The organism is Mariniphaga sp., assembly GCF_041687215.1.
Lineage (GTDB): Bacteria > Bacteroidota > Bacteroidia > Bacteroidales > Prolixibacteraceae > Mariniphaga.
In genome coordinates this window covers 1-57,671 of sequence record NZ_JAWLCI010000026.1, presented here as the reverse complement: position 1 = coordinate 57,671, position 57,671 = coordinate 1, and the positions used below count along the sequence as shown (strand labels likewise).

The following is a 57,671-nucleotide window of genomic DNA, read 5'->3' as shown; positions in this document are numbered from 1 at the left end:
TGAACCTGCAAAGCAATAAAACCTTTTGGTGTCATATCGTCGAGGAGATATGAAACGGGAACACCGTTGAGCCATGTTTTAATTGACGGCCCAATGCATTCAATGCGGTAGTGGTTCCACTCGCCTGATTTAAAAGCCGATTTTGCATCCGGGTTCAAATCCACCGGATAAAGCCAGCCGCGACGGGCTTCGTCGTAAATGCCAGCACTCCAGGCACGGTCAGAAGGATCCACCTCGCACTGGTAACCGTGTACTCTTCCGTTCATATAATCGGGCAAACTTTGGCTGCGGAACTGCATGCCCGAGTTGAAATCGTCCACCAGCAACATTTCGAGTTCAAGTACGAAATCACCGTATTCTTGTTCGGTACATAAAAACGAATTGGGCGTGTTGGCCACTGTGGTACCTACAATCTCCCCGTCGATGGCTTCATAAATTGCCTCGCCGTTCAGTTGTTTCCAACCGGTTAAATCTTTACCGTTAAATAAATCTGTCCATCCATCATCTGTTGGACTGTTGCAACCATTCAATACTAATACTGCAAGAAAAAACCAGAGAATTTTATTCATGATATTTAATTTTTAGTTTGTTTTTCCATCAAAACAATCCCGTGTACGAACACGGCTTTTGCAAATTTAATTATTTTTCGGTTCGAAAGGAGATGTTTCGCAACAGAAATTAAAATGAATTTATTCGATTCCCAGCAAATCGAACATAAATGCATATTCAAGTGCGGCATCCTTAATCCACTGAAACCGTCCCGAAGCGCCGCCATGTCCGTAGTCCATGTTGATATGGAAAATGAGTGGATTATCGTCGGTCTTTAATTCGCGGAGTTTAGCAACCCATTTAGCCGGCTCCCAATATTGTACCTGCGAATCGTGGAATCCGGTGGTGACCAGCAGTGCCGGATAATCTTTGGCTTCCACATTGTCGTAGGGCGAATAGGAAAGCATGTAGTGGTAGTATTTTTCGTCGTTAGGATTTCCCCACTCGTCGTATTCGCTGGTGGTGAGCGGAATGGTTTCGTCAAGCATGGTTGTAACCACATCAACAAATGGCACGTTGGCAATTACGCCCTTGTACAGGTCGGGACGCATGTTCATGCAAGCGCCCATAAGCAAACCACCGGCGCTGCCGCCTTTTGCGAACAGTTTTTCCTGGTTTGTGTATCCTTCGTTAATGAGGTGCTGTGCACAATCGTTGAAGTCGGTAAAGGTGTTCATTTTATTAAAAAGTTTTCCGTCCTCATACCAGGCCCTGCCGTTAATCTGGCCGCCCCGGATATGGGCAATGGCATATACAAAACCGCGGTCGAGCAGCGGCAAAATGGGCAGCCGGAATGTGGGATCCATGGTGGCACCATAAGAGCCGTAACCGTAAATGAGTGCCGGGTTATCACCATTTTTTTGCAATCCTTTGCGGTAAACCAGCGACATTGGAATTTGGGTTCCGTCGCCGGCAGTGGCGTAAATGCGTTTGGTTACGTAATCGTTTTTGTCGAAACCTCCCAGCACTTCGTCCTCTTTCAGCAAAGTGCGCTCTTTGGTTTTCAGGTTGAAATCGAAAATGGAATTGGGCGTAGTAAGCGACGTGTAGCTATACCGAAAAACCTCTGTATCGAAATCGAGGTTTACATTACCGCGAACGGTATAAATTTCCTCATCAAAATCAATGTAATACTCGTTATCACCTTCCCAGGGCATCACGCGAAGTTGGGTAATTCCTTCTTTCCGTTCCGAAACGACCAGATAATCCTTCAGAATTTCGAAATCCGAAAAATAAACATCTTCGCGATGAGCAATCACCTCCTGCCAGTTTTCCTTTTCAGTAGCTGAAACTTGTGTTTTCACCAATTTAAAATTTAGCGCATTGAGGTTGGTGCGGATGTAAAAATCGTTGCCAAAATGTTCCACCCTGTATTCCAGTCCGCGGGTACGGGGCTGAATGATTTTAAATTCCCCGGCGGGATTGTTCGCATCCAGAAAACGATATTCCGAAGTGAGCGTACTTTCACTGCCAATAATCAAATAATTTTCAGACTTGGTTTTATATATGAACACCGAAAATGTTTCATCGTCCTCGTAAAATACTTCTTCGTCATTTTCGAAAGGAGTTCCCAGCGTGTGTTTCATTATTCGTTCGGAACGCAATGTTACGTCGTCTTTTAAAACGTAGTAAACCGTTTTATTGTCGTTGGCCCAAACAATTCCGCCCGAAGTAAGTGGAATGGCATCTTCCAGCAATTCGCCCGTTTCCAGGTTTTTAAACCAAATAGTGTATTTCCTTCGGCTGACTGTATCCACACTGAATGCCAACATTTTATTGTCGGGACTTACGGCAGTGCCACCCAATTGGTAATACTCGTATCCATCGGCCATTTGGTTTACATCGAGCATGATCTCCTCTTCGGCATCCAGTGTACCCTTTTTGCGGCAAATCAGATAATATTCGGTTTCGGGAACGAAGCGACTGTAGTAATAGTAGCCGTTTTTTTTGTACGGAACCGATTCGTCCTCCTGCTTAATTTTCGATTTTATTTCTTCAAACAACTCCTCCTGAAACGGTTCAGTATGCGCCAGCACTTTCTCTTTATACTCATTCTCAGCTTCCAGAAATTCAATCACTTCCGGATTGTCGCGTTCACGCAACCAATAATAATTATCCACGCGGGTATGTCCGTGTATCGTCAATTCCATGGGTATCTTTTTAGCTTCCGGCGGAGCGATTCGCTCCCTGGTATTACAACCTGTCAAAAATAGAAAAACCACCAAAATGGTAAATATCAGTCGCTTCATATCAGTACATTTTTTTTAAAAACTTAGCGAAAATACAATATTGAATGAGATTTTCCGATATTTACCCCTCATTCAGTAAAAAAAAGAAATGGACAATCCGGTTGTTTTTGTGGCCATTTATTTTGTTTTTGTTTTGCTTTTAGGCGTTTATTCCTGGTTCAAAATTAAAACGCCATCCGATTATTATGTAGCCGGCAAGAATGCAAAACTCATTCCGGTTTCGGGAAGTTTGCTGGCGACAATTCTGGGCGGTTCGGCCATTTTGGGCACCATTGAGCTGAGTCAGAGTGTGGGCTGGGCAGCATTGTGGTTTTTGTTTTGTGCTTCGTTTGGATTGTTTGTTCTGGCGCCATTGGCCAAATATGTAAGTCGTTACGGAAAATTTACTTTGCCCGGTTTACTGGGACATTTTTTTGGGGAACGGGCGCGGCTTATTTCGTCGCTGGTAATTCCGCTGGCGTGGCTGGGTATTGTGGGGGCGCAGATTATTGCAGCGGCCAAAATTCTTGCCGGGCTGGAAATAATTGGTTATTCTGCGGCTGCCGTGCTGGCCGGAACGGTTTTTATTCTTTACACTCTTTTTGGCGGGCAAATGAGTATTCTGAAAACCGATACACTTCAGTCTGTGCTTATTGTAGCCGGACTTGCGGTATTAACTGTTTTTGCCACCCGGTCACAAGTGGCAACTTCTTTGCCAAAACTGGAAACCGGAGCCTTGTTCAACGAATCGTTTTCTGGTGTGGATTTGCTTATTCTGGTACTCACCTACTCGGTTACTTTTGTGGTGGGTCCCGATATTTACTCGCGCGTATTTTGCGCCAAAAATGAAAAAACTGCCACCCGCAGTGTGTTGATTGTGGCCGTAATCCTGATTCCCATTTCATTCGCACTCACTTTTCTGGGTGTGTATTCCAACGCCACCGGAAGTCGCGAGATTATGTCGTTTGCACAGCACCTGCTGCCCAACTGGTTTTACGGACTGTTTATCGCGGCGCTGCTTTCGGCGGTGATGTCGTCGGCTGACACAACATTGCTCACTTCATCGCTCATCCTCAGTGAACTGTTCCATTCCGATATGGAAGAAAAAAAGGCGTTTCGGATGACCCGGATTCTGATTTTAGTACTTGGAGTTTTGAGTATTGGCATTGCCCTGTTTGTAACCTCCATTTTGCAGTCGCTTCTGCTGGCGCTCACCTTTTTTTCGGGTGCGTTTGTGGTGCCCATGTTAGCTGGCTTACTGCATTTGAAGGTTGTTAAACCTCAACTCACCGCCGCCATGCTGGTAGGCGGTTTTGTTGCTTTAACCGGCAAACTCATCAACCTCTGGGGCGATCCGCTTTTGGGGAATTTGATAATTATTTCTGCTTTTGTGGTGAATGTTGTGTTGATGTTTGTTCGGTTTGGAAAAAAACGGAGAAAGTAATAAAATTGCTCAACGGCATTCTCCGAAACTATTCTGAATTTTAAGCAGACACAAACCTGCATTTACCAAATTCTTTGAATTTCATCATTTGAAGTAATTGGCAAATTTTGAACTTTTAATTGAGCCGCCAGCAATCAGTTGAAAAAAACTCAATTTTCACACCCGGGACTCCGACGCAGAAAATATCCACAGCCTGGCTATATTCCCAGTACCAATCGCCAGAACCAATGCCTCCACTACGTTGCAAAGTACTGCCACAATTTCGAACTTTCGTTGCGGAAATCCGTCCGTTTATCTGATCGGCAGGCGCTGTTATTTTCATTTTAATCATCTTTCAAGGTTTAAAATATGCTCTTCCAGTATTTTGCCAAACTCATTGATCAACCGGAATGTAACCACCGGTTTATCTCCTTGGGTGTCGAAAGTAAATTCACCAAAAGCTATGATGTCTTTCCCTAAATAACCAAATAATTGATTTGAAGTGTCTTCTGCCATGGCAGCAGGGCCTGGCACTCCACCAAGTGAAGCGACCTGAAATTCATAAAACTGAAATCCTGACGGGCGGGGGATGGTAAATCCGCGCGCACCGTGCCGATCGCCGCTAACCAGGATAACTCCGGAAATATTTTCAGTTTCAATAAAATTGAAAAGTTCTTCGCGCCCTTCGGTATCCCAGGTTCCCCATGAATCCTTTCCGGGAGTAATGTAATCGCTCCACATGGTTCCGCTGGAAATGATCTTAAACGGGGCGTCGGATTTTTTTAAAGTCTCTTTTAACCAGTTGAGCTGTTCCTTTCCCAAATAGGCACCGTATTCTCCCCGCCGCTCATTTTCGCGAAAAGACCGGGTATCGGGCATTATCACCTCAACTGGTCCAATACGCGTATTAAAATAAATGCCCGGATGGCTATTTTCTGGATTCACCCAGTTCTCATGCCAAACAGCCCTGACAGCTTCTCGGTCAGCTTCTGTGAATCCTTCCGGAATTCCGCCGAGGTCATTGTTGAAATAATCATGGTCATCCCAACTCGCATAAAGTGGCAAATTTGTGGAAAGCTGGCTCCATGATTTCGAAACATCCCGAAGCAAATAGTCCGACCGGTGCATGTTAATCTGGTTTTCCCTGTCGTCAACCGCCATATCGCCCAAAAGCATCATGGCATGTGGTTCTCTGTCCAAAATCTGGCTGATCAGATTTGGATTATGCAACCCAATTTTGTGAAAGCAGGAACCGAACGCCAGTTTGAAAACTCCTTTATTGCCGGAAACAGGCGCTGTTTTAAATTCGCCATCTGCAACACTTTTGTTGCTGACGATAACAGAATATTTGTAGTTTTTATCGGAAGTTAATCCATCCACAACTATTCTTTGTGCCACGCCGGACTCAATCGAATTCTGATCAAAAGATTTTTCAAAACTACCATCAGAGCTTGTAACTTTTAAAAACAGTTTTTCGGCTGTGCCCGGGCGCAACCAGATATCCACTCCGTCCTCTCGGAGGTTTCCCTGCATTGGGGCTCCCATTAACGGCATATCATATTTTTGTGCAGCATCAATAATATCAGGATGCGAAAAACCGGCATCCGGATTCTCTGAAAAAACAGCCCGCGCATCAAAATAAAACTGCCGGATGTTTTCAGGCAAACGCCCGTAACTGTCGAGTAACTTCATATCTATTTCCAAATCTCCAATGTGCGCTTCAGGGAGAGTAACTTTGTGGCGGGGTTGAATCGTATCTGGATTTGCGCCATAGCAAGTGGTACTAAAAAGAAAAAATGCAAGAAAAATTAACCTGCCAAAAATTTTATTATTATCCATTTTTCAAATTTATTTGATCTAAACGTATTCCGATTTGCCGTTAAAAATACCCATAACTTTCTCCTACGCAAAATTTGGTCAATCCAATCTTTCGTTCCCATGCCATTTATAAATCTTTCCGCTCAGTTCCCTGGCTGTCTCAATCAGCTTAAAATACGATTTACTTATTACGCTCATTAAAACAATTGATTTATAAACATAACAAGCAAACAGAAGTGAACAATCGGCTACCAACGAGCTGTTTTTTTTAAGTCCAGTTTATCTAACCTTAAATTTATGATGCGAACTTTTTCGGTCCGACCCCTTACCATTTGGCCATCCGGATCCCAGCTTTCGTTAGGAATAAAAATGCCTGTTGACAATTCAATCCGGCTGCCTTCCATGCTGCATCTGGCATAAAGGGGGCATTTGCTGTCTTTTCTGCTTTTTATGCTTTTCAAATGTAAATTTACAATAATTCTCATGGTAACCCTGGTTAAAGTTAAAAACAGGTCTCGCTTTAGTGCACAAAACTATCTTTTTTGGGGTCCATTTACAACACCAAACAAGACCAAAAAAATCAATTTAAATGATGAATATCAGAGAGTTACAAGGTTTACCGAGACAACCTTTTGGCTAAAAATTTAATAGTCTCGATTTAGTCACCTTTTATCTGCTTTTTTATGGTGGATTTTGATTTTCACCAAACGAAAAAAGCACTTAAAATCAACGTTTTAAGTGCTTTTGTTTTTCTTTGTTTTCCTGAAAAGTGACTCAGCTGGGGCCCGAACCTGTCTTACATCCAACTGAAAATCAACATCATTTTAAGCACTTAAAACAATTGGTCTCGATTTAGTCTCTCTTGGTATTCATCAGAACTTGTGTAAAAATAGTTCAATCGTAAGATTTGAGCAAGCTTACTGAACGAAATTTTTAAAAAATAATGTCCATTTTTCGACGCCCAATGGATACTGGACGGGGATATTTTCCATAAGTCCGCTCAGCCCATCAATTCTTATTCATAACAGCCTGACCCGGGAGAATGGTACAAATGCCGTAAAAAAGTTGTTGCATAATAAAATAAAACCCGATGTTATTTTTTGCGCCAATGATACCAGTGTACTTAGCGTAATAATTTATCTTCGCCAAAAAGGATTAAAAGTGCCTGATAATATTTTAATTGTAGGGTTTAGCAACGAACCTTTTTCAGAGGTTGTTACGCCTTCCATCAGCACCATCAGGCAGCCGGGTTTTGAAATGGGAAAAAAGCGGCAGATTTGCTCATCCGGCAAATCAATTTGAAAGATAAATCCAATCGTCTCCAGACTCTTGTAATGCCCACCGATCTTATTGTCAGGGAATCGTCGGTAAGGAAATAACAAAAGGATATTCAACGATAGGTCCATGGGATTTTCAGGTCAGAAAATATCCAGCGATTCAATTTTTACATTCAGTGTTCCGTTGCAGGGAATATCCACAGCTTTATTGTATTCCCAATACCTGACTCCAAAACCGATGCCCCGGTTATGTTGTGAAGTACTTCCCCCATAGCGCACTTTTGATACGGAGATTTTGCCTTTTATTTGTTCGGTAGGTGCAGTCACTTTCATTTTCGAACCATTTGGTGAAACCAGGATGAATCCGTTTTCAAGGACTTCCACCTCGTTAAATTCAGGGGTGTTCAAACGCCAGACTTTCCCGTTTTCAGATAAATCGTTGATTTTTATGACAACGCCATTTTCATTTTGAAATCCGACTTCAATATTTCGTTTGTGATTTTTTACGCCTAAACTACTCCCTTCTGCCGAGGCAAAAAATCGGTCTCCATCTTTCCATGTTTTAAAGGAATGACTTTCCTGTGATCCTTCGGGTTCCTTTTCTCCCACTAAAGGTTTTGACGGGAAAAAGTTTGTCTGGCCGGCAATTTCACCGGTTCGTCCGGCACCAGTTACCAAAATGTTCCCATTCCCAATTATTCGGAAAGTCAGGTTATCAGGACCTTTGTGCCCGGAAACACGTTTTAAAGGCACATTAAACGCCACCACAATATCGTTTTCATCCTGAAACCGGTTTCGCCAGACCGAGACACCGTAAGTTTCATCGGTAAAAGTAAGCCACCCCAATTTTCCCGGGTTTTGTGCCGGAATTTTTTCGGGATACCAGCAAACGGAATAAAACAAATTGCCCCGCTTATCATCGATTCGTTCAACATCCAGCAAATAATCATGCATCCATTTTATAGCCGGAATTTGGTTTTCAGGATACAGACGCAATCCGAAAGCAGTCAGCAGATAACTTCCTTGTGGGTCGTCGTCTGATAAATCGGGCTGGGTGGTTCGGCCTCCGGGATGCGGAATGGCAACACTGGCAGCGGACCAGCCCCATAAAGTGTTGACAGCATGTGGCGCGTAATTTTCCAGTTCGAAAACCGGATTACCGCTGCTGTTTTGCAAGGCAGCCATTGCAGGTGCTATAAAACTCCAGTTGTAAACATGGTATGACAAACTTTCGGCGCTCCAGCCTCCCGGAAAAATATTCCGTTCGATATGGTCTCTCAGCCGTTTCTGGATGTCCCAGATAAAAGGCAGTGCCGGATTACGATCGTATTTTCCTTCCAAATCGTCGTAAACCAGTGCTGCCAAAAGTGCACTTCCCCAGCGGACTCCGTTCCAGTTCGATTCCATAGCATAATTCGCAGAATACCCCATGTTGGAATTAACAGTGAGCATGGTCTGAAAAAGCTTTTCAGCAACTTCTTTTCGCCGGTTTTCATTCCATGCATGATAACAAAAATCGTAACAAACTGCTGTGCCGAATAATTGTGTTGCACGTGTCAGTCCACGCGATATGGGTTCATTGAAATAAATGGAGTCGTGAATTACCTGCTGAAGTGTTTGCCAGCATTTTTCCGCCCAGATTTTTTCTTCAGTTAAAACATAAAGCTGAGCCTGTTTTTTGGCCAGAAAAACGGGTTGATACGGGTCGGATATATCCAGTTCTTTTTCAGCCTGAACTGTAGTAATTTCCATCTTTTCAAACCAGGTTTTGAAAGGCTCCCGTTTTACCTTTTCCCTGATTACATGAACTTCCTTTTGGGTAATAATTCCCCGCGGGTGATTAAATTCCTGCTGGGCAAAAACAGTGAAGACAGCAAATTTTAATACAATCAGGAAAACCGAAATCCGTTTAATCATCATTCAAGGTTTAAAATATGTTCTTCCAGTATCTGGCCAAACTCATCTATTAACCGGAATGTTACCACTGGCTTGTCTTCTCTGGAATCAAATGAAAATTCACCAAAAGCTATGATGTCTTTCCCCAAATATCCAAATAGTTGATTTGAAGTGTCCTCTGCCATGGCAACAGGGCCCGGCACCCCGCCAAGCGAGGCTACCTGAAATTCATAAAATTGAAATCCTGACGGCCTGGGAATGATAAATCCGCGTGCCCCATGCCGATCGCCACTAACCAGTATAACACCGGTAATATTTTCAGCCTCAATAAAATTGAAAAATTCCTCACGCCCTTTTGTATCCCAGGTTCCCCATGAATCTTTTCCGGGAGTTATATAATCGCTCCACATTGTTCCGCTGGAGACGACCTTAAACTGCGCGTCCGAATTTTTTAATGTCTCTTTTAACCAGTTGAGCTGTTCCATTCCCAAATAAGCACCGTATTCTCCTCTTCGTTCGTTTTCGCGAAAAGACCGGGTATCGGGCATTATCACCTCAACTGGTCCAATGCGCGCATTAAAATAAATGCCCGGATGGTTATTTTCCGGATTAACCCAGTTTTCATGCCAAACCGCCCGGACTGCTTCTCGGTCTGCTTCGGTGAATCCTTCAGGTATGCCGCCAAGATCGTTGTTAAAATAATCATGATCATCCCAGCTTGCATAAAGCGGAACAAAAGCCGAAAGCTGACTCCATGACTTTGAAACATCCCGCAACAGGTAATCCGATCGGTGCATGTTAATCTGGTTTTCCCTGTCGTCAACCGCCATGTCGCCCAAAAGCATCATAGCATGTGGTTTTCTGTTCACAATTTCACTGATAAGATTCGGATTATGCAAACCTATTTTATGAAAGCAGGAACCGAATGCCAGTTTGAAAACTTCTTTACTGCCGGAAACAGGCGCTGTTTTAAATTCACCATCTGCAATCCTATGGTTGTTCACGATAACAGAATATTTGTAGTTTTTGTCAGAAGTTAATCCATCAACAACTATTCTTTGTGCCACTCCAGATTTTACCGAATTTTTTACAAACGATTTTTCGGCGTTTCCATCAGAAGTTGTCACTTTTACCACCAGTTTTTCGGCAGTGGCCGGGCGCAGCCAAATATCCACACCGTCTTCCCGTAGGTTGCCCAGCATTGGGGCTCCCATTAACAGCAATTCGTATTTTTTGGCAGCCTCGATAATATCAGGATGCGAAAAATCTGCATCCGGATTTTCCGAAAATACAGCTCTTGAATCAAGGTAAAACTGACGAATGTTTTCAGGTAAACGTTCGTAACTGTCGAGCAACTTTGTATCTATTTCCAAATTTCCGATATGCGCTTCAGGGAGAGTGACCTCAAAACGAGGTTGAATCGTATCTGTGTTTGCACCATGGCAAATGGTACTGAACACAAAAAATGCCAGAAAAATTATCCTTCCGAAAACTTTATTATAATTCATTTTAAAAATTTATTTGATCTAAACTTATTCCGATTTGACGTTAAAAATACCTATAACTTTCTCCTTTGCGAAATTTGATCAATTCATTCTTCCATTCCCATGCCATTCATAAATCTTTCCGCTCAGTTCTTTGGCTGTTTCAATTAGTTCAATGTGTGGCTGATCGGTAATATCCACCAAACCAATGGGTTGATTTTCCCCGTTGGAAACACGCCCCGTAATGTGCTGGTCGGTAAACTGGTACCAGTGGCAACCCAGCGACCAGGGCGTTTTTGCCCAGGTTTCCACATAATTTTTGTAATAGGCTCTCCTTTCATCGGGTGGAGTGGCGCCCCAGGTTGCAGGGACCTGCCTTTCCGATGCCAGATTGATGTGGTGCTCTCCAATTAAAATGGGCTTTCCCGTTCGTTTGTACCATTCGCCCATCACTTCTTCGGTTGGGGCCCAGGCGTAAACGTTTACCGTAACCACATCGCAAAATTCTCCGGCCACCCGGCAAATGTGTTCCGGTTTAATTTTTCGTGTAAACCTGCATCCCAGGTACAAATGTTTCGGGTCGTATTTTTTCAGGGTATTTCTGATGGAGCCAAAATATTGTTCAGCAAAAAGGATTTCAAAAGCTTCCAAATCTTTCAGAAAATCGGGGCTGCTCAGGTTCACATTCAAATACTTTAAATCCTCCCAGGTTTTAAAGGCAGTTCCCCATTGTTCATTCAGGTTTTTTAGCAAGCGATATTTTTTCTGATTAAATTCAAGCCATGCACTGCGCGATTGAGAATTTGAAGGCATATTTCCCAGTAAATCCAGTTCTCCCCAACCCGCTTCGTTATCTACAAAATAACCCAGCAAGTATGGATTATCTTTATATTCAGCAGCTTTTTCAAACACAGAATCGATATGTTGCTGCCACTCCCCATTAAAAACATCAGGAATGCCGTTGTCAAGCATCAGTTTTTTGTTTTCAGTGGTTCGAAAAGACCATGTAAACGGAAATTCCGCCTGCATAATCAACGAATCCTCCGACCAGTTGCCAATAGTATTATAGCCCCAGCTATCCAAACGCCTGAATGCTGTTTTGCGCCATTCATCCACATCGGGATATTTCCGGATGACGTTCCAGCAATAAAAACTGGCATCTTCATCGCTTGTCCACACATAAGAGTCCTTACCTTTTTTGGAAGGAATCTCTTCAAACAGAAATTCCCGTCCTTTGATTTTTGTGCATCCCACGTTTTCTACTTTCGGACGAATACCTGTTACTCCAAACGACCAGAATAACCTGCCGGAAGGTGTAACAAACCAGTACTTTCCGTTTACCTGTTCCACCCTGAAAAATCCGGTTGCTTCCAGTTGTGGTTTGTTTAACCAGCCTCCAAAGTTGTCCCATTCGGTGCGCAATTTCTGATTAAGAGTGTTTGATTCATCCATACGGTTTGAAGTCAATTCTTTTTCTGAATGAATCTTTCCCGGCCAGTTTTTGCTGATACGTTGCCCAAAACGATCAACCACCGGTTGCGACTTTATTGGAATACCACCTGATAATTTTGCTGAATGAATTATCAATTCTGTATTGTGTTCCTTACCGCTAATTTGAATATAATGCGGTTGATATGGAGGATGATTCCCCGCAGTGAGCGGCAAATCGGTAATATCCATATCAAAAAGCAATTTTTGGGAAGGCCCGATTGTCAGCGTGTCTGTTAAAATTCCCCGAACCCCTTTGAGAGAAATAAGCAGATTTACAAGCCTATTTCCTGAATTTTCAAATTTTAGCTGAAGCTTTGAATACCCTTTCCAGTCTGCCGGAAGCCCCACTGACTCGGGAGTAAATTCCAAAAAGCCATCTGGTTGCAAAAAATAAAGATTTAAACTTCCATTCTTATGCGACAAATCACAATGAAATTGTTTGACCGGAAAGGATTTTTTTTCTGCTGATTCTGTAGCCCTTTGCGGATACCAGGTCTCTCCCGGCTGTGCCTCTGTAATAAGTGAAAAACTGGCTGTTACTGGTTTTTTGTAAAACCGGCTGCATCCGTAAAAAATGAGTATAATCAGCACAAAAAGAGTAGCTTTTATAAAAATATGCCTGGTTTTTAAAGTAGGTCTCATTCCTGAATTATAATTTTTTTGATAAAACATTTTTAAATATTACGGCCGGCTCATCTTTTCCCGGTACTGGATCAATAGAGACTTCATTCCAATTCAATCCACTTATGTTTTCGAAAACCGCTCCATGTTGCCATTTAGGTTCTGGTTCTTTTTCATTCCAGGTTATCTTAAAATGATTCATTTCGAGATTTTTCACATCATGCGCGTAAAATCCCTGCAAGGCTCTTTTATCGGGCCGGTCTTCAGGATCCATTTTTATGGAAACATCGCTAAACTGAATATTTTCAAGAGGTCGTTCGGGATGTCCTTCAATTTTTGTGGTACCCTGCCCGGTAACTCTGATGTTTGAAAAAAAGACATTCCGGATATGTCCGATTTTTGAATTTTCATTTCGTTGGGTAACTACCAGCCAGATAGGATCTCCACTTCCCCACCAGTAAAAATCCTTTCTGCGACAATCAATGGTTATATTGCTGAAAAGGATATTTTCGGCTGTTGCGCCATCGCGAATTATGATGGCCAAACCTCGATTTGTATTTCGGATTATACAATTTGAAAAAACAATGTGACGGAAATCGGCAAAACTTTCGGTTCCCAACTTTAGCGCAGCCGAAGTAGAAGAAAGAATACAGTTGTTTACCGTAATGTTTTCGCAAGGCGTTGCCGGACCGTCTTTATCTGTTGTTTTCAGCACAATGGCATCGTCGCCGGTTTCGATTATACAATTGGATACGGAAACATTGGAGCAACCGTCAATGTCGAGGCCGTCGGAGTTGGCTCCCTTTTCAAGGCTTGAATAGATTTTAATGCCATCAACAACCACATCGCGGCAACTTTTCAGGTGAATACCCCAGTGCATCGAATTTAAAAACGATGCATCGCGGAAAGTTACATTCCGGCAGTTATTGAAAAAAACCATCACAGTAAGCGGCGGAATTTTTTTATGTTTTTTCATGGGAACACCGGCCTCCCGGGCAATGCGGAATTCTTCAGCCACAAAATTGTCAATTCCTTCCAAATCATCTAAAAAATATTCTGCTTTCCCGTCAATGATACCGGTTCCTGAAATTCCTATGTTTACAGCATTTACAGCAAATACCTGAACCGGAAGCCCGGAGGCATGAAATCCGGCATCGGTAAATAATTTGAATTCGTTTTCGTTTCGAGATGAAACCAGTTCAGCTCCAGGGGAAAGATGCAGATAAACATTGCTTTTCAAAACCAATGTTGCTGACCGGTAAATTCCAGGAGGAAAAACAACGGTTCCGCCCCCGGCTTCGGCACAAACATCGATGGCTTTTTGCAAAACATCTGTTTGCGGTTGCTTTGCGTCGGGTACCGCTCCAAATTCGGTCACATCAAAAAAGGGTTGGCCGTGTACAATAAAAAATGCAAATACTCCAAAGAGCAAAAAAATTATCCTGCCTGTTTTCATACCCGCAATGATTTTAAAGTGGATTCATCTTCGGGCCTGAGCAAACCATTTGCCATAGGGCCGCAATTGAGCAGGAGATTGGCTTCCATTTTTTCAGCCACTTCCAGGTAATTCAGTATGGTTTCTTTGGAAGCCACCGAATGGTCCCACTCGTGCCAGAACCAGTTGCCCGATTTAAACTGCTTATTGCCTTTAACCGACATGGTGGTTTCAATTTGCAGGGGCAGATAAACCTGGCCATTCAGCCAGTCCCACACTTTCACATCGTTTTTGTTCGGGCTGGTATATTTTTCGCCGCAGCGAATATCCACCGGATGGAGCGGCACTCCCGGATATGAAGTGGTGGCATTATTCATTACCAGGCAATTGGGCTGAATCGATTTGATAAACTGGTACAAATGATCCATTTGCCAGCGGTAAGCGCCTTCCATACGCCAGGCATGAATGAAATCGAGATCGCGCCGGTGGTTTTTTTCCAGAAATTCTGCCTCACCATCAATCTCCTGCTTTTTGGTCCAGCCGTGGTTTTGTTTTTTCCAGAATCCGTCGAACCAAAGTTCAACCACTTCACCATAGTTGGTTAAAAGTTCTTCTAACTGAAGTTTCATCCAGTCCACAAACCGCGGTTCATCGGTATCGTGCAATTTCTGGTTCCGGTCCCATAAAGAATAGTATAACCCGAATTTCAATCCGTATTTAGCAGCCGAATTGGCCACTTCGGCCACCAAATCGCCCTTCCATGGCGAGGCAGCCACAGTGTAATTTGTATACTTCGAAGGCCAAAGGCAAAACCCGTCGTGATGTTTTGTTATCAGCACGATGTATTTCATTCCGGCATCGCGGGCTGTCCGGCACCACTGGTCGGTGTCCAGTTTTTCCGGATTGAATGCTTTCGGGTCGAGTGTTCCGTCGCTCCATTCCATGTCGTAATACGTATTAATTCCAAAATGGATAAACATGCCAAATTTTAAATCCATCCAGGCTTTTTGGTCAGCAGAAAGACGCGGAGATTCTGCCGAAGGCATCCCTTCGGACAACGCCGCATTGTTTAAATCAAGCACTGTTTTTTCTGAATGCGGAGTTGAAAACTCCACGTCCTGTGGCACCAACCCCGAGCCTGCTGCATGAATTACGGCTGCTGTTCCGGCGCCTGCCAGTGCCGCATTACGTATAAAATTTCTTCTTGAAAATCGGTTCATTCCAAAACGGTTTTTATGGTTATACTATTTAAATCACGGTTTTTATCTATTTGAAAGTTATGCCCGGTGGCCACTCCGTTTGATGGCTGAATGAATGCGGTATAGTCGCCGCAGAATCCGCGGAAAGCCACCAAACCATTTTCATCGGTTCTGAGTTTCAGTTTTGTAGTCCACTGGTTATGAATCAGGTCTTTCACTTTATAATACAAGGGCTGCATTTCATGAGCAGAATTAGTTTCATTTAAGAATTTAACGGTCATGCCCATAAATCCCCAAAAATAAAATGAGTCGATGTTGGGGTGTGCAAAAGCACAGGTAAGAAAATCCAGCACATACTTATCGCGAAGTTCTTCAAGTTCTTCTTCATTTAAATCTTCGTATTTTTTATTTCCTGCGAATTTTCTCCACTCTTCGCCTTCCACTGCGTTTTTTGTTTTATTTTTAAGTTCATCGGTATTAGCCCAAAATTCAGTAACAGTTAAAGGAATTCCGGCAGAAGACATTTCATCAAAAAAAGCCATTTGCTCAGAGGGAGTGATCCAGCCGGTATGGCACTGAACTCCCATCAGATTGGGAGAAACACCCGCATCGCCAAGTCGCAGCATGAGTTCGATGTACCGTTTGCGCTGAATTTGCGGGGTAATAATTTTTCCGTCGTGACTGGTTTGCTCACCAAACTTTGCAGTGGACAACCCATAATCGTTAATGGCATAAAGGGCGTTGGGGTCTTCCTCGCGGGCCCAGGTCAGAACTTTTCCAATATAATCCACCATATTTTCCATGGTTTCCCGGTAAGGCCACTCTCTTTTTGCCAGGTTTTTCGGATGGGGCTCCCAGAGCATTTCGTTGACGGCATCCCAGACTTTTACCCGGTTTTTGAACCGGGCGGCCAGATTCCGGATGCGTACTTCCACAAATTTCATGTGGGTTTCATACGGATATTTTGCCAGCCAGTCAGGGATTGCCTTTGGAACCGTCCAGTACATGGGGTGCCCTTTGGCTGTTAATCCATGTGCATTGGCCCAGTTCACCGATTCTTCAAAATCGTCCCACCGAATTTCACCCTGAAAATCCTGAGTTTTGGCTGCATCGTTTCGTGGACGTTCGGCCCAGTAAACAGTGGTGTTTAAGGAGTTGAGCACTTCTTCAAAACGTTTCCGGTAATATTTCAGCCGGTCGGTGCCACCCATACCGTTGCGTACCATGGCCGACATGTTCCAGTTGTTGTCTCCGAACAGAAACTGGTGATTGAGTTGGTTTATTTCCACATCGTGGTTTGACAAAGGTTTTCCCCATTTGTTAAGGAACTGAATACGTGTTTCGCGTTGTCTGATTTTGGGGATGTTTTTCCGGGCTTCGTCCAAAACGGTGGAAGAAGTTGAAAATCCAAAAAGGAGGTTTCCGTTTTGGATTAGCGGATTTTCTGCCTGTGTATTCATCGAATTTGAAAGCACAATCCCTGCTGTTCCGGCCAGCGATTTTCCCAAAAAATGTCTTCTTGTCAATTCCATCCTTAAAAAATTTAATTAAAACTAATCATTTTAATCTCTGTAAAATTGACAAGATGACCGGAAACAGCAATTTGGAATGTATTACACCTTAGTTTGAACTGTATTTACACTTTGTGCGGTTGACCGGAATCTTTAAAGCGGGAAGGAACGACACCAAATTGTTTCTGAAAACATTTGCTGAAGTATTTCGGGTCTTTGAACCCGACCGTATATGCAGCCTCGCTGACGTTGTAATTTTTGTCTTTAATTAACCGCGCCGCAATTTTTATACGCGTAATTTTTATGAATTCGGATGCCGACAGTCCGGTAAGGGCTTTTAATTTCCGGTATAACTGGGAGCGGCTGGTGGCCATTTCCCGAGCAAAATCGTTGATGTCGAATTCGCTTTCCGAGAGGTTTTCTTCAATGACTTCATAGGCTTTTTTCAGAAACTTTTCGTCGCCCGAGGCAATTTTCAAAATTTCGGGTTCCGACCAGGCATCCCGGATGAATTGTTGTTTCAGTTTTTCTCGAGTGGTTAAAAAATTCCGGATTTTTTCTTTCAGAATAGTGATATTAAATGGTTTGGTGATGTAATCATCTGCGCCGGCGTGATAGCCTTCCTGTTGCGACTCGCTACCCGAAAGCGCGGTAACAAGCAGCACCGGAATATGGCTGGTGCGTTCATCTGTTTTTACCTGTTTGCAAAATTCAAATCCGTCGGTGCCGGGCATCATAATATCGCTCATTATCAGGTCGGGATTAAATTTCAGGCATTTCTCCAGTCCCTCTACACCGTTTTCTGCTTCCAGTATTTCATACTCCCCACTCAATTCGTTCACCAGATAATTCCTCATCTCCTGGTTGTCTTCTGCAATTAAAATCACTTTTCGAATATCATCTTGCAGATTATCAGGTTCCGGCAAATCACATGACATTTTTTCCTGTTCAGTTTCTTCTTCAGAGTGAGAAGATTTTTCGGGATGAATGACGGGAAAACATACGATAAAACGCGAACCTTTACCGGGCGTGCTTTCTGCTTTTACAGTTCCCTGATGGAGTGCAACCAGTTCTTTTACCAGTGAAAGACCTATGCCGGCGCCTCCTGCATGACTCTTAGCCTGGTTTACCTGATAAAACCGGTCGAATATTTTTTCGAGAGAATTTTCAGGGATTCCAACGCCGGTATCTTTAACCACAATTTCGATTTGTTCTGCCCATTCACTGTGATGTTTGTCTGAATACTTTCCAATTTCCAGGGTAATTTTTCCCGAAAATGTGCTTTGTATAGCATTCGACAGTAAATTGGTCAGGATTTTTTCCATTTTATCGGCATCAAACCGGGTGAAAATATGTTCTTCCTGGGCGATGAATTCGAAACCCAGCTTTTTCTTTGCTGCCAGTCCTTTAAACCGCATGGCAATTCCCGACGCAAACCTTATAAAATCTGCATAAGCATAAGTTACCTCCATGTTCCCCTGGTCAATTTTACGAATATCCAATACCTGGCTCACCAGTTGTTTCAACCGCAATGCATTGGCATGTACCTGCGCCATTATTTCATGCCCAAGTGGCTTCATGGTCTCCATGTATTGTTCAATGGGTGAGATAATTAAAGTTAAAGGTGTTTTAAATTCGTGGGAAATATTGGTAAAAAAACGGAGTTTCAACTCATTTAGTTCATGTTCTTTTTGGGCCAGTTTTTCAACATTTTCAACTTTTAAATGCTGCAATTCCAATTCGTTTTTTAATCGTTCACGTTTGATGTTAAAATTTCGGAACATGTAAAGCAGCAGGATAAAAATTAGGAAATAGGTTAGATATGCATACCTTGTCAGCCAAAAGGGAGGATTAAGACGAATGCCCAATTGTTTGATTTCAGACCACTGGTTGTCGGGATTTTTTGCCTGAACTTTAAAAAGATATTCTCCAAAAGGCAGGTTCATATAGGTTTTTTCACGTGAATTATATTGTTCAGTCCATTCCGTGTCAAAACCTTCCAGTATATAACGGTAAAGCACTTTTTCGGGCTGTTCGTAATGGAGCAGTGCAAACCGGATATTAAAAAAGTTCTGATTATGCTTCAGTTTAATGAAATTGCCGGAATTACGGTAAGGTTCAAGATTTAAATCCTGAGTATTGCCTATGTTTCCTACAGAAAAACCGGTAAATTCGATGTTGGGCTTATCCGGGGAAATGTGAATATCTGCTGGATCGAACAAAACCAGACCATTATCACCACCAAAAATAATTTTGTCGTTTTTTAATTTACAGCCCACATTATCTCTGAAATAAATATCAGGAACTCCATCAAAATCGTCATACATCCGGAAATGGTTTTCATCCGGATCAAACCGGACCAGATTATAAGCGGTTGAAAACCAGATTTCATTGCCTGGCCCCTGAAAAATAACATTCACTTCATAATTTACCGGTCCGGGCAATTTATCAAAATACCTAACCTCTCCGGTAATTCTTTTAACGCGGTACAAACCTGCATCTGTGGCATTATAAAGGAAGTCGGGTGTAGCATATACTGATTTGCTGTTGGGAAAATGAAAATTTAAGGTGGAATCAAATTGAAATTCCAGGTTTGAATTTTTGGGTTTTTCAAACCAGGAAATGTCGGTGCGGGTTATGAAAAGCATTTCAGTAACGGTTTCAAGCCACGCGTAAGGATTTGTAGTTGTTGGTACGCGAATAATTTCAAAATTTCGTGTTGCCAAATCAATTGCTCCCAAAATACCGGAAAATACCATAACCCTGGTTTCTGAAAAATAAAAAGAAAAGATTTTTCTGTTTTCAAGCTCTTCAAAAATCAGCTTTTCAATATTTTGTTTTTTAATATTGTACGTATAAATACCTCCCTTCAATCCACCAATCCAGATATTCCCATTTCCATCACACTGAATAACATTCGGAGATTCGGGCAGATTCAGGTTTAAGGGTTCGATTCTGTAAGTTTTTAGATTGACTCTGGCAATATCACCTTTAATGGCAGCCCATACATTTCCCTTGTAGTCTTCGCAAATCGACGTTACCACAACCTTTTCAAATGAGTTTTGCGGATTAATAAATTTAAAGGGTACGGGAGAAGTGCGGGTCATAAATATTCCATTTTCACGTGTTCCAATCCAAAGCTTACCGTCAGAACTCATTTTCATTGCATAGATGCTAAGTCCTTCAGTTGCCCCTTCTCCCTGAAATTCTGAGAAATAATGATAAAATATATTATCCTCTCTGTTAAAATAGTCCAGGCCTCCTTCTTCGGTACCTATCCAAATGTTGTCCCGTTCATCTACTTCAATCGCTTTTACACTATTGCTGTTTATACCGGCAGAATCGATCGGATTGTGACTGTAAACCGAAACTTTGAGTTCGGGGTGTGAAATTTTCAGGAGCCCGTGTACATAAGAACCCATCCAGAGATTGTGCCGGCTGTCTTCGGTCATACTCATTACCGAAGAACGATTGAGAAACTCCAGCCCTTCGTCTGTAAACCTGGAATAAGTTCCGTCGGCAGCATTAAATAAATAAACGCCTCCATTCCAATAGCTTACCCAAAAACGACCGAAGGAATCGATAAAAAAAGTTTCGAGCGAACCGGAAGTTCCGGGAAAATCGGGGTTGAGGTATTTTGCCGCTTCGCCGGTTAACGGGTCAAATTTCACCAATCCTCCCGTGTATCCAATCCAAAGATTATTATTACCATCTGCTGCAATTTTTTTGATATCTTTTCTTTTGCCCAGTTTTTCTGGCAAGTCGTATCTGATAAATGAATTGGTTTTTCTGCAATAGCGGTTTATCATTCCCTTACTCGTCCCAATCCAAATATTATCAGCGTTATCGTTATATATGTAACTGATGTCATTATCGCTTAATGAAGTAGTATCATTCTCATTATGGGTAAACGATTTGAATTCATAGCCATCGTATAAATTCATGCCGTTTTGGGTGCCAACCCAGATAAAACCTCTGGAATCGGTTTCAATGGCGGTTACCCGGGGGTGCAGCAATCCTGCATCTGTACGAATATTTTTAAAGGGGAACCAACGCGAAAAATCGGATTCCCGGGCCAAAGCTCCGGAAAAACAGGAGGTTAAAACTAAAATTAAGCCGATTTTAAACAATAGTTGCCTCATGGCGCAATAGTATAATTTACTAAAGGGATAAAGTTAATAACCAGTGGGTAATTCTGCTAATAAAATCATGAAATGATTCCAAAATCCACCTTTCAGAATCCTCATTCCACTTTATAAAACCAGAAAAATCATCCATAAACAAATGATACCTGCTTTTGAGACGATATTCCCCACTACTTTTATTTTCAGTCTGTTTCTTTACCCTGCAAATTTTAATTTAAATTTTTAAACCTAATTAAGTATGAAAAAATTTCTGCTATTAAGTTTTTTTTCCTTCCTGATTTTTACTATTCAGGCTCAGGAAAGAAGTATTAACGGAAAAGTCACTTCAGCGGAGGACGGTTCACCCATTCCGGGAGTGACAATAATGGTAAAAGGAACCAGTCAGGGTACAATCACTGATATCGATGGAAATTTTAGCCTTTTGGTTCCTTCAAATGCCGAAAAACTGGTTTTCAGTTTTGTGGGGATGCTCACTCAGGAGGCAGATATTCAGAGCAACATGAATATCGCCATGAAACAAGATGTGGTGGGATTGGAAGAAGTTGTGGTTTTGGGTTATGGTACACGGAAAAAGCGAGATGTAATTGGGTCGGTAGCCCAGGTAACCGGGAAAGAAATCACATCATTGGCATCTCCATCGCTCGATGCTTCATTGCAGGGAACAGCCTCGGGGTTGCAGGTGTCCAGTTCGTCAGGTACTCCCGGCGCCATTGCAAGGGTTATGATTCGGGGGACAAACTCGCTTTCGTCTGCTACAGAACCGCTCTGGGTTATTGATGGAATTATTGTGGGTAGCAACCTGAATAACAGCAGCGCAATCAGTCAGTCCTCAGCCAGTTCAGTGGGTGTTTTGTCAACCATTAACCCGAATGATATTGAATCTGTTGAGGTATTGAAAGATGCTGCAGCAACAGCTATCTACGGACAGCGTGGTTCAAACGGTGTTATTATTATTACCACAAAAACCGGGCGACAGGGAGTTGCCGAATCCACTGTTTCTGTTTCAACAGGAGTTACCACATTAACCAGACATCCCGATGATTTCGGATTGGCCAATACCAACCGGTGGTTCGATATTATGGAAACTGCAAGGGCAAATTCGGGATTTACCCCCATTGAGTACGATCCGGTGGTTCACGGAAATGTAAACAGCATCGATAATTCAGTTACACTAAGCAGAGCACAGGCTCTGGCAACAAATGTGAACTGGTTTGACCAGATTTTAAGGACCGGCAATTACAAAGACGTCAATTTTTCAACCACCAACGGAACAGAAAAAGGGTCTTATTATTTGTCAGGAAATTACCGGAAAGACGAAAGTGTCATTAAAAACGGTTCGCTGGAGAGGTTTTCTGCCCGGTCGAATATGGATTTTGCCCTCACCGAAGATTTAAAACTGGATGGTCGTTTTAATTTTACATACATCAATAACCGGGCACGACCAGACGGTGGAGCGCCGGGAGGAAATAACAATACTGCAAGCGGCGGATTTTCACAAGCTTTAAGTACTCCACCGTGGATGCCTTTGTACGATCCCGAAAATCCTTCGGAACTTTGGAATACGCTTTCGGGCTACAACCTGGTGGCTTCCAACGACCCGGCCAATATCCGCACAGAGGCAATGAAATACAGAGTGCTGGGTGGCGCCGGTTTAACTTATAACCTTCCATGGGTACAGGGTTTATCCCTTAGAGGTGAAGCTTCTGTTGACCTGATGCACGACCACAGCATTTTCTGGTCGAATACCGTGGTAAGAAGGCAAAGTTCCTATGCTTTTGATGATAAAACACAATACAGACACCTGGCTTACAACATCAGAGCCAATTACGACCAAACCTTTGGCAACCACAACATCAGTCTGGTAGTGGGCAGCGAATCGGAAATGATTTCCACCGAAAGATCCTATATCGAAGGCGATCAATTGTCCGGCACAGCAAAACAGGTAGGAAATCCGGCCAATCCGCTTCGTATTGGAAGCTATTTTGGAGGAGAGGAATACCTGCGCGGATATTTTGGAAGAGGCAATTACAAGTTTATGGATAAATACCTGCTGGGCTTCAGTTTCCGTCGCGACGGAACTTCCAACTTCATTGAGGAAAACCGCTGGGGAACTTTTTCCGCATTTTCGGCCGGCTGGATTCTTTCTGATGAAGCTTTTATGGAAAATATTTCACAAATCAATTTCATGAAACTCAGGGGAAGTTTCGGACAAACCGGAAATGCAAATATTCCGGGAGGCCTGGATACACCGAGTTACCTAGACTGGATGCGCTATGGTGAGAGAAGTGCAGGGGTTGCCAAAGGAACTTCGTTTTCAGGTTTTGCTGTAAGAAGTGTTTCCTGGGAAACAACCAATTCGGTTGATTTCGGAATTGACTTTGGTATTTTTGAAAACAGGATAAACGGTTCAATTGCATACTACAATCAGATGGTTGAAGACATGCTGCTCTCCGTTCCCATTCCCATTTCATCTGGTATGTTTTCATGGGGAGAAGACGGATCGATATGGGCCAACATCGGAGACATGAAAAACTACGGTTTGGAATTCAATGTAAATACCATAAATGTGAATAAAAACGGATTCAAGTGGACTTCTGCGTTTAACATCACTACCAACAAAAACGAAATTCTGAAACTGAATCCGCAACTGGACGAACAGGGAGGCGGCATCATCAGCGGTATGACGGTTTCGAGAACCGGTGGAAGCCTGGGTGAATGGTACCTGAATGAATTTGCAGGAATTCATCCGGAATACGGTTACCCGCTGATTTACCAGGCTGATAACAACAAATTCATTAAAGACAATGAAGGGAATGATACCGAAGAGCTCAATCCGAACTACATGAAACGATACATCGATCCGGATACCGGAGATTATGTTATAATACCGGCTACAAACGGAAATACCAATACCAACCGCATCATCCACGAAGGAAAAACAGGTATGCCAACCTGGTTTGGCGGATTCAGCAACGCGCTTTCCTATAAAGGGTTGGAATTGTCGTTTACCTTTACTTTTGCCGGCGGAAATTACATTTACGACAATGTGACCAAAGCCCTTCATAGTGTGGGTGGAAATATGGTTAGCGATTTGAAAGGGAAAACATGGTCGGCCAACAACACAAATGCAAACCTGCCAGGTTTAACTGCCGACGAAAAATACGATTTATACGACGACAATGGTAATCTTATAAAAGAAAAGGAAAACTTTACGCCAAGACAAAATACCGATCAATACCTGGTAAAAGGAGATTACATCCGGCTCCGGACCCTTGGCTTGAATTATACTTTCAATAAGAGCGTGGTTGAAAAACTCAATTTGAAAGGATTGAATGCCTACATCTCAGCAAATAACATTTGGACATGGACCGCAGAATATGAAGGCTACGATCCTGAAGGCGTAAACCTTGATGGCAACCCTCAAAACAGAAACCTTACGCAAGGTGTAATGGGGTCGGGCCTACCTTCATTAAAATCGTACAACTTCGGTATTAACATCACATTTTAAAATCATTAAAAACTTGTCTTATGAAATCATATAAATATTTAATCATCTTTTTCCTGATTACAGCACTTGTAGCTTGTGAAAAGGACAGTGATCTGGGATTTTTCGACAGACAATATCCCCGTGAAGCGCCATGGCCGTCAGTCACTGATTTTGAAAATGCAGTCATAGGTTCATACTGGCTGTTAAGTGGAAACAATTCAGGTCGGAATCCGTTTGTGGCGCAACGTCTTACACTAGATGCCACTTCAGACGGACTTTACTATAATCCGAATTTTGGAACTGATGCCACCACCGGCGATTTGTATGAACGCCGCAGCGAACTGAACATTAGTTATCCTGATGCAACGTTCAATACCGGATATATGGCACTTGGTACACATACTGATGCCATCGGATTTATGGAATCGTATGAAAACAATAATCCCTACCCATTCGACATAAACAAAGACCAGGTTCCGCGCCAGGAAGGTGAGATACGTTTTTGCCGCGCCTTTACCTGGTGGATGATGTCCACCATGTTTGTTCCTATGTATGATCCCAGCGGGGCGAACGACACGAAGCGAATCCGCCTTTTGAATGAAATACCATCCGGTTTTGAAGAAGCCGTTAACGGCGAATTGGCAACCACCCAACAAATCTACGACATTATGGTGGCAGACCTTGAGCGGGCAATTGAAGTATTGCCTGAAAAATTTGAACAAGGTGTTCACCATCCGTCCTATCAATACGGGAGAGCCAACAAGTATGCAGCCATGTCTCTTTTAACACGGGTCTATTTTCAGATGAATGAATTTGAAAAAGCCCGTCAGCTTTGCGATAATATTATCAACTATGCCGAATCAACAGGCTACTATTCGCTTGACCATGAACCGGTTGAAGCATTCAATAAAGCTTACGGATTTGAGGGCGAAGGAACTGAAGTCATCTGGTTTTATCTGCAATACGAAGGGGATGGTGTTGGAAGCTGGAAGAACCAGTGGATTGCCGAAAGATTTTCGAAATGCAGAAGATATGGCGATAACCATGCCGGAAGAACGCTGACCTGCAGCGATTATTTCCTCGAAACCGTTGGCTGGCAGGACCCCGCAACAAAGGAGCCTACAGAGGAAGCCCTGGCAGATAAACGGTATAATCAGCTTTACCACCGCTACCTGGCCAACTCAAATATGCCTGCCGATTATGCAACTCCCAACGATGGAATTTATGAAACCCAATTTGCCACAACCCGTCCTTATGTTTGGGGAAACAAGTATTACCGTGATCCCAACAACCGTCTGGGAACAAACATTCCCATTTTCAGATTGCCGGAAATTTATCTAACCCGGTCAATCATCAGGTTAAAAGGAGGCGACCAGGCAGGAGCAGCTTCCGATTTAAATAAGGTTCGTGTAAGCAGAGGGTTGGAACCGCTGCAGAATGTGACTGAAAACGATATTCACAATGAGCGCTGGAAAGAACTCAATTTTGAAGGAGACAGGGTAACCTACCTGCGGGCATTGCGTATGGATGTTCCAAATGGTGACAGAGGTTCAGGTTCTTTGGCATGGAATTCGGAAAAATGGCTTTGGGCAGTTCCCAAACGTGAACAGGAATTAAACAAAGCCTACGATAACTAAATAGAAAATTCGGACTTTCGCCCGATTTTAAATAGTTTAGGTTAGTTATACAGGCTGTCAATCAGGGCAGCCTGTATTTAATTTAAATGAATTACTTTTAAACATCAAAAACCGATAAAAATGTTCAATACGATTACTCAATTTATGATGGTTGCAATCTTTGCTTTACGGATTGTGAACCCGGCATCAGCCCAACCAAATCACGACTTCCTCCATAATAAATACGATGCGCTGCACGATTCGCCAATGCAGCAAAAGTTCAGGCAAATTGCGCCCATGCCGTTCGGAGTGGTTTTTCTTCCCTGGGCCGGGTGCACTGAGGAAGATATGCGGCACCATTTCCGCATGATGAAAGAACTTGGTTTTACCAACCTCAAACAAACCATGGGTACACCCGAATGGCCGGAACATGAAACTTTGAGAATTGCCCTCGAAGAAGGCATTATCCCGTTTTGGTACGGTGAAGGCGGATGGGAAAATATTACATCTGAATTACTCAAGAAACTTGGTCTTTCGGAAAATATGAGTATCCTGGAAGCCCGTGAACACCCAAAAATGCTGGAATACCAAAAAGAAGTTTTATACAAACATCTGGAAGCATGGAAAAAAAATCCGGTTGAATATGACGATAAAGTCTATTTTCATGAACCCGATGCTTTTTTACGCCCCGAAGATGAGGCACCTTTTAAAGCATGGGTAAAGCAAAAGTATAGTTATGTTAAAGAACTGTCTGATGCCTGGAATCAATATGAAGTAGGTATCAAAGGTGAACCTTACAAAACATGGGATGATTTTGAAAACGATAACCTGGTAAAAACGATACCCGGTTCCGATGAAATTGTACCGTCGGCAGGCAGGGAATACGGGCAGGTGCGCGATATCCTCCGCTATAAAGCCGACATGAATATAGAATACCTGAAAGCGACAAAAGTATCAACCCACCCGGAACAGCCTGTAAGGGCAGGCGGTGAAATGGGTTTGTTCCTGCCGTTTGCCTCGCGTGGAACCGACATGGAAGGAATTGCCGAGCTAATGAAAGACCGCGGCTCTTTTTATCCCTCGATTCATCTCGCCTGGCATTTCGAGGAAGTGAATTACGAAGTAGCTCGAGCCATCTATATGCAGTCTTCCATAGCTACCGACTGGTTTAAAGGTGGCTGGGCATCCACATGGGAGAGCACTGGCGGACCACAGCAATTCAGCGGTGGCAAAGGCTGGGACCGCAAAGGACAGGAAGGAACACCCGGTTTTACCGTGAACTCCGGAACCATGACACAGTTGTTGCTGTCTTATCTGGCAGGTGGTTTTAAAGGCGTCGGCCTTTGGGCATGGAATTACCGCCGGGCAGGTTGGGAGTCGGGAGAATACGCGCTGCTGAACCGCCAGAACGAACCTTCGGAAAGAGCCATCCGCGCCGGCCAAATTGCCAAAGCGGCCGACAAGTACCGCGATGAAATTTGGAGCGCACATAAGGAGCCCATCGTTGGTGTTTTCGTGAACTGGGACAATGAGGCAATTTGGTCAGGGGTAGCCGGTCCCGGACGTACTCATTTTAAAAACTACCCCGTGCAGGCAAGAATTGGAATCAGCCGGGCACTTATCAATGCTAATATTCCCTGGGAACATGTAACCCCATCCGATTTGGAAGCTGGTTTGGGACCGCGCTATCAAGTAATTTATATGCCTGCGCAGGCCGCCATAAACAAGGAACTTTTTCCTCTTTTTGAGGAATATATCAAACAGGGCGGGCGGCTGGTAATCGATGCCCCCGGTGGCTGGTGGACAGAACACGGGAAAGTGCTTGATACCGGAATTGGTTCGGCATTTGAACGAATTTTCGGTGCAACCATTGCCGATTTTCAGTACTCCAATAATGTTGTCTGGAAAATTGGGGAACATGTATTGGATGGCTTTGTGATGGACATTCAACCCACTTCAGCAAAAGTGATTGAACATTTCCAAAACGGCAAGCCATCAGTTACTGAAAATAAACTTGGAAAAGGAACAGCCGTTATTCTGGGTGCCGATGCTGCTTTCTCCATGAAATCACCCGGAAATGATTTTATGGAAAACTGGACGTTGAAACATACACTCAACGGAAAAGAATCGCCTTACTCCTGTCCGAACTCGATTGTTTACCGGCTGGCTGCTCACGATGCCGACCACTATTTCTTTATCAACGACGATGAACCCAAAGTTACTTCGCTAACATTTTCCGGTTTCCGTTACCATTCGTTCACCGATGCAGTAACTGGCGAAACTATCGATCCTTCCGCCATTGAACTGGAAGGATACAGTGGCCGGTGGATAAGGTGTAAAAAATAGTATGGCTGGCGGAATTAAATTTTTACAAAAAATACTCTTCATAATTTGAAGGAGAAAACGAATGAAAACATTTGAAAAAAACTGCAAAAAGAATGTTCTGATTATTGGGCTAATTTTCTTTTTTGTATCTAATTATGCCCAAAACAACGAACAATTTTTCACCGGAAAAGGAAATATGCCCGTCGGTACTTATTATTACCCCGAACACTGGCCGCACGAACAGTGGGACCGCGATTTAAATCAAATGGCTGACCTGGGTTTCGAATTTACCCACTTTGCAGAGTTTGCCTGGGCCCGGCTGGAACCCGAAGAAGGGAAATTTGATTTCGAATGGCTCGACTGGTGCTTGGCTGAGGCTGCAAAAAACGGATTAAAAGTGATTATGTGCACCCCGTCGCCCTGCCCACCCGCCTGGCTTACCGAAAAATATCCGGAAGTACTGAATGTAAACGAAAACGGAATCCGTTCGGCACCCAACGGAAACCGGCTTCATGCCAACCAGCGCCACCCGGAATATCGAAAATACATCGAACGCATCGTTACCAAAATGGCCGAACGATACGGGAACGATGAACGGATTTGGGGATGGCAAATCGACAACGAACCTCACATTGGCACCATTTACGACTACTCGGCATTTGCACAGGACGATTTCAAAAGTTGGCTAAAAGAAAAGTATAACTACGATATTTCCTTACTGAACCAGGCCTGGGGAGCGGCATTCTGGAGCAGCACCTTTAACCATTTTGGCCAAATCCGGATTCCCAATGCCGTTGAGTCGTCAACCAATCCACATGCAATTCTCGATTTTAAACGCTACACTGCCGATGCCCTGGCCGAATCGGTAAGATTTCAAGCTCAACTGCTCCGAAAACTTATTTCGTCCAACCAATGGATTACCACCAACTTTGCCTATTATAAATTTCTGCCGCCGGTTGACCCGTTCCGTAACCGGGGTGACCTCGACTTTGCCTCGCATACCATGTATCTGCTCAGTACTTTTCTGAACTATCCGGAGGGTGATTTAAATTTCCGGCTTGGCAGCGGCCTCGAGCTCTCATTCAGCAACGAGTTGGCGCGTTCGGTGGAAGGAGTTACCGGTATAATGGAATTACAGCCCGGACAAATTAACTGGGGGCAATACAATGCCCAGCCGCTGCCGGGTGCAGTGCGCATGTGGATTTGGCATAGCTTCGGACTGGGAGATAAATTTGTTTGTACTTACCGTTTTCGGCAACCCCTTTTCGGAAGTGAACAAACCCACAAGGGAATTATGGAAACAAATGGGACCACCGTTGCCCGTGGTGGAAAAGAATACGTTCAGGCCATTGCCGAAATCAAAGAACTTCAGGAAAAATATAAAGCTTCAATAACAGTACCTGCATCGCTGCTTTCACGAAAAACCGCATTTTTGTGGAAAATGGATAACTTATGGGAGATGGAAGCTAGTCCACATTCACAGGCATGGGACACCTGGCAGCACTGGTACACCTATTATTCTGCACTCAAAACAATGGGCGCACCGGTTCATTTTTTTCAGGAAAACGACAATTTTGACCCAACGGAATACCCGTTTATGGTTGCGCCTGCCCACTCGATGGTGGATGCAGGTTTGGTAAAAAAATGGCAAAGATACGTTGAAAAAGGCGGCAACCTGATTTTAAGCTGCCGGGCCGGGCAGAAAGACAATAACGGCCATTTTCATGAAACGCTGTTGCAGCAACCAATTTGGGATCTGATTGGGGCAAAAATTGAAGACAACGACCAGCTGCCGTCCCGGATAAAAGGGAAAGTAAAAACAAATAAAACGGAACACTCCTGGAACGTTTGGGGAGAATGGCTTTCACCTTACCACGAAACCGAAACCCTTGCCACTTACGCGGATCAGTTTTATGCAGAAACACCCGCCGTAATCTCCCGGAAACTGGGAAAAGGAACAGTAACTTACGTGGGTGCCTGGAGCGAAAATGGAACGCTCGAAAAAGAAATTCTTCGAAATATTTATCAAAATGCTGGTGCTGAAATCCTTAACCTGCCCGAATACGTTTTTGTGGAATGGCGTGATGGATACTGGGTGGGAGTGAATTACACCTCGGAAACATCAAGTTTACCCATCCCGGAAAATACCCAACTGATTTTCGGTGAAAGAGAGATTCAACCCGGAGGGGTAAGTGTTTGGATGGAATGAGAACATACGAAATCCATAAACCTTCAAGATTTGAACGATGAATAAAACGAAAAATGCTAAAACAAAGAATACTTAACCCAATGATGTTTTTAAAAAACCTTTTAGGCTGTAAAAACCGGTCAGGTCTGGTTATCAATGGAATAATCCTGATTGTTTCCTTCTGTTCCTGCCACCAAACAAAACGGGAAAGTATGGGTGATTCGACAGGCCGGGATACCATTCAAATTCTTAAAAACGATTTGGTTACAATTAATGTCAGCCTTTGGGGCGGAGCGCTAACTTCATTATCATTGAACAATCAAAATCTGAATCCACTTGATTGGCAGTTGACACCTGAAGAGATGCCTGTAAACAACAGGAGCGGAGCGCCTTTCCAGGGACACTTTCTCTGTTTTGGGCGGTGGGGCGGCCCAACTCCGGGAGAAATTGCTGCCGGTATTCCGCACAATGGCGAGCCGGCAAATCAATGGTGGAAACTGGAGGATGTTTCAAAAGCAGGAGTCTTGAAAATGTCATTCACAGCGCCACTTGAAAACTGGCAAATTGAACGAACCATCAGGTTGGTGGAAAACCAATCCTGTTTTACAGTGGAAGAAACATTTTTTAATCCGGAGAAATCCGGGCGTTTTACTGCCGTTGTGCAACATGCTACTCTGGGAGGCGAATTTCTGAATGAAAACACTGTTGTAAACAGCAATGCCGGCGAAGGTTTCAATCAGGCGCTCATATCCCGTTCACTGGATGAATATGCATACTCCTGGCCTGATGGGTACTCTGATACGTTGCAAAACAAAATCGACATGAGACGTTCCGGCTATTCCGATGAATTTGTAACCACACACATCATAAACGATACTATTGGATGGGTAACGGCTGCTACTCCAGATAAAAACCTGCTGGTTGGTTATGTTTGGAAAACCTCTGATTACCCGTGGCTCCATATCTGGCACGGTACAAAAAACGGGAAAGTATGGGCCAAAGGACTCGAGTTTGGAACCACCGGACTTGGCGATACCTTTTCACCGCAGGAACGATTAACCCATTCATTTAAAGGAAGAGAAAATTCCTTTTTTGTGGATGCCGTTTCTGGCGTTACCAAACGCTACACCTGTTTTTTGCTGCCTGTAGAAAATGACTTTATTGAAACAAAACAGATTGTTTTTGATGGCCGGGAAATGGAAATGATTTATCTTTCAAAAACCGGAATTCAATCGATAAAAAAACAAATAAATTTTTGAAAATGCTAAATCGAAACATTTTCATTTGCCTGTCTGTACTTCTAATGACAATTTTAGGATGTAAAAACTCCAAAAATCAAAAACCCGGTTACAAGGTTGATGTTTGTGTTTATGGAGGCACATCAGCCGGAGTTATTGCAGCATACAAAATTAAAATGAGCGGCAAATCCGTTCTGTTAATTGAACCGGGCCGAAACCTCGGGGGACTTTCGTCTGGCGGACTGGGAGCCACCGACATTGGCGACGAAAAAGCGGTGGGAGGTTTGGCGCGCGATTACTACCTGCGGCTTGGAAAAAAATACGAACTGAAAGATGTAGCGTGGCATTTCGAACCTAAAGTGGCAGAAGAAGTTTTTAACGACTATATCAGCGAAGCAGGTATTGAAGTCCTGTTTGACTACAGTGTTATCGGGGTTGAAAAAAACAATACGGAAATCCATACAATCCGTTTACACGATTATGAGCACGACAAACCGGATATTACAGTTGCGGCAAAAATGTTTATCGACTGCAGTTACGAGGGCGATTTGATGGCCCTTGCCGGAGTGAGCTATACCATTGGCAGGGAACCAAACAGCCAATATGGAGAATCCTGGAACGGAGTGCAGATAAGCCGCGACAACCAGGTTCCCAAAGGAATTGACCCGTATATTGTCCCTGGTGACAGCACCAGCGGACTAATCCGGGGAGTAAGCCCCGTGCCGGTAAAAGAACAGGGAAGCGGCGACAAAAAAATACAGGCTTACTGCTACAGGCTCTGCATGACAACCGACCCGGAAAACATGATTCCGGTTACCAAGCCCGATAATTACGACCCGGCACATTATGAAGTATTGAGACGTATCATTCAGCAACGGGATTCCATGGGTTGGGTTCAGCGGATATGGCAACTTTACCTGCGTATTATTGAAATGCCCAATAATAAAACCGACATCAACAACAAGGGTGGATTTTCGCTCGATATGATTGGCGAAAACTGGGATTACCCGGAAGCAGGGTACTGGGAAAGAAAAGAAATAGCCAAACGGATTGAAGATTACAACAGGGGAATCATTTACTTTTTGGGTCACGACCCGGCTGTGCCCGACCATGTGAAAGAGCAGATGCTGCAGTATGGCTGGCCCAAAGATGAATTTACGGGAAATAATCACTTTCCGCACCAGTTGTATATCAGGGAATCGAGGCGTATGATTGGCGAACTGGTTATGACCGAGCACCATTGCATGTCGGAAGAAACAGTGAAAGATTGCATCGCCCGGGGCTCCTACAACATGGATTCACACAACTGCGACAGGCACGTTATCAATGGCATGGTGGTTAACGAGGGGGATGTGCAAATTAAAGTCCCTGAACCTTACGATATTTCCTATCGGGCGATTTTACCAAAACGGGATGAATGCACCAATTTACTGGTACCGGTTTGTTTGTCGGCATCGCATATTGCCTATGGCTCCATCCGAATGGAACCGGTTTTTATGATGCTGGGCGAAGCAGCCGGTCTGGCAACAGCTTATGCGATTGAAAATAAATTGCAGTTGCATGATTTGGGAAAAGATTATCTCATTCTTTTAAACAATTGATTGCAAATTATTTGCAATTTTTAGAATACAAAGATTATTTTTAGATTTTGGAATGAACTTTTATCAAAATATTTAAACAAATGAAACGCAGTGAAATCAACCAACTTATTCAGCAATCGAAAGATTTTTTCCGGAAAATGAATTTTTATTTGCCGCCCTGGGCATTCTGGAAACCACAGGATTGGAAAGGGAAATACAACACCTGCTCCGAAATTGTGGATAACATGCTGGGCTGGGACCTGACCGATTTTGGCAGCGGCGATTTCCACCGGCGTGGCCTCATTCTGTTTACCATACGTAACGGCAACATCAAAAAAGATAAAAAACCGTATGCCGAAAAGGTGATGATTGTGGAAGGGATGCAGGAAACGCCCATGCACTTTCACTGGAGCAAAATGGAGGACATCATTAACCGGGGTGGTGGAAACCTGGTCATTGAATTGTTTGCCTCCGACGAAAATGAGCAGCTTTCGGATAAACCGTTTACCGTAAAAACTGATGGCGTGATGCGCAACCTGAATGCCGGCGACAAAATCATACTCACTCCTGGCGAAAGCATTTGCCTCCAACAGGGCCTTTATCATCGTTTTTACGGCGAATCGGGCAAGGGAAAAGTTTTGGTGGGAGAAGTGAGTGCCGTTAACGACGACAATACCGACAACCGGTTTAATCAGCCGGTAGGCCGTTTCCCCGAAATAGAGGAAGATGAAACGCCCCTGCATCTGCTGGTTTCCGATTACCCAAACTACCTGTAGCAATGGCAAACAAGAAATTTATCATTTCCGGAACCGGTTGCGCGCTGGCTGATTTTCTTTACACGAATGTGTCGTTTCATTCACCGGCATTTGAAAAATACCGTTCCCAAAAACCGGGTGACGGCGGACTGAGTCCTGGTAAGCTGGTGTTTACGGAGGAACTGGAACAGTTCGCAAAAGTTCCTTACTCGCAAATTCTGAATGAATTAACCAAAGGAAGCCGGGCTGCTTCGTTTAATATTGGCGGGCCGTCTCTGGTTTCGCTCATTCATGCTGCTCAAATGCTGGAGCAGGATGATGATTTTGAAGTAAAGTTTATAGGCATATCGGGAAAGGATGAAACTTCAGATAAAATCAGGCAACTGCTGAAAGAAACACCGGTGGATTTTTCAGAATACCTCGCTGAAAGCAAAAAGCCCACACCTTTTACCCACGTACTTTCGGATCCTGAATTCGACAACGGTCATGGCGAACGCACTTTTATCAACAACATTGGCGCTGCATGGGATTTAACCCCGGAGTTTTTGCCCGGTTCTTTTCTCGCATCGGATATGGTTTGTTTGGGTGGAACAGCCATCACACCCCACCTGCACGACAACCTGCATGTATTGCTGGAAAAAGCCAAAAGCAAAGGTGCTTTTACCCTGGTCAACACGGTTTTTGATTTCCGGAATGAAAAACAAAACCCGGAAAAACCCTGGCCGGTTGGCGATTCAGAATGGAGTTTTCCGAACATCGACATTTTGATTATGGATAAGGAAGAAGCGCTGAAAATCAGTGGAAAACCGACTGTTTCAAAAGCAACTGATTTTTTTACAGCCAAAACTTCTGCGTTTGTTATTACACAAGGTGCTGAGCCCGTTTTTTTTTATTCCGATGGAAAAGTTTTCGACAGAGAAAGCGGAAGTTTGAAAGTTTCAAACGTGGTTACCCAAAAAATCAGGAATAGAGAATACGAAGGCGACACCACCGGCTGCGGCGATAACTTTGTGGGTGGCGTAATTGCATCGGTCGCAAAGCAAATGCAACAAAATCCGCAGAAAAAAATTAGCCTGAAAGAAGCTGTTGTTTCCGGCATTTGTTCCGGTGGGTTTGCCTGCTCCTACCACGGCGGAACCTGGTTTGAAAATACACCGGGAGAAAAAAAACGGGAAATTGAAAATCTGATTGGAGCGTATTACAAACAACGGAGACACAAATGAAAAAGCTGGTGCTTTTCGGGGCAGGGAAAATAGGTCGTTCATTTATTGGCCAGTTGTTTTCGGCTGATGGTTTCGAGGTAATTTTCGTGGATGTTTACAAACCGGTAATCGACGAACTCAACCGTCGCAGGGAATATAAAGTTGTGATAAAAAGTGAGTCTGATTCGGTTATTTTCGTGAAAAATGTGAGGGGAATTTTGGCCGGAGATGAAACTTCTGTAATCAATGAAATTTGTGAAGCGGATATTATGGCAACGGCGGTCGGCCAAAACGGATTGCCGGGAGTTTTTCCTCTTTTAGCCAAAGGCTTGGAAAACCGATATCAGAAGCATTCGGATAAACCGCTCGACATCATCATGGCCGAAAACCTTCGGAATGCAGCAACCTATTTTGAAAAAGAACTGAAAAAGGTGCTGTCACCCACTTATCCTTTTCAGAAATTGGTTGGTCTGGTGGAAACCAGCATCGGCAAAATGGTTCCGATTATGACCCAAAAAGATATGGAAGAAGACCAGCTTCAGGTTTTTGCTGAACCCTACAACACACTCATTCTCCATAAAAAAGCGTTTAAAAATCCGATACCCAAAATTGCAGGGCTGGCACCCAAAGAAAACATTCAAGCCTGGGTTGACCGGAAACTGTTCATCCATAACCTGGGCCATGCTGTCGCAGCATATTTGGGATACCTTTACAATCTTCAATTCGTTTATTTATGGGAAGCCCTGGAAGTACCTGAAATTTACAATGAAGTGAAAGCCACTATGCAGCAGTCGGCCAATGCACTAATAAAAAAATATCCGGATGATTTTACTTCAGCATCGTTGGATGCACACATGAACGATTTGCTCTCCCGTTTTCAAAACCGGGCCCTTGGCGACACCATTTTCAGGGTTGGCTGCGACCTGCCAAGGAAACTGGGACCAAACGACCGACTGGTTGGGGCAATCCGGCTGGCGCAGGAAATGAATGTACCCTACGATAAAATATTGGTTGCACTTATTTACGGCTGCCGGTTTAGGGCAACCGATGAAAAAGGAAAAATGCATCCGGCAGATGAAAACTTTTCGCAATTATACCAAACGGGTTTGAAAAATGTGTTGGCCAAAATTTGTACGTTTGATATAATAACGGACAGCGGATTGATTGAAGAAGCAGAAAGGATTGAAAAAAGACTATTGACAAAATGAAGAATAATCGTTGCTTAAAAATCATATTTTTTGTGCTTGCGGGAATAATTTTTTCTGAAGAATCGGGTGGCCAAAACAATTGGGATTGCTCCACCTATCCCGACGAAGCAGGGTTTCAGCAAAGAATGGCGCCTATGCCTGAACGCATTGCCGCACTTGATTTTGGCCAACGTTCGCTGGCAATTTCCAAATGTCCCGACACTGGCCTGTCGGTAAAAACATGGGCGATGGAAGGAGAAACCATCATTTCGCCCTTTACTGGTCGTACTTATAAACAAGGACCTACCGGCTATTTTGGACCCAAAGCTCGCAACGAAAAAGGCGAAATCACGGCCTTTGGCGGAGACCCGCTGAAATATGATCTTCCTCTTGCAACGGCGGCTCTTTTGTTAAACCAGGATTCGGAGCGTGCCAAAGCTTTTCTGGGCATCCCCGGGAACCTGCGCCAGCAATACCATTTTGCCTGCAAAAACTGGGCGCGGTTTTATCCGTTGCTTGCTGACAAAATGGGCGATGAATGGAAAAGCAAATTCTTTCATTGGGTTGGCAGTTATTCCGAATCGCGCAGGCCTTCCGACGGCGGAGATGAGTGGCTCGACCTTTCCAAAAACCACAACCTGGTTGGGGAACCGGGCGAACTGCTGGGCGGCAATACCATCGACGGAGGGACTGAAAACCACAAAACCATGTGGCGTACATCCGCTTTGTTGTATGCACAACTGTTTCCCGATTCGGCAAAAATTTCGGGTTATTCAACAGAAGAAACCGAAAAACTGACGAAAGAAATGTTGGTGGATTTTGCGAAACGAATTCTGCAAACCGGAAACGGTGAATACGATTCACAGGTGTATTACCCGCACAGCATCGAAGGATTTTTGAATTTGTACGACTTTTCGCCCGACGAAGAAACCCGGCAACTTGCCAAATTCCTGCTCGATTATTATTTTGCCACTTACGGATTAAAGGTAATTGACGGCACCATTGCCGGGGCACAAAAACGGGGCTACCTGGCGCAAAACAAACCGGGCGAAATGGAAATCATGCAGTGGGCATTTTTCAACCACACTTCCCGAAAAATGGATGATGTGCATACGCAAATTCAGCAAACCACCACTTCCTACCGTCCCAACAAAATAATATGCGATATCACCACCAAAAACATTCCTTTGCCGTTTGAGGCAAAAATAAGCCGGCCGTTTTACCACATGGATCGCGCACATGCCTTTGCCGAAACATTCTACTGTTCCAACACCTACGCGATGGGAAATATTCAAATGACCATTGTTGATAATCCGAACCAGCAGATGGTTTGGTCGCTGGTGGTAGAGGGAACCGATAGCCCGCTGTGTTTTAGCGGCGGACACCCCATGCGCAGAAGCACCTCAGGACACAGCCCATACACACAAACGCTGCATTCAAAAGGAACACTGATTCTGTTAACCGCACCAACAAAAAACATACCGGGTGCCGACACGGTGATTGCACCGCTGCATTCAAAAATTGTACGCGCCAATTTGTGGCATCTTCCTGAAACTGAGCAAGGGGAAGATTTTGAATTGAAAAACCGGCAAAAATATGGTAAAAAGCCGCTTAAACCTGTGGAGCCAATCAGTGGGGAAAAAGCAGAAGATTTTCAGCAATTCTGGGAAAACAATCAGGGTGCTACCTGCTCGTGGTTTTATTATCCGATTAAACTCAGACCGGTTAAAAAAGAAGGCATTTGGCTGATGGAAGCAAACCAAACGTTTGTTGCCGTAATTCCACTGACTGAAAAATCGGAGAAAATTGCCCCAGCTAAAGATATGGTGAAAAAAATGGATGGAAGTGCAGCCCGGTTTTTCAGTGATTATCACCTGCTCCACTTTCCAGGTGAAATTTCCGGATACATTATCGAAACCGGAGAAAAAGAAAAGTTTGGAACTCTTGAGAATTTTCACGCCTTTCTGGAAAAAAATACGAAAATCAAATTTTCAAACCGAGTAAAAAATCCGGAGGTGGAATACACCAGCATAGCCGGAGAAAAATTAAAAATGAGATATATTCCGGAGAAACTGCGTTGCGAAGCCGAAATCAACGATAAAAAAATCAACTGGGACAACTTTACCGGAGGTGCTGTTTATGACTCTCCTTTTGTGAATGTAAAAAATGGCAAAATGGAAATCAGCAAGGGCATGCAGGGGTATTCGGTTAAATTTGAAAATGATGTACCCGTGTGGAAAGAAATTAAAGAATAAATATCAAAACAATAAGCAATAGCAAAATCACTATATTTATAATGACTTCAATTAGGTTAAATTTGAATTTTATTTTTTTCATCGGGCTTGTTAATTTTGAACAAAGCTAAGCTGAAATAACCACGCCCTTTTGTAATGGTGTGTCAAAAACAGGGAAAATTGTATATTGTACGTTTACTATGAACCGAAAATTGAAACATATTTTATTCCTCCCAATAATAGCTTTTGTAGTTCATGCAAATGCCCAGGAAATTGTTTTTGAACACATTACCACAGGAGAAGGACTATCGCAAAGCACGGTAAATGCCATTCTTCAGGACCGGCGTGGATTTATGTGGTTCGGCACCAACGACGGCCTTGATAAATACGACGGGTACATCATCGAACGATTCAGTCATGAAAAAGACAACATCAATAGTCTGAGCAAAAATGCCATTTTATCGCTTTACGAAGACAAAGGCGGAATGCTTTGGATTGGCACTTATGGTGGCGGTTTGAACTGCTTCGACTTCGAAACGCAACAATTCACCCACTTTTTGCAAAATCCTTCAAAACCATTTTCCATTTCCAACAACCAGGTTTTCGAAATATTTGAAGATTCGGAAGGCATTTTTTGGCTGGGAACCGAACAGGGCGTGGACCGTTTTATTAAAGACGAATCAAAATTTGAAAGCGTGGATTTGCAGGCTGGTATTCCTTTCGGAAAAACAGAAGCCATTGCAGAAGACAGGCTGGGTGATATCTGGATTGCCGGAGGAAATGGCCTTTTCAGGTACAGCAGACTCTACAAATCTTTTCGGCAGGTTCCGCTTTTCGTAAATTCTTCGGTTCCAATCCCCGGAAATTTTGTTTGGGAAGTTTTTGTTGACCGAAGAGGTGATTTGTGGGTAGGTTCTTTGTGGGGGCTGTCGAAATTTGATTATACATCCGGGGAATTTAAGCATTTCAGACCGGAAGGCTGGCCCGAATTTCCGGGAAGAAATTTTCATGTGCGAAATATTTACGAAGACCGCCAAAACAACTTATGGATTGGCACCGATGGAGCCGGGATTTTGCTTTTTAACCGGCAGATCGAAAGCTTCTCAAAAGTGCACGGAAACAAAAATCAATCGGGTAGCTTTTCAGACAATGTGGTCACCTCCATTTTTGAAGACCGAACCGGAAATTTGTGGTTCGGAACATTCAAAAGCGGAATCAATAAAATTGACCGGCTCTCCAAAAAGTTCCAAACTTTCAGACACGAACAGCACAATCCCAACTCGTTGCCCAAAAGCGATATAAAAGCCGTTTATCAGGACGAATCGCTTGCTGTGTGGGTGGGCACTGAAAAAGGCGGGTTAAGTAAATTAGACCGAAATTCAGGAAAAATTACAACCTGGGATAACAACCCCGCAGATGAAACCAGCCTGCCAGACAATGTGGTACTTTCGATTGTTAAAGGAGCCGGAAAAAAACTTTGGATAGGCACGTTTAGCGGCGGGTTGTCGCGTTTTGATCCCTCAAACGGAAAATTTGAACGAATGCCGGAGATTATTGCTCCTTCAGGAGAAAAAAGCAATGTAGTCTGGACCATTTACCCCGATATTTTGCAAAAATTGTGGATTGGCACCTGGGGATCCGGCCTTCACCTTTTCGACCCAAAAACACGGGAATATGAATATTTCGACATCACCGAAAAGGGAACAAAAAGCAACAATTCGGTTTTATCCATTTGCCGCGATTACCAGGGTTTTATTTGGGTGGGAACTTACGGTGACGGCCTGAAACGAGTGAATCCGTTAACCAAAGAAGTAACACACTTCAGAAGAAACGATGAAAATCCGGCCAGCCTTATCGACAATCTGGTGCATGTGGTTTTTGAGGATAAAAACAGAAACCTTTGGGTGGGTACCAAAGACGGACTGGACCGGTTCGACCGCCAAACGGAACAATTTATTCATTACAGCACCCTCGACGGACTTCCCAATAATGTGATAAACGGCATTTTGCAGGATGATGAAAACAACCTTTGGATTAGTACCAACAAAGGATTGGCGAAGTTTAATCCCGGAACCGGGGAATTCAGGAATTACAATATTCACGATGGTTTGCATGGAAACGAATTTAACCGCGGCGTTTGTTTTGCCGCGCCCAACGGTGATTTTCTTTTTGGCGGTGTTAACGGCCTCAATATTTTCAATCCTGCTGAAATTCAGGACAATCCTTTTATTCCCAACGTGGTAATTACCGGAATGAAAATTAAAAATGCACCCGTCTCACTAGGTGATAAAAAAAATATTCTGGACAAACACATATCTGCAACGAAAGAAATTGTGCTGCCTTACGACTTTTCAGTGTTAACCTTTGAATTTGTGGCACTCAATTTTACGAAATCAGAAAAAAACCAGTATGCTTATTTTCTTGAAAATTACGATGAAGATTGGCGTTATGTGAATGACCAGCGAACCGCAACCTACACCAACCTGAACCCCGGGGAATATGAGTTTTTTGTGAAAGGTTCAAACAACGACGGACTTTGGAATGAGCAGGGCACATCGGTGAAGCTGACTGTGCTTCCTCCTTACTGGAAAACCTGGTGGTTCCGGGCCATCATTGTATTTCTTATCTGGGGCGGATTTACCGTACTGTTTATGATTCGGACCCGGATGATCAAGCATCAGAAAATGGAACTGGAAAAACTGGTGGCCGAACGCACCCGCGAATTGCAGTTGCAAAAATCGAAAGTGGAATCGAAAAACCTGGAGCTGGAAAAACAAAAACAGGAAATTCTGTTTCAGCGCGACCAGGTGGAACTGATGACGCAAAAAGTGCACGAAGCCGACCAAATGAAACTTCGGTTTTTTACCAACATTTCACACGAGTTTCGCACCCCGCTGACACTAATCCTCGGGCCGGTAGAAAAAATGCTGAACAGCAGCATAAAGGACGAAATCCAGGAACAACTTTCACTGATTCACCGCAATGCGCTGCGCCTGTTGAGGTTGGTTAACGAAATTATGGATTTCCGAAAAATTGAAACCGGCCGCATGAAGCTTCGGGTTACAAACAACGACCTTTCTGTATTTGTACACGATATTTATTTCAGTTTTAACGAACTGGCCAAACGTCAGAAAATCAATTATTCTTTCAATTGCAAAAAACCGGAAGTTACCGGTTGGTTCGACCGCGACAAAGTGGAAAAAATCCTGTTCAACCTCATCTCCAACGCGTTCAAATTCACTCCACCCGGAGGAAAAATCTCCATTTTTGTGGATGCAGAAGAACGTTTTACAAAAGCGAGTTCTTTTCCAAAAAAATATGGTGTTTTTTCTGTTTCCGACAATGGCAGGGGAATTTCAAAAGAAAACATGGAGCGTATATTCGACCGTTTTTACCAGGTGGAAGGAAACAGTTCGCAAGTTTGGCAGGGCAGCGGCGTGGGACTTTCCCTTACCAAAAACCTGGTGGATATTCATTACGGCGATATCCAGGTGAAAAGCGAAAAATGGCAGGGAACAACATTTACCGTGGCCATTCCCATTGAAAAAGAAAACTACGAAGCCAATGAAATTGTGGACAGCATTTATGCCGAAAACAACTTTATTGCGCCGCTTAATACCCTGGAAGACTGGAAAGAAATAAAGAACGAAAAGGAAGAATTTCCAGGCGATCAAAAAAAACCTACAGTTTTAATAGTGGAAGACAATTCCGACGTAAGGCTTTATATTACAGAGGAAATTAAAAATGAATACCACATCCTGGAGGCGGAAAACGGGAAGGAAGCCCTTGTGCTGGCTAAAAAAAGTAACATCGACCTCATTGTCAGCGATATTATGATGCCGGAAATGGACGGACTTGAGTTGTGTCAACAAATCAAAAGTAACCTCGAAACCAGTCACATTCCAATCATTTTACTAACCGCCCGTACCACCGACGATTACAAGCTGAAAGGCCTTGAGATTGGCGCCGACGATTATGTTTTCAAACCGTTTAATGCCACCATACTTTCGGCCCGGATAAAAAACCTGATTGACACCCGCAAACTCCTGAAACAGCGGTTTAGCAAAGAACTTTCCATTACACCTAAAGAGGTAACAGTTACTTCACCTGATGAAAAATTCCTGACAAAAGCGCTTGAAATTGTAGAACAATACATTTCCGATTCCGGTTTTAATGTTGACCGGCTGGTGGAAGAAATCGGAATGAGCCGCTCGGTTTTTTACAGGAAACTGAAAAACCTAACCGGCCAAAGTGCCAACGATTTTATAAAAATTATCAGGCTGAAACGTGCTGCACAAATTTTAAGGCAGAATAAACTCACCATTTCAGAAGTGTCTTACGAAGTAGGCTTCAATGATCCGCAATATTTCAGCAAATGCTTTAACAAACAATTTGGGAAAACTCCGTCACAGTTTGTGGCCGAAACGGCCTCCATGAATTAATCTCGCGGATGGCGCGAAATTCAAATCGCAAAGCAATAAATAAACAATTCAATCCCCCATTGTCATATGGCGAACCCCTGTGCCCTTTTCTTAATATTCGGTTTAACTGGCACAAAATTCCATCTCATTGATACAATTCTCCACAACCGCCCGGAGAGGATCCGGTAATTTTACATGGTTAAAAAATGAAATACAATTCATTCATTAAAATCAATAAACTATGAAGAAAATTTACTTTTTTCGAACAATTTTAACCGGGTTAATCCTCCTCATTACTTTGTCGGGAATGACCCAGGTTACGCTGAGTGCCGCGGATGATGGTACAGCCAGGAAAGAAATTCCTGAAGAAAGCATCAACACCAAACATGCAACTAACATTTTTGTATGGAAAACCGACACCACGGAAGCCATTGCTTTTGTGAAGTTTGAAATTGGCAGGTTCCAGGGGAAAATTGTATCTGAAGCCATTTTCTCTACACGTGCTGCTATGAAAGCAGGAAAAACAATGACCGTAAAACTGACCAAAGTAGCCAGCTCCGATTTTACGCGCGATTCGCTTACCTGGAGTAACAAACCGGGAACCAGCGACGAACTGGCAACGGTTGAACTTATTGATAATTCAGCCAGGAAGGAATATACGCCCAATGGCACAAAACTGGCAGATTACATCAACGAAGCGCTGGCTCAGGGGAAACAGTACATCGCATTTGGTATTCAATTCAAATCCGGCGACGGAGGCGAGTTTTCCTGGGCAGGTGGTAAAGGCGACGGTTCTTACGGCCCTCAGCTTGCTTTAACTTTTGATGAAGGATTCAATTACTGGCCGGTGGCCGACGGGGTTGCATTTAAGGAAAATGCAGACACCACGGCGTTTTGGAAAGGAAATACCAATATTTACATTTGGAAAACCGACACCACAGAAGCCATTGCCTTTGTAAAATTCAGCCTGCCGGGCTTTGCCAATAAAACAGTAACCTCGGCGGAGTTTTCCACCCGTTCCGATATGAACGACGGTAAAACCATGACCGTAGCGCTTTTGGATGCCAAATCAACAGCGTTTTCCCGTGAAACGGTTACGTGGGACAACAAACCTGGAACCGGTGCTGAACTTGCTACAGTTTTGCTGGATGATGACTCCGGACGAAAAATGTATATCCAAACCGGAACAAAACTCATTGACTACATTAACGGCGTTTTGGCTTTAGGAAAAGAAGATATTGCCTTTGCCCTGAAATACAAAAGCGGCGACGGAGGCGATTTTAAATGGATGGGTGGAAAAGGCGACGGATCTTATGGCCCAATGTTAAAAGTTACGGAAGGAATTGCTGTTGCCGGTTACGCTTCCGACGACGGATTTGCTACCCAGAATCATCCCGATTCAACGGCCAATGCATTTGCCAACACCAATATTTTTGTATCCAAATCTTCCGATACAACCGAACAGGTAGCCTATGTCAAATTCAACATCAGCGCTTTTGCCGGCAGAACGGTTGAAAACGTGAAATTTTCAACCCGTTCCGACATGAACGAAGGTACTACCATGACCGTTGGATTGCACAAAACCGGAACGGATTTTACCCGGTCTGAGTTGACCTGGAATAACCGCCCGGCTGTTGGCACTGAAGTGGCCACAGTGGTTATGGAAAAAGGTTCTGCCCGCAGGTACTGGGTATCAACCGGAAATGCTCTGGTTGACTATGTCAACGAAAAACTGCGGACTGGCGCTGAAGAAATCGCATTTGCCCTAAAATACAAAGAAGGCGACGGTGCAGATTTCAAATGGTGCGGAGGTAAAGGCGACGCGACATACGGACCGCTGCTCGAAATGGAGTTCGGCTATGGATTCAATTCCTACGCTGTTGACGACGGTTCGGGCTTCCAGGAAAATCCGGATACAACTGCCTTCTGGAAAAACAATACAAACATTTTTATTTACAAAACTGACACAACACAGGGGATTGCCTACGTCAAATTTGATGTAAGTGCGCTGGCCGGTAAAGCCATTGCCAAAGCTACCTTTTCTACACGTGCTGCTATGAAAGCCGATGGAAAAACAATGACGGTATCGCTGGTCGAATCAAAAGGCACAAATTTTACCCGCAATGAACTTACCTGGAACAGCAGGCCGGCAACCGGAGCAGAACTGGCTACCGTGGTAATTGAGCGTTCTTCTGCCCGCAAAGATTATATTCCGGTGGGAACCAAACTCGTGGATTACATCAATGGCAAACTTGTCGCCATGGAACCCGAAGTGGCTTTTGCCATTAAGTTTAAGGAAGGCGATGGCGGCGACTTTAGCTGGTGCGGCGGAGCCGGCGACGGTGCGTATGGCCCGCAACTGGTTATGGACCTGGTTAAACCGGTTTCCATCGATACCATTACCGTTATTGAAGATGCCTACGCACTGGAAGCTTATCCTGATTCTGTTGGCGAAGGCGTTGCCGATATGCAGATTGGCCGCGACGATGCTGGAAATGCCGGCAAGGAAACCTTCCTGAAATTCCCGCTGGATGATAAAGAGTATCCGGTAGGAATGGCAACCTTGGTTTTAAAAGGAGCTTTATTTGATGGAAATCCGGAACAACCGGAAAAAATTACTGTTGTGGTCGCGGGCACATCAAATGCCTGGGGAGAAGACTCACTGAAGTGGACCAACAAACCCGCAGAGGAATCAGAAATTCTGGTTACCTACGATATAACTGAAAGCGCCAACCATCATTTTACAAGCGATGCGCTGACGCATTATGTAAACGATGTGATTCGTGCCGGAGGTACCGAAATTAGTTTTGTTCTGAAAGGGAAAGACGACACCGGCGCAAACCGCGCATGGGTTTCCGGTAAAGAATGGGTTCCGGGAATGATGATCCTGGATTATACAGTTGCGCCTCCGGTTCAGGAAGGGAATGTAATTGAAGATGCCTATGTTTCGCAGGTGGAAGCCGAACGCGGAAACAATTATGGCAGCGAAGCCGACCAGCATCTCATTAAAGATGATGCTAACGAAAGCAGCAAATGGATCTATTTTAAATACGATTTGAGCAAAGCTTACGATAATCCGGTTTCTGCAACCCTGAAACTTTATGGTTCCATTCACAATACGGCTACCGAAATAACAGAATTCGATTACCAGATATTCGCTGCAAATAACAATAACTGGTCGGAAGACACGCTAACCTGGAACAATAAACCGGGTGTAGGAAATTCTGTTTTACTTGAAGGATCCCTTGTTGCTACAGGCGCGTGGTACGAATTGAGTTCGCCGGCATTCAGCAAATTTATTGCTGATGCAGTGAAAGACGGAAAAGAACAGATTACGCTTGTGGCCAAAGGAAAAGATGCAACACCCGGAAACCGGGCATGGATTTCAGGCAAAGAATGGCGGGCCAGCTCGCTCATTATCAACTATGAGCCGCAGGTGGAAGCCCCGGTATTCAATCCAAAACCCGGAGAATTTATTGCCAGCGTTGATGTTGAAATTCAGACTGCTACACCTAACGCAACCATCTTTTACACGACCGATGGCACTGAACCGTCAGATGCATCAACTGAATATACCGGCAAAATAACGCTGAACGAAACATCCACCCTGAAAGCCATTGGATATGCCGGCGAGTTGAAGCCGAGTATCGTGGCTTCCGGAGAATACATTGTCCACCCGGTGGGCGTGCCTGAATTCTTCCCGTCGCCGCTGGTAACTTACACCGATGACAATCCGCCGGTGGTCCTCATTACTGTTCAACCTGACAATGCTGTTATTTATTATTCCGACGATGGCAGCGACCCCGCAACACCATATCCTGATGGCGGTATTCCAATTTCGCAAACCACAACCATCAGGGCACAGGCATATACAGCCGATGGTACTTACTCAAGTGACATCGTTGAGGCAACTTATATTGTGGAAGCCACGGTTGAAGGTATTGGTGTAGGCCCGGGCGGAGTGGGTTATCCCGACAATTCCATTTCAGGCCAGCCCGAAAACACGTTGTGGTTAATGGCCGACAAACTGAGCGGATTAAACGATGGCGATCCGGTTTCAGTCTGGCAAGACCAGTCGGGCAATGGCAACGATGCCACCGACGTTTATGCCGGCACCCAGCCAGCCGACTATCATAAAACCATTGAAGCTGCACCTGTTTTTGTTTCCAGCGGAGTAAACAACGATATGCCGGCAGTAAATTTTGGCCCCATTGAGGGGCGTGATCCGGCCATCGGAGCATTGGCTATTCCTGACGAAATGAACGGGAAAGAAGGATTCGACGGAATGGGAGGCATGTCGCTTTGGTTGGTATTGAAACGAAACACTGTGGTGAGTGATTTTACAGCCATCGTAGAAAAACGTAATTTTTACCAGGGTCCCGAAGAAAACGCCTGGGTGCTGCAGTACAACGGTGGCGGTGGTCCGGATGAGTTCAACTTTGAAATTCGCAAGGAAGACCGGCTCGTAACCAACGGCCAGGCCATTACCGACAACGAAAACACCTACATAATTGGTACCGATTTGAGGGCATTCGACCGGGTTACATTCTGGAAAAACGGCGCGCTTGGAGCGTCCATGAATTATTCCAAACCCATTAACTATATTGCCGCGCCGCTCGTAATAGGGAACGCACTGAAAGACAACCTGGCAGAGGTTATTTTCTTCAAAAAAGAACTGAATCAGCCCCAAAAAGTTATCGTTCAAAATTACCTGGCTGCAAAATATCAAATTGCACTTTCCGGCACGGGAGCATCAGATGTACCTAACATCTATGCACATGACGTTTACACCAACGAGGTTATTGGTGTTGGAAAAGCAAACTACGGGGCAGTTGCCGAAAGTCACCTCGCCTCCTCGGGCGGTGCGCTTCAACTGGAAGCAGTGGGTTCAACTTTCGAAGCTGGTGAGTTTGTATTTGCCGGTCACAACGGAGCTGCAAACAGCGACGATAATGCCTCGAAAACCTGGGCCCGCCGTTGGTTTATCCAGAAATCGGAAGGTGCCGGAGTGGATATAAAACTGGGCTTCGACTTTGCCGCTGCCGGCCTTTCAACACCGGCATCAGTTGATGGTTATGCGGTGTATTATTCAGCCGATGGACAGGAGTTTGCGGCACTGGAAACAGCCGGAACCATGGAAGGGGATGTGATGGTATTCACAATTGCCGCAGTAGAAAACGGTTTTTATGTATTGAGTGCCGGTCCGGTTACCGGGACTCGTTCATTTAATGACATGAGCGGATTGGTTAACCTGTACCCGAACCCGACTACCAATGGCGCCAATGTGGTGATTAACAATGCGGTTTCCGGAATATTCAAAATTAACATTCACAACATGACCGGAAGCGTTGTACGCCAGATGGTTGCCAGCAAACCAGCCGGCCCGCATACAGAACGGTTCAGTGTGGCCGATCTTGCACCCGGTGTTTACATCGTAGAAGTTATACAAGGAAATAACCGTGCCTTAAAACGGTTGGTTAAAAATTGACAATAGTACTTAAATGAAACAGAGATGTGCCGCATAAATGCGGCACATTCTGTTTAAAACATTAATGCAAAAAACTTATGTTTAAAATACGAATTCAATATGGATTCCTTCTACTTTTGCTTATTGGCATTAGTGTTTCAGTGGAGGCACAAACCAGACGAATTTCAGGAACAGTAACAGAAAGGAATGGACAACCCATTCCCGGAGCAACTGTTTTGGTTAAAAACACACAAATTGGAACGGTTACCAATATGGACGGAAATTATTCACTGGATGTTCCTTCAGGCAACAACGTTCTGGTATTTAGCTTTGTAGGGCTAAAAACAGAAGAAGTGGAAATTGACAACCGATCCGTAATCAATATCACCATGCAAACCCAGTCGGTTGATTTGGATGAATTAGTTGTTGTGGCTTACGGTACCCAAAAAAAACGTGATGTGATTGGTTCGGTGGCATCGGTAAAAAGCGAAGAACTGGCGCGTATTCCCACTACTACGTTCGACCAGGCTTTGCAGGGAATGGCAGCCGGTGTGCAGGTTACCAGTAGCAGTGGGGTTCCCGGTTCGCCGGTTTCCATAAAAATACGGGGAATCAGCTCCATATCGTCAGGCACCGATCCGTTATGGATAGTGGACGGAATGCCCATCTATTCCGGCGGCGGACTCGAACGCACCCAGGGTTCAACCGGCCAGTCGCCCATGTCGCTCATCAACCCAAACGATATTGAATCCATTGAAGTACTGAAAGACGCCGCAGCAACGGCAATCTACGGGTCGCGGGCATCCAACGGTGTCATCATCATCACAACAAAACAAGGTACAAAAGGCAAAGGTTCCACAACGATTGATTACAAATTCGGTGTAGCCGATTTAGTGAGAAAAGCTGAAGATGTAGGTTTTACCAACACAATGGAATGGTTCGGTTTGGTTGAAACAGCCCGCAGAAACTCCAATAACGGAGAAGAAAATCCGTTTCGCCCCAACGACATTCTGGCATTTTTCCCCGAACCGCGCATGGAACTCAACCGCAACGAAGCATTGACTATCAATACCAACTGGTTCGATGAAATTCTACAAATCGGAAATTTTCATGAAGTGAATTTATCAAGTACCTGGGGATTTGAAAGAGGTGCGTTTTATGTTTCCACCAACTACCGCAAAGATATCAGTGTATTAAAAAGCAACGAATTCGAGCGTTTTTCAGGCAGGGTGAACATCGATTTTGAACCGGTAAAAAACTTTAAGGTGGCCTCGCGCATCAGCTTTTCCTACACCAACAACGACCGTGTAAAAACAGCCGTTGGCGGCGCTGTAGGACAAAGCGGTGGCGGCACACAGGGAGGATTCGGACGGGCCAATCGCCAGGCTTTACCCTGGTTTCCAATTTATGATAATTCGTACGGTCACGGCTACTGGAATCCACTCTCCGGAAACAACCTTGTGGCCGGCATCGATAAAGACCTGACCATAGACCAGGTAAAAAATTACCGCTCCATTGGCGGACTGTTTTTTGAATACCTCATCCCAAAAATTGAAGGATTATCATTAAAATCGGAAATCACTTATGACTTCATTCAGAATAATTCTGTTTTCTGGATAACCGATATTTTACGTGAAGAAGGTTCCTATGCTTCAGAGCAGGCAGTAACGCGCCTGAGCATCAATTACAACCTTTTTGCCAGTTACGTGCGGCAATTTGGCGAGAATCATTTTGTTTCGGCGGTTGCCGGAACCGAATCGCAGCGCACCAGTGCCTACACCCGGCAACTGGAAGGCCAGAACCTGAAAGGAACGTATAAACAGATTGGCAGGCCCGACGATATGCTAAGCATGTTTGGCGGCCTGGGTGGCGAAAAATACCTGAGGGCTTTTTTCGGGCGGGCCGATTACAAATTTAAAGACCGCTACCTGGCTGGCGCAAGTTTCCGTCGCGATGGCATTTCAAATTTTGAACCCGAATTTCGCTGGGGAACATTCACCGCTTTTTCAGCCGGATGGATTCTCACTGAAGAAAACTTTCTGAAAAATTTTAAACCCCTGAATTTTCTGAAAATCAGGGGGAGCTTCGGCCAAACCGGCAACGAAAATATTCCGGCAAATAAAACGGAAACTACTTACAGCGTAAGCACCGGAAGCCGTTATGGCACACAGGATCTAATCAGTGCCGGAACGCGGGTAAGCAACATCGGTGTTCCTTCGCTTACCTGGGAAACCACCAACAATATTGATTTTGGATTCGATTACGGTTTCAGCAACAACCGCGTTTCGGGTTCGGTGGCTTACTACTATCAAAATGTAACCGACATGTTGCTGGCATCGAGCCTTCCACCCTCGGCAGGTGTGGCCGGCGGACAAATCTGGAGCAACATTGGCGACATGAAAAACCGCGGTTTCGAATTCAGCATTAAATCAGTCAACTTCGACAAAAACAGGTTCAACTGGACGACCGATTTCAACATAACAACCAACTCGAACAAAGTAACCCGGCTCACGCCCGAGCTTGACGTTTCGGGAAAAGGCATTGGCGGAACAACGCGCGCCGTTACAGGTGAAAGCTTATGGACATTTTTTATGCCCGAATATGCAGGGGTGGATCCTGAACGCGGGGTAAACCTGATTTATGAAATTGATGTGGACCACTACAATGCCACAGGTGAAACCGTAAAAACAGGGCGGGTTATTCCTGCCACCAACAACAACCTCTCAAATCACCGGGTATTGCTGACAGGGAAAACAAGCATTCCCAAATGGTATGGAGGGCTGAACAATACCTTTAAACTGGGCAATTTCGATGTCAGCATGCTTATCTCATTTTCCGGCGGAGACTATTTTTACGACTACGAAGAGCAGCGCACAACCGATGTTCAATACGGACAAGTAGTGCTTCGTAAAGACATGATTGGCAACACCTGGACTCCGGAAAACCGCGATGCCAAATACCCTGAACTGCGCTGGCAGGGCAGCTACCCCTGGGACTGGGATCCCGAAGCACCAACCAACGATCCGCTCGCACCAAACGGGAAAGGCGATTGGGTGGAACGGCCGGGGAACTACAAAAACGAACAGTACAACTTTTCAAAATACCTGTATAAAGCCGATTTTGTAAGGCTGAAAAACCTGATGGCCGGCTACACCATTCCTGCGGAATTAACACGGAGGGCAGGCATCTCAAACCTGAGGATGTTTGTGTCGGGAACAAACCTTTTAACCTGGACACCGGAATACAAAGGCTGGGACCCTGAAACACAAGGGGTAAATTTGCCTCCGCTGAAATACCTGACTTTTGGTGCAACTGTAACTTTTTAAAAGGGAAAATTATGAGAAAGATATTTAATACGATAAAGTACGCGTTGGTACTGATTATATTGTTGAGTGCAGTTTCCTGCAACAATGAGGAATTTTTTAAACTGACCAATCCGCCTGAATTTCCCTGGCTGAATGTAAACCAACTTGAAATGGCTGCAGTAACACCTTATCACCTCACTTTTGGTTCCGACTGGGGTAGCTACTGGCAAAATTACTGCCTGCTTACCGATTGCATGTCGGATTACATTTATCTGCTTCCCAATACATCGGCTGATATTCCATATTCCGAAATGTATTACCGCACAACCGATGTTCGGACCGGAAAAACCGACGGTATGTTTAACGATATTTACCAAACGATTGGCGCCTGCAATGCCGCTCTCGATTTTTATGCTGAAAACGACAATGTTCCTTTTCCCAATCCAACGGAAAACGAAATGGCCAACCTCACCAGAATCAAGGGAGAACTCCATTTTATGAAAGCTTTTGCCTATTTTATTGCGGCAAAGGTTTTTGGTCCCGATCCCTCATCTCCTGATTTTGAAACCCTCGATGTACTGCCCCTTCGGCGGGAATTTCCGAAAGATATCGAGCAGGCCAACAAAGTGGAATTCGGCACAGCAAGCGAAGTTTACGACATTATTCTGGAAGAACTGGAACAGGCAAAAATGCTGCTTCCTGAACAGTTTATTGCGGGAGTCCATCATCCGTCTTACCAATATGGACGGGCCAATAAAATGGCCGCCTCGTTTTTGCTGATGCAGGTTTATTTTCAATTGGGTGATGTACAAAATGCATTAAACGAGTGCAACTTCATTATTAACAGCGGATACTTTGCCCTCGACCAGGCCCCGCTGGAGGCATTCAGCCACAGCGATCCGGAAAAAGGTAACGAAGTGATTTGGTATGCTTTGTACTACGATGATGTGAAACAATCCATTGCCAAGGTTTTTACCAGTATGACCAAAAGCCACTACACGGCAGTAAACGGCGGCAGGGGCGAAAGTTGGAGCCGCTGCCCCTGGAACCAGTTTTGTATGAGTCACGAAGCTGCCCGGTATATCGGTTGGATGAACGAAAACCTGGAAGAAACTGAAGAAGCCAGAAATGACAAGCGGTACACACAGCTTTACTACCGTTTGGAAGGGAATAACGGAGATCCACAGGCTGATCCAACGATTTACGAAACACAATATGCACACATCAAACAACCTTACATTTGGGGCGATAAATATTTTCGTGGTGTTGACGGACGCTACACAAATGTTCCGGTTATGCGGCTGGCCGAAGTTTACCTCACAAGAAGCATACTCCGGCTGAAAACAGGAGATGCCAGTGGTGCGCTGGCTGATTTAAATAAAATTCGCGAAAGAGCCGGCCTGCAGCCACTCAACGAAGTATCAGAAGAACTTATTGACAGGGAACGAATAAAAGAACTGGCATTTGAGGGCGATCGGTTTGCCTGGTTACAGGCAATGCAAAAACCCATTGGTCCCGGCGACCGCGAAAATGTGCAGCCCATTCAGCCGCCCTACAACCAGTTATTCTGGAAAATTCCTCAACTGGAACTCGATATGCAGAATCAAAACGAATAAAAAAAGTTGGCAATGAACAAGATATTGAAGACAAAAACGATAATGGGAATGGCTCTTTTGATTTTTGTGATTTTTTCCTGCAAAGAAGAAGAAGAGGTAATACCACGACCAAAACTTACTGTGGAAACTGTCAATCCTTCGGCTTACGGAGCAAGTGACGGGTCCGTCGACTTAACCATTGAAGGGCTGGAAAACACTCCCTATGAAATTTTCTGGAGTAACGGGGCAACCACCGAAGACATTTCTGGGCTGAAGGCAGGAAATTACGCAGTAAAAATCATTTACCTCGACAAGGCTGTTGCCAACCGGGCGACAAAACTTACCGACCCAGCCCCCACTCCGCTCAACCTGAATTTTTCAGTAGAACAACCTTCTGTTTGGGGCTACAAAAACGGAAAAATTACCCTTTCCATTTCCAACGGTGTGGAACCTTATTCGTTTTTATGGAGCACCGGGGCAACCACACAAACCCTTGAAAAGGTAAAAGCCGGAACTTACTCCGTTACAGTTACCGATTCCAATCCGCACGGAGCGGTATCAACTTCAGGAACGGTGGTGGTGGAGCAACCCGAATTTGTGTGCGGACGCGACAGCCTCATGGACGTGGATGGATTTAAATACCCTACTGTTGCCATTGGCGACCAGTGCTGGACGGCGGTAAATATTCGCACCATTCACAAACCGGGCTGGAATCCTGATGATGCCACCCTTGACGAAGCGGAATACCTTATTGACGGCAGATTCTGCGAAGCGCTGAAATGCAACGGACCGTTAGGTGCCCATTACACATGGGAGGCGGCTGTAAACGGAGAACACTCCGGAGGAATCGTGCAGGGAATTGCACCCGAAGGCTGGCATATTCCCAGCCGCGATGACTGGAAAAAGTTTAACGACTGGCTTCGCATAGACGGGAACGGTGGCCCGGGTCCCAATGTGCCCAACAAAATCAGAGGCGAAGACAGCTCGTCGGGCTTTGACGCTTTGTACGCCGGGAACTGGGGATATGGCGTTTTTACAGGAGAATTGGCGGCTTTCTGGTCATCAACCGAATTGCTGGATGCGGAGGGGAATTCAACCGGGAGAGCTTACTACAGGCTGGTTAATCCGTTGCCTTTGTTGGGCGAAGGTCATGACATTATTGAAAAAGGACTCAGCATAAGATTGATAAAAGATTAGATACTTCACCTATGTAAAAAACCCGGTTAGCGGCTTGAAGCTGCTTTCCGGGTATTTTTTCAAATTTCAGGACTATGACAAACAGGCTTCGGGTAGGTTTAATCCTGCTTTTATTTGTATTCAACGGTTTAAGTGTGAATGCGCAGTTGGAAACTACGCGTCCCGGAGTTTGGATGACCTATTACAACGGAAAAGACCTGAAGAAAGATTTTACCGATATGAAAAACCACGGCGTAGATGCCGTTGAGGTGGGAATATGGGGAATTGAAGGAAACAGCCGGGCCAATGAAGTGCTGAAGGCTGCCCGGGAAACCGGTATGGAAATTATCATTGGCCTCCCGGAAGTAAGTGAAGAAGCATTTAATTTCCCGGAGGATAGCGTGGAAAGGGCGGTTATGCTGGGCGGCGCATACCAGGGAAAAGCCATCGACCGGTTCCGGTTTACTTTCACCCCTGAAAAACACACCATAACCATTGAATCGCCCGTGTATGACAGCACCAATTGTTACGGAAACATTGGACGCTATTTTATGGGACTCACTCCGGTAAAAGCCGAGGTAATCGTTAAACAGGCCGGTTTTGATGGCCTCCAGCACCTGAAAATCATTGAGGCAAAAATTACTCCTGAAAGGGAACATTTCTGGAATATGTCATTCGACCTGACGGGTATTGAAGGCGATTTGGAGAATGTATTGCTAGCTGTTTACTGGATTTCTGAAGGAACGCGCGATTACTGGATATTTGGCGATGCAGTGTCCCTTTTTTCCGAAGGATTTAAAAACCGATTGGAAAAAGAAATCAGAGCGGTAGTTAATTCCTGGAAAGCAGCCAATGACGGCATCTTTCCCGAAGAGATCATTGCCATCCGCTACGGCGATGAATGTTTCCACCTGAGCGGCCACCTCAATTCCGAAGCCTGCTCTTTTCCGGTTTGGGATTACTCGGAAAGCGCAGTGAAAAAATTCAAAGAAACTTTTACCGGTGAGATTCCTCGGGGAGTGGGTTTTACCGATATGTTCGGGCACGAAGCGTATGCAAAATGGATATACAATTTTCATGAAGCGGCTGCACAATCGGTGAAGTTTGTCAAACAGTGTTTGCAGAAGGAAGGTGTGGGCCATTTGCCGGTTTTTAGGAATACCACACGCATGAACATTTTCGATGTGCTCAACGATTACGACGGCTCGGGCCAGGAAATGCTGTCAAAGGCTTTCGATTTCCTGCACCTTGACCCATATCCGGTTAATAGCAACGGGTACGATGAAAGAACCATTCCGCGCGATATGATCTACATGGAAGGTTTTTCGCGAAGGTTTAGCAAACCCATGGTTCCATGGCTGCAGGCCCATGTTTACGGACATTTGCAGCACCCGTCACCCGAACACATTTCGAAAATGATGGAACAGCAAAAGCAGTTTCCTTTGCGATCCATCATTTGGCTTGGTTACGGATATGAAAAATCGGGAAACACATTTCCTGCAAGTAATCCCGCTTCGTGGGAAAGAGCCAAAGAGGAGCATGCAACATTCAAAACATATAAACATCCGGAAAACAATGCTGATTTTGCTGTTATCAGACCTTACACCGCCCGAAGTGTAAGAGGGATTGACCACTTCACTGCCGACCGTTTTTTGACTGACTACCTGCTGGAAATTGCCGTTTTTGATTTTAATCTGAAATACGACGCATTTGAACCGTTTGATTGTTCTGAAATTCAACCTGAAAAATTGAAAAAGTATCCGTTTGTAGTTGCTGAATTGGGCATCATCAGTGAAAAAACACTGCAGCCATTTCTGGAAATACAAAAACCCTGTTTGCTGATTATTGCCGGTGCTGAGGCTGAAACAAGAGGCTCCTCATTGCAAAACCTTGGAATATCAAAGATTATTTCAGGCGAAGAAATCGGGGAGGGCAATAGTCATTCAAAAATTGCTTTGATGAATGCTGCTGCTCAAGTTGAATTGGAATACAATTCAAAAATTCTTTTTTATAAAAACAACCAACCGGCTGCATGGGAAAAAGAGAATCGGATAGTGATAATGCAACTGCCCGAAGAAAATCCAACTGAATTTGCCAAAGAAATGTTGGAACGACTGGTTTCAAAACTGACTGACTGAGTAGTCAATAAAAAACTCTGACGCAATTCTCTTGAATTTATCCAGGTGTTAAGATTTGCTCTCGTTAATTTCTTTCATTTTCAAAAAATTCAGTGGTTTCATAACTGCTATTTCTGAATTTCTGTAATCTTTTATATTTCGTGTAATAATGGCGTCTAATCCACTAATAGTTAATGCTGAAGAATATTGAACGGAGTCTTCAAAGTCTTTGAAGTCATTTTTTAGAGCTTGTATCACTTCTTTCTTCGTTGTTCCGATAATTTCAGTCATCTCAGTTAGCGTTTCTATTACTTCAAGTGCTTTTGTATGTCCCAAAAACTTTCTTACGATATAGTAAATGTTGTTTATACTCAGGGCTGATAAAAACAAAATAACCTTGCCCTTTTCTCTGAGATCAAAAAGCTCACTTGCAGGATTTGCATGTGGTTCCCTGTCTGTAAAAAAGTCAATGACTACATCTGAATCTATAAACAGTTTAAACGCCATATTTTTTTGATAATTCTTCGGTTAAAATTTGTTTATAGTCAAGATTTTCATTGGTATTGATTATCCCTCTTAGTTTTCTAACCTTAGCAGAGATCTGCTTTGGTTTAATTTTCCTCCTGTTCACGGTTATCAATTTAAAGTAATTTTCAACCATTTCAGAAAGACTTAGTCCTTTTTCTTTGGCGTATTCTTTA

At 44.1% G+C, this 57,671-nt stretch carries 32 protein-coding genes (1 of these 32 running past the window's edge); 18 read left to right on the top strand and 14 right to left on the bottom strand.

All coding sequences use genetic code 11. From position 1 onward, the window contains the following. Positions 1–569 carry the beginning of a DUF1080 domain-containing protein gene (locus ACESMA_RS10900; RefSeq protein WP_372948844.1) on the bottom strand. It extends 757 nt beyond the left edge of the window, so 569 of the gene's 1,326 nt are visible here — the first part of the coding sequence; the start codon lies at positions 567–569; its stop codon lies off the left edge, out of view. 120 nt (positions 570–689) lie between these two features. Continuing rightward, a complete protein-coding gene (locus tag ACESMA_RS10895; protein ID WP_372948843.1) occupies positions 690–2,798 on the bottom strand; it encodes a S9 family peptidase in 2,109 nt (702 codons plus the stop codon). Positions 2,799–2,886: 88 nt separating this feature from the next. On the opposite strand from ACESMA_RS10895, the gene ACESMA_RS10890 reads away from it, so the two are divergent. Further along, positions 2,887–4,221 carry a sodium:solute symporter gene (locus ACESMA_RS10890; RefSeq protein WP_372948842.1) on the top strand — a complete coding sequence of 445 codons (1,335 nt, stop codon included), beginning with the start codon at positions 2,887–2,889 and terminating at the stop codon, positions 4,219–4,221. 115 nt (positions 4,222–4,336) lie between these two features. On the opposite strand, the gene ACESMA_RS10885 is transcribed toward ACESMA_RS10890, so the two are convergent. The 3 genes from ACESMA_RS10885 to ACESMA_RS10875 form a co-directional block, all read right to left on the bottom strand. Then, the gene (locus tag ACESMA_RS10885) at positions 4,337–4,543 is read right to left on the bottom strand and encodes a hypothetical protein (RefSeq protein ID WP_372948841.1); all 207 of its coding nucleotides are present in this window, start codon (positions 4,541–4,543) and stop codon (positions 4,337–4,339) included. A 5-nt stretch (positions 4,544–4,548) separates the two neighbouring features. Continuing rightward, a complete protein-coding gene (locus ACESMA_RS10880; protein ID WP_372948840.1) occupies positions 4,549–6,039 on the bottom strand; it encodes an alkaline phosphatase D family protein in 1,491 nt (496 codons plus the stop codon). A 227-nt stretch (positions 6,040–6,266) separates the two neighbouring features. Continuing rightward, positions 6,267–6,503, bottom strand: a complete 237-nt coding sequence (locus ACESMA_RS10875) for an Arm DNA-binding domain-containing protein (RefSeq protein WP_372948839.1) — start codon at positions 6,501–6,503, stop codon at positions 6,267–6,269. Positions 6,504–7,083: 580 nt separating this feature from the next. Here ACESMA_RS10875 and ACESMA_RS10870 point away from each other — a divergent pair. Then, positions 7,084–7,320: a substrate-binding domain-containing protein gene (locus tag ACESMA_RS10870; protein WP_372948838.1), complete on the top strand. Its 237-nt coding sequence runs from the start codon at positions 7,084–7,086 to the stop codon at positions 7,318–7,320. Between the two features lie 116 nt (positions 7,321–7,436). Here the strand turns inward: ACESMA_RS10870 and ACESMA_RS10865 are convergent, their stop codons facing one another. The 7 genes from ACESMA_RS10865 to ACESMA_RS10835 all read right to left on the bottom strand — a co-directional run bounded on the left by ACESMA_RS10865 (position 7,437) and on the right by ACESMA_RS10835 (position 21,074). Beyond that, positions 7,437–9,212, bottom strand: coding sequence for a hypothetical protein (locus tag ACESMA_RS10865; protein ID WP_372948837.1), 1,776 nt, complete (start codon positions 9,210–9,212; stop codon positions 7,437–7,439). Beyond that, positions 9,212–10,699, bottom strand: a complete 1,488-nt coding sequence (locus ACESMA_RS10860) for an alkaline phosphatase D family protein (protein WP_372948836.1) — start codon at positions 10,697–10,699, stop codon at positions 9,212–9,214. The genes ACESMA_RS10865 and ACESMA_RS10860 overlap by 1 nt, the downstream gene beginning before the upstream one ends. A gap of 78 nt (positions 10,700–10,777) precedes the next feature. After that, complete coding sequence (locus ACESMA_RS10855; protein ID WP_372948835.1) at positions 10,778–12,808, bottom strand: beta-galactosidase; 2,031 nt, start codon at positions 12,806–12,808, stop codon at positions 10,778–10,780. A gap of 7 nt (positions 12,809–12,815) precedes the next feature. After that, positions 12,816–14,243 (bottom strand): glycoside hydrolase family 28 protein, encoded by a 1,428-nt coding sequence (locus tag ACESMA_RS10850; RefSeq protein WP_372948834.1) that lies wholly within the window; start codon positions 14,241–14,243, stop codon positions 12,816–12,818. Beyond that, the gene (locus ACESMA_RS10845; protein ID WP_372948833.1) at positions 14,240–15,442 is read right to left on the bottom strand and encodes an alpha-L-fucosidase; all 1,203 of its coding nucleotides are present in this window, start codon (positions 15,440–15,442) and stop codon (positions 14,240–14,242) included. Before ACESMA_RS10845 ends, ACESMA_RS10850 begins: the two co-directional genes overlap by 4 nt. Next, on the bottom strand, positions 15,439–16,953 hold the full coding sequence (locus ACESMA_RS10840) for an endo-1,4-beta-xylanase (RefSeq protein ID WP_372948832.1): 1,515 nt from the start codon (positions 16,951–16,953) through the stop codon (positions 15,439–15,441). Before ACESMA_RS10840 ends, ACESMA_RS10845 begins: the two co-directional genes overlap by 4 nt. Before the next feature lie 104 nt (positions 16,954–17,057). Further along, on the bottom strand, positions 17,058–21,074 hold the full coding sequence (locus ACESMA_RS10835) for a two-component regulator propeller domain-containing protein (protein WP_372948831.1): 4,017 nt from the start codon (positions 21,072–21,074) through the stop codon (positions 17,058–17,060). 241 nt (positions 21,075–21,315) lie between these two features. Here ACESMA_RS10835 and ACESMA_RS10830 point away from each other — a divergent pair, with 241 nt between their 5' ends. The 16 genes from ACESMA_RS10830 (at position 21,316) to ACESMA_RS10755 (ending at position 56,991) form a co-directional block, all read left to right on the top strand. Beyond that, entirely contained in the window at positions 21,316–24,585 is a 3,270-nt protein-coding gene (locus tag ACESMA_RS10830; protein ID WP_372948830.1) for a SusC/RagA family TonB-linked outer membrane protein, read from the top strand. Positions 24,586–24,605: 20 nt separating this feature from the next. Further along, on the top strand, positions 24,606–26,201 hold the full coding sequence (locus tag ACESMA_RS10825; protein ID WP_372948829.1) for a RagB/SusD family nutrient uptake outer membrane protein: 1,596 nt from the start codon (positions 24,606–24,608) through the stop codon (positions 26,199–26,201). A 120-nt stretch (positions 26,202–26,321) separates the two neighbouring features. Beyond that, entirely contained in the window at positions 26,322–28,526 is a 2,205-nt protein-coding gene (locus ACESMA_RS10820; RefSeq protein WP_372948828.1) for a beta-galactosidase trimerization domain-containing protein, read from the top strand. Positions 28,527–28,587: 61 nt separating this feature from the next. Next, positions 28,588–30,714: a beta-galactosidase gene (locus ACESMA_RS10815; RefSeq protein ID WP_372948827.1), complete on the top strand. Its 2,127-nt coding sequence runs from the start codon at positions 28,588–28,590 to the stop codon at positions 30,712–30,714. Between the two features lie 191 nt (positions 30,715–30,905). Beyond that, complete coding sequence (locus ACESMA_RS10810; protein WP_372948826.1) at positions 30,906–31,952, top strand: hypothetical protein; 1,047 nt, start codon at positions 30,906–30,908, stop codon at positions 31,950–31,952. A 2-nt stretch (positions 31,953–31,954) separates the two neighbouring features. Beyond that, positions 31,955–33,532, top strand: a complete 1,578-nt coding sequence (locus ACESMA_RS10805; RefSeq protein ID WP_372948825.1) for an FAD-dependent oxidoreductase — start codon at positions 31,955–31,957, stop codon at positions 33,530–33,532. 80 nt (positions 33,533–33,612) lie between these two features. Then, positions 33,613–34,287, top strand: coding sequence for a D-lyxose/D-mannose family sugar isomerase (locus ACESMA_RS10800; protein ID WP_372948824.1), 675 nt, complete (start codon positions 33,613–33,615; stop codon positions 34,285–34,287). Between the two features lie 2 nt (positions 34,288–34,289). After that, positions 34,290–35,489 carry a carbohydrate kinase family protein gene (locus ACESMA_RS10795; RefSeq protein WP_372948823.1) on the top strand — a complete coding sequence of 400 codons (1,200 nt, stop codon included), beginning with the start codon at positions 34,290–34,292 and terminating at the stop codon, positions 35,487–35,489. Then, entirely contained in the window at positions 35,486–36,676 is a 1,191-nt protein-coding gene (locus tag ACESMA_RS10790; RefSeq protein WP_372948822.1) for a hypothetical protein, read from the top strand. The genes ACESMA_RS10795 and ACESMA_RS10790 overlap by 4 nt, the downstream gene beginning before the upstream one ends. Then, entirely contained in the window at positions 36,673–38,910 is a 2,238-nt protein-coding gene (locus tag ACESMA_RS10785; RefSeq protein WP_372948821.1) for a hypothetical protein, read from the top strand. The genes ACESMA_RS10790 and ACESMA_RS10785 overlap by 4 nt, the downstream gene beginning before the upstream one ends. A 191-nt stretch (positions 38,911–39,101) precedes the next feature. Beyond that, the gene (locus ACESMA_RS10780) at positions 39,102–43,331 is read left to right on the top strand and encodes a two-component regulator propeller domain-containing protein (RefSeq protein WP_372948820.1); all 4,230 of its coding nucleotides are present in this window, start codon (positions 39,102–39,104) and stop codon (positions 43,329–43,331) included. A gap of 220 nt (positions 43,332–43,551) precedes the next feature. Then, positions 43,552–48,798 (top strand): DNRLRE domain-containing protein, encoded by a 5,247-nt coding sequence (locus tag ACESMA_RS10775; RefSeq protein ID WP_372948819.1) that lies wholly within the window; start codon positions 43,552–43,554, stop codon positions 48,796–48,798. Between the two features lie 77 nt (positions 48,799–48,875). Beyond that, entirely contained in the window at positions 48,876–52,103 is a 3,228-nt protein-coding gene (locus ACESMA_RS10770) for a SusC/RagA family TonB-linked outer membrane protein (protein ID WP_372948818.1), read from the top strand. Positions 52,104–52,114: 11 nt separating this feature from the next. Next, on the top strand, positions 52,115–53,698 hold the full coding sequence (locus tag ACESMA_RS10765; protein WP_372948817.1) for a RagB/SusD family nutrient uptake outer membrane protein: 1,584 nt from the start codon (positions 52,115–52,117) through the stop codon (positions 53,696–53,698). A 12-nt stretch (positions 53,699–53,710) separates the two neighbouring features. Beyond that, complete coding sequence (locus ACESMA_RS10760; protein ID WP_372948816.1) at positions 53,711–54,874, top strand: FISUMP domain-containing protein; 1,164 nt, start codon at positions 53,711–53,713, stop codon at positions 54,872–54,874. A 74-nt stretch (positions 54,875–54,948) separates the two neighbouring features. After that, positions 54,949–56,991, top strand: coding sequence for a hypothetical protein (locus ACESMA_RS10755; protein WP_372948815.1), 2,043 nt, complete (start codon positions 54,949–54,951; stop codon positions 56,989–56,991). A gap of 48 nt (positions 56,992–57,039) precedes the next feature. On the opposite strand, the gene ACESMA_RS10750 is transcribed toward ACESMA_RS10755, so the two are convergent. Then, positions 57,040–57,477, bottom strand: a complete 438-nt coding sequence (locus ACESMA_RS10750) for a type II toxin-antitoxin system VapC family toxin (RefSeq protein ID WP_372948814.1) — start codon at positions 57,475–57,477, stop codon at positions 57,040–57,042. Further along, positions 57,467–57,671 (bottom strand): DUF6364 family protein (locus ACESMA_RS10745; protein WP_372948813.1); only part of this gene is annotated, 205 nt, incomplete at its 5' end. The genes ACESMA_RS10745 and ACESMA_RS10750, both read right to left, overlap by 11 nt.

Excerpts from the sequence above, each read along its gene's own strand:
- ACESMA_RS10895 (WP_372948843.1), bottom strand. The coding sequence starts at position 2,798 with ATGAAGCGACTGATATTTACCATTTTGGTGGTTTTTCTATTTTTGACA.
- ACESMA_RS10890 (WP_372948842.1), top strand. The coding sequence starts at position 2,887 with ATGGACAATCCGGTTGTTTTTGTGGCCATTTATTTTGTTTTTGTTTTG.
- ACESMA_RS10885 (WP_372948841.1), bottom strand. The coding sequence starts at position 4,543 with ATGAAAATAACAGCGCCTGCCGATCAGATAAACGGACGGATTTCCGCA.
- ACESMA_RS10880 (WP_372948840.1), bottom strand. The coding sequence starts at position 6,039 with ATGGATAATAATAAAATTTTTGGCAGGTTAATTTTTCTTGCATTTTTT.
- ACESMA_RS10875 (WP_372948839.1), bottom strand. The coding sequence starts at position 6,503 with ATGAGAATTATTGTAAATTTACATTTGAAAAGCATAAAAAGCAGAAAA.
- ACESMA_RS10865 (WP_372948837.1), bottom strand. The coding sequence starts at position 9,212 with ATGATTAAACGGATTTCGGTTTTCCTGATTGTATTAAAATTTGCTGTC.
- ACESMA_RS10860 (WP_372948836.1), bottom strand. The coding sequence starts at position 10,699 with ATGAATTATAATAAAGTTTTCGGAAGGATAATTTTTCTGGCATTTTTT.
- ACESMA_RS10855 (WP_372948835.1), bottom strand. The coding sequence starts at position 12,808 with ATGAGACCTACTTTAAAAACCAGGCATATTTTTATAAAAGCTACTCTT.
- ACESMA_RS10850 (WP_372948834.1), bottom strand. The coding sequence starts at position 14,243 with ATGAAAACAGGCAGGATAATTTTTTTGCTCTTTGGAGTATTTGCATTT.
- ACESMA_RS10845 (WP_372948833.1), bottom strand. The coding sequence starts at position 15,442 with ATGAACCGATTTTCAAGAAGAAATTTTATACGTAATGCGGCACTGGCA.
- ACESMA_RS10840 (WP_372948832.1), bottom strand. The coding sequence starts at position 16,953 with ATGGAATTGACAAGAAGACATTTTTTGGGAAAATCGCTGGCCGGAACA.
- ACESMA_RS10835 (WP_372948831.1), bottom strand. The coding sequence starts at position 21,074 with ATGAGGCAACTATTGTTTAAAATCGGCTTAATTTTAGTTTTAACCTCC.
- ACESMA_RS10830 (WP_372948830.1), top strand. The coding sequence starts at position 21,316 with ATGAAAAAATTTCTGCTATTAAGTTTTTTTTCCTTCCTGATTTTTACT.
- ACESMA_RS10825 (WP_372948829.1), top strand. The coding sequence starts at position 24,606 with ATGAAATCATATAAATATTTAATCATCTTTTTCCTGATTACAGCACTT.
- ACESMA_RS10820 (WP_372948828.1), top strand. The coding sequence starts at position 26,322 with ATGTTCAATACGATTACTCAATTTATGATGGTTGCAATCTTTGCTTTA.
- ACESMA_RS10815 (WP_372948827.1), top strand. The coding sequence starts at position 28,588 with ATGAAAACATTTGAAAAAAACTGCAAAAAGAATGTTCTGATTATTGGG.
- ACESMA_RS10810 (WP_372948826.1), top strand. The coding sequence starts at position 30,906 with ATGGGTGATTCGACAGGCCGGGATACCATTCAAATTCTTAAAAACGAT.
- ACESMA_RS10805 (WP_372948825.1), top strand. The coding sequence starts at position 31,955 with ATGCTAAATCGAAACATTTTCATTTGCCTGTCTGTACTTCTAATGACA.
- ACESMA_RS10800 (WP_372948824.1), top strand. The coding sequence starts at position 33,613 with ATGAAACGCAGTGAAATCAACCAACTTATTCAGCAATCGAAAGATTTT.
- ACESMA_RS10795 (WP_372948823.1), top strand. The coding sequence starts at position 34,290 with ATGGCAAACAAGAAATTTATCATTTCCGGAACCGGTTGCGCGCTGGCT.
- ACESMA_RS10790 (WP_372948822.1), top strand. The coding sequence starts at position 35,486 with ATGAAAAAGCTGGTGCTTTTCGGGGCAGGGAAAATAGGTCGTTCATTT.
- ACESMA_RS10785 (WP_372948821.1), top strand. The coding sequence starts at position 36,673 with ATGAAGAATAATCGTTGCTTAAAAATCATATTTTTTGTGCTTGCGGGA.
- ACESMA_RS10775 (WP_372948819.1), top strand. The coding sequence starts at position 43,552 with ATGAAGAAAATTTACTTTTTTCGAACAATTTTAACCGGGTTAATCCTC.
- ACESMA_RS10770 (WP_372948818.1), top strand. The coding sequence starts at position 48,876 with ATGTTTAAAATACGAATTCAATATGGATTCCTTCTACTTTTGCTTATT.
- ACESMA_RS10765 (WP_372948817.1), top strand. The coding sequence starts at position 52,115 with ATGAGAAAGATATTTAATACGATAAAGTACGCGTTGGTACTGATTATA.
- ACESMA_RS10760 (WP_372948816.1), top strand. The coding sequence starts at position 53,711 with ATGAACAAGATATTGAAGACAAAAACGATAATGGGAATGGCTCTTTTG.
- ACESMA_RS10755 (WP_372948815.1), top strand. The coding sequence starts at position 54,949 with ATGACAAACAGGCTTCGGGTAGGTTTAATCCTGCTTTTATTTGTATTC.
- ACESMA_RS10750 (WP_372948814.1), bottom strand. The coding sequence starts at position 57,477 with ATGGCGTTTAAACTGTTTATAGATTCAGATGTAGTCATTGACTTTTTT.